Origin of the sequence: Bradyrhizobium sp. 27S5 (genome assembly GCF_037217225.1) — a bacterium.
Classification (GTDB): domain Bacteria; phylum Pseudomonadota; class Alphaproteobacteria; order Rhizobiales; family Xanthobacteraceae; genus Bradyrhizobium; species Bradyrhizobium septentrionale.
On sequence record NZ_CP147714.1, the window covers coordinates 4,332,424 to 4,388,837 of the forward strand.

The following is a 56,414-nucleotide window of genomic DNA, read 5'->3' on the forward strand; positions in this document are numbered from 1 at the left end:
ACGTTGTCAGGTGAAGGAAAAACTTTGTCGAGCACTTCGGGGCCCAGATACTTGTAGATGGTCTTAATCGTCATGAAGTTTGCTCGATGTGCGGCGTATCGCGAATATCTCTACTACAGCTTAGTTGTGCCGCAGGGAAAACGCCACTGATGATTATGGAACGGTCCCGGCTTTTCGGATCACATTAGACGTTCATAACGGTCGAGAGTGGACATGAGGTCTGACTCAGCCCGTAGCCCGCATGAGCAAGGTGATATATGGGACCAAGACCCGGATGTCGCTGCGCTCATGCGGGCTACGCTTGCTGTTTGCGTCAAACGGCTCTGCCCGGGAATTCCGAGTGACTATGGATTCCTCCGGCTTGCGTTGACGATGGGACACAAAATCACATCACGCCCAAAGCAGGAGACGCGCAATTGTGGCCGACAAGGATTTAGTAGACAGGGTCATGCGGTTCTCTGACGTGGTGCACGAAACGCGCCTTGTCATGACGATCCTGCAGTTCGCGCGCAGTGGGCATGCTACGGACGTCATGGTCGAACAGGCGTTAGCTCTCGTTGACAGACACGTCACCATCGCGAAGAGCGAAAGCGATGATAATCTGCTTAGGTCGGCACTCGATCTCAAGTCTGGGCTCGAGAAAGCGCTCGTCAATGGCGTAAAGTCGCTTCGTAGCGTGCGCGAGCCCGGCGACGAAGTTCGCAAGGTTGAGGAGCCGCTGGCGCGTGCGCGCATATCACTCGGTCACCAGGTCAGACGCCAACGCCGATGCGCGGGGGGCGTCATCGACATTCTCGATGTTACGGCTGACGAGTTGATCGAATGCAAACTGCGCGGCACAAGTGCAGCTCTTGGCGAGGCTGCCGGACAGCTCAAGCGGTACGGCCGCTCGTTCCCGGGATCGCGGTTGACCATTGCCGTACTGGGCGTAGAACCCGAGGCGGACTGGCTCGCCGAGATATTGCGCAGGGAGGGTATCACCATAATTGAGCTTGGGGATGGAAGTCGGTAGCTCCCTGTAGGCGGGCGCGCTGTCTGGGCGCCCGCCGACGCACTCTTGCCAAAATAGTTAGCCCCGATTAACCAGCCTTTTGCATCAACCTTGCCGTTTAAGACTGTCGCAATCGGCAATAATTATTGAGTATCTTGCGGCCGGCGATTCCCGTTAAGGGACCGTGTCGCCACTTCGGCAAATTTTCGGCGATTTTGGGGATAGTGAACCGCATGTGCGGCATCGTCGGCATTCTTGGACGCGCTCCGGTCGCGGAGCAATTGGTGGATTCGCTCAAGCGGCTGGAGTATCGCGGCTATGATTCCGCGGGTGTCGCCACGCTGGAGAATGGCACCCTGGCGCGGCGCCGTGCCGAGGGCAAGCTGAAGAATCTGGAGGCCCGGCTGGAGGCGAAGCCGCTCGGCGGCCACACCGGCATCGGCCACACCCGCTGGGCCACCCACGGCAGGCCGACCGAGAACAACGCGCATCCGCACGCCACCGAGCGCGTCGCCGTGGTGCATAACGGCATCATCGAGAATTTCCGCGAGCTGCGCGAGGGCCTCGAGGCCAAGGGCGCGGTGTTCTCGACCGAGACCGACACCGAGGTCGTGGTGCATCTGGTCGACAATCTGCTCAAGGGCGGCGTCAAGCCGATCGAGGCGGTGAGGGCGGTGCTGTCGGAGTTGCGCGGCGCGTTCGCGCTCGGCTTCATCTTCGCCGGCGAGGACGATCTGATGATCGGCGCCCGCAACGGCCCGCCGCTCGCGGTCGGCCATGGCGAGGGCGAGATGTATCTCGGCTCGGACGCGATCGCGCTCGGGCCGTTCACCGACACGATCAGCTATCTCGAGGACGGCGACTGGGTGGTTCTCAACCGCAAGGGCGCCACGATCTTCGACAAGGACAACGCCATCGTCCACCGCGAGGCGATCAAGCACACCACCGCGACCGCGCTGGTCGACAAGGCCAACTATCGCCACTTCATGGCGAAGGAGATTCACGAGCAGCCCGAAGTGGTCGGGCACACGCTCGCGCGCTATGTCGACATGGCGACCGAGCGCGTCACCATGCCGGTCAAGCTGCCGTTCGATTTCAAGGATATCCAGCGCATCTCGATCACCGCCTGCGGCACCGCGAGCTATGCCGGCTTCGTCGCAAAATACTGGCTGGAAAAGCTGGCGCGGCTGCCGGTCGAGCTCGATGTCGCATCCGAATTCCGCTACCGCGAGGCGCCCTTGCGCAAGGGCGACCTTGCGATCTTCATCTCGCAGTCGGGCGAGACCGCCGACACGCTGGCGGCGCTGCGCTACGCCAAGTCGCAGGGCGCGCACACGCTGTCGGTCGTCAACGTGCCGACCTCGACGATCGCGCGCGAGAGCGAGACCGTGCTGCAGACGCTGGCCGGCCCCGAGATCGGCGTCGCCTCGACCAAGGCGTTCACCTGCCAGCTGATGGTGCTGGCCTCGCTCGCGGTCGCCGCCGGCAAGGCGCGCGGCGAGCTGTCCGATGCCGACGAGGCCAAGCTGGTGCACGGCCTGGTCGAGATTCCGCGCCTGATGTCGGAAGCGCTCACCACGGAAGTGCAGATCGAGAAGCTGGCGCGCGAGATCTCGAAATCGCGCGACGTGCTCTATCTCGGCCGCGGCACCAGCTATCCGCTGGCGCTGGAAGGCGCGCTGAAGCTGAAGGAAATCTCCTACATCCATGCCGAGGGCTACGCCGCCGGCGAGCTCAAGCACGGGCCGATCGCGCTGATCGACGAGCACATGCCGGTCGTGGTGATCGCGCCCTACGACAAGGTGTTCGAGAAGACCGTCTCCAACATGCAGGAGGTCGCCGCCCGCGGCGGCAAGATCATCCTGATGACCGACGCCAAGGGCGCGGCGGAGGCCACCATCCAGTCGCTGGTGACGATCGTGATGCCGGACATGGGGGCGACCTTCGCGCCGATCGTTTACGCCGTTCCGGTGCAGCTGCTCGCCTATCATACCGCCGTGGTGATGGGCACCGACGTCGATCAGCCCCGGAATCTGGCCAAATCGGTCACGGTCGAATAGCCGCAAGCCGCGGCTTCACGCGGCCCCTTCAAAAATGCGTCAGAATGGCTTAGCTGGGTGTTGGACTACGGCCGCTTCGACGCCGCTTCGACGACCTAGGAACCGCAATGACTTCCAACAAAGTGCCTCCCCCCGCGCCAGGTGACCTGCCCCCGGACGCTCCCCGAGGGCTGATGGCGCGGTTTCGCAACTATTTCCTGACCGGCCTGGTGGTGGCCGGTCCGATCGCGATCACCTTCTATCTGACCTGGTGGTTCGTGAACTGGGTCGACAATCTGGTCCGGCCGTTCGTGCCGACGGCCTACCGGCCGGAAACCTACCTACCGTTCGGGCTGCCCGGTTCCGGCCTGATCGTCGCCGTCATCGCGCTGACGCTGCTCGGCTTCCTCACCGCCAATCTGATCGGGCGAACCCTGGTCGATCTGGGCGAACGGCTGCTCGGGCGGATTCCGGCGGTGCGGGCGATCTATCGCGGCCTGAAGCAGGTGTTCGAGACGCTGTTCTCCGGCAACGGCTCGAGCTTCCGCCGCGTCGGCCTGGTCGAGTTTCCGTCGCCCGGCATGTGGTCGATCGTGCTGATCTCGCAGGCGCCGAACCCTGAACTTGCCGCCAGCCTGCCCGCAGAGGAAGAGCACATCTCGGTGTTCCTGCCCTGCGCGCCGAACCCGACCACCGGATTCTTCTTCTACGTGCCGAAGAGCAAGATCATCGAGATCGAGATGAGCACCGAGGATGCCGCGACGCTGATCATGTCGTGCGGCGTGGTGCAGCCCGGCGGCGCCAACGATCAGAAGCGCGCCGCGGCGCTCGCCGGCATGGCCAATGCCGCGCGCATCGCCAACCAGGCCTCGCTGCAGCCGGCCACACAGCCCGCACCGGCGAAGGTGGAGTAGGACCCCTCCGCTCTTTCGACGTCATTGCGAGGAGCTTCATCCCGCGCCGATCAGCGGCACGGCCTCGTCGCGTTCGTAGAGATAGAGCAGGGCGCGCAGCGCCTCGCCGCGCTCGCCCTTCAGCTTCGGATTGTCCTTCATGATCCGCAGCGCCTCGTCGCGGGCCTGGGTGATCAGCTGGCCGTGCACCTCGGAGCGCGCAATGCGGTAGCCGGGCAGGCCGCTCTGGCGGATCCCGAGCACGTCGCCTTCGCCGCGCAGCTTCAGATCCTCCTCGGCGATCCGGAATCCGTCGGTGGTCTCGCGGATCACTTTCAGCCGCGCCTTCGACATCTCGCCGAGCGGCTCCTTGTAGAGCAACAGGCAGGTCGAGGCCTCCGAGCCGCGGCCGATGCGGCCGCGCAGCTGATGCAGTTGCGCCAGACCAAAACGTTCGGCGTTCTCGATCACCATGATGGTCGCGGCTGGGACGTCGACGCCGACCTCGACGACGGTCGTTGCGACCAGGAGGCTGATCTCGTGCGCGGCGAACTGCGCCATCACGCGATCCTTGTCGGTGCCCTTCATCTGGCCGTGCACGAGGCCGACGCGATCGCCGAACCGCTTTTGCAAGCTCTCGAAACGCTCGGTCGCGTTGGTGAGGTGCTCGGTGCCTTCGGCCTCCGATTCATCGACCAGCGGGCAGATCCAGTAGACCAGCTTGCCGGCGCCAAGCGCGCGGCCGACGCCGTCCATCACATCCTCGATCCGGCTCATCGGCACCGCGCGGGTGTCGATCGGCTGGCGGCCGGCCGGCTTTTCGCGCAGCTCCGAGACGTCCATGTCGCCAAAATATGTCAGCACCAGCGTGCGCGGGATCGGGGTCGCGCTCAGCACCAGCACGTCGACGGCCTCGCCCTTGGAGGTCAGAGCAAGCCGCTCGCGCACGCCAAAACGATGCTGCTCATCGACCACGGCAAGTGCCAGCGCCTTGTAGATCACATCGTCCTGGATCAGCGCATGGGTGCCGACCAGCAGATCGATCTCGCCGGCTTCGAGCCGCTCCAAGAGCTCGCGGCGCTCCTTGCCCTTCTCGCGGCCGGTGAGGATCGTAACCCGCATGCCGGCGCGTTCGGCGAGCGGCGCGATGGTCTTGATGTGCTGGCGCGCCAGAATTTCGGTCGGCGCCATCAGTGCGGCCTGCTTGCCGGCTTCCGCGACGGCGGCGGCGGCAAGCAGCGCCACCACGGTCTTGCCGGAACCGACGTCGCCCTGCACGAGGCGCAGCATCCGCACCGGCTGTTGCAGGTCTGCGATGATCGCGGCCACCGCCTCCTGCTGCGACTTGGTCAGCGCATAGGGCAGGGCATCGATGATCCTCTTGCGCAGATGGCCATCGCCGGCATTGCGGACGCCGGCGGGGCGGCGCAGCGTGGCGCGGATCAGCGCCAGCGCAAGCTGACCGGCCAGCAGTTCGTCGAAGGCGAGCCGCGACCAGAACGGGCCGTCGGGCAGGATGTCGGTCAGCTCGACCGGGACATGGACGCGGGTCAGCGCCTCCCGGATCGGCGGGAAACTGCAGCGGCGCAGCACCTCGGGACTGATCCATTCCGGCAGATCCGGCAGCCTGGTCAGCGCCTGTGCGATGGCGCGGCGAAGCGAGCCGATCGCAAGCCCCTCGGTCAGCGGATAAACCGGGTCGATGCCCGACAGTTTTGCAAAGCCGGCTTCGTCGACGACGCGATCGGGATGCACGATCTGCGGGATGCCGTCATACATCGCAAGCGTGCCGGACACGTAACGCTTCTCGCCGACCGGCAGCAGTTTTTCGACATAGCCGGGCTGGGCGCGGAAGAAGGTCAGCACGACGTCGCCGGTGTCGTCGCTGGCATAGACGAGATAGGGCGCGCGCGCATTGCGCGGCGGCGGCGGGCGATGGCGGTCGACGGTGACCTCCAGCGTGACCATGGTTCCGACCGCAGCGTCGCGGATCTTCGGCCGCGCGCGGCGATCGATCACGCTCGCCGGCAGATGCAGCAGGAGGTCGACCAGCCGCGGCGTCTCGCTGCGGTCGAGCAGATAGCGCAGCAGCTTGTCCTGCTTCGGGCCGACACCCTGGAGGGTCGTGACCTGGGCAAACAGCGGATTGAGCAGGGCGGGGCGCATCGCGAGAATCTAAGTCCGTTTCACTCCGTCATGCCCGGCCTTGTGCCGGGCATCCACGTCTTTTTTAGGCGAGCATAGACGGCCGGGTCCCGTCTACGCCAAGAGCCACGCCAAGGCTTCGACGGGCGCACAAGCCCGGCAATGACGGCATTCCCCCCAAGCAACCCCCAAAAGCGACGGATGAGGGCTGACATCGGCCGTCGCCGTCGCTATATCAAGGCCCGCCCGGCACGTCCGGGCTTTTGGCGTTCGATGGATTTTGGGACATGACGGGATCGACACGATCGAGCAACGGGCTCGATGACCGCCGCAAGCGGCTTTTGTTTCGCTGCTGGCATCGCGGCACCCGGGAGATGGACCTGATCCTCGGCCGCTTTGCCGACGCGACCATTGCGGATCTGTCGGATCAGGAGATCGGCGAGCTCGAGCACCTGATCGAGGTGCCGGATCCCGACCTCTATGCCGCGCTGACCGGCGACAGGGTGCTGCCGGCCGAATACGCGACCGCGCTGTTTGCCCGCATCAAGGCGTTCCGGGTGGCGGATCACGGCGCATGAAACAGCCGATGAAATCTCCGGCCGCGATGCTCGCGGCGGGCCGGGTGCTGACCATCGCCAATGTCGCCGAGGGCGCCGAGGGGCTCGTCATCTCGGATCTGGCGCGCGCCATCGCCGCGCAGCCGAAGCGGCCGGCGGTCAGCCTCGCCGTGGTGTGCCGCGACGGCGCGCGGATGCAGCAGCTCGCCCGCGCGCTTGAGTTCTTCGCGCCCGATATCGCGGTGATGCAGGTTCCGGCCTGGGACTGCCAGCCCTATGACCGCGTCTCGCCGCATTCCGGCATTCTGGCGCAACGCCTGACCGCGCTGGCAAAGCTGTCGCGGCTGGTGGGCAGCGACAAGCCGCTGATCGTGCTGACCACCGTGAACGCGGCCGTGCAGCGGGTGCCGGCGCGCGGGCTGGTCGCAGCCCAAGCGCTGTCGGTTGCGCCGGGCAATGTCGTGCCGATGGACTCGGTCGTGGCCTGGCTCGAGCACAATGGCTACACCCGCTCGTCCACGGTGCGCGAACCCGGCGAATACGCCGTGCGCGGCGGCATCCTCGACCTGTTTCCGGCCGGCCTCGACCAGCCTGTGCGATTCGACTTCTTCGGCGATAGCCTGGAATCGATCCGCACCTTCGATGCCGAGACCCAGCGCACGCTGCTCGACATGCGCGGGCTCGACCTCGTGCCGGTCTCGGAATTCCAGCTCACGACCGAAACCATCCGCCGTTTCCGCATGGGATACGTCGCAGCGTTCGGCGCGCCGGAGCGCGACGACCAGCTCTATGAGGCGGTCTCGGAAGGACGCCGCCATCCCGGCATGGAGCACTGGCTGCCGCTGTTCCAGGAGCGGATGGACACACTGTTCGACTATCTCGACGGCGCCGCAATCGCGATTGAGCCGCAGGCCGAGGACGCCGCGCGCGAGCGCTTCACGCAAATCGCCGACTATTACGAGGCGCGGCGCGAGGCGCTGGAGCATCCGGGCAGTGGCGCGATCTACAAGCCGCTGCCGCCGGACCAGCTCTATCTGACCGAGGCCGAATGGACCAAACTGCTCGGCGAGGCGCCGCTGGCGCGGCTGACGCCGTTTGCGGTGCCCGAAGGCTCGCCCGACATGTTCGACGCCGGCGCGCGGCAGGGCCGCAATTTCGCGCCGGAGCGCGCCGACGGCAACGTCAACGTGTTCGAGGCCGTGGTCGGCCATGTCGGCGCGCTGCAGTCGCAGCGCAAGAAGGTCATCATCGCGCTGTGGAGCGAAGGCTCGCGCGACCGCATGGGCGCGATGCTGCGCGACCACAAGCTGCTCAACACGACCAGCGTCAATACCTGGCGGATCGTGCAGGCGACGCCGCGCAACGAGACCATGCTGGCCGTGCTCGGCATGGAGTCCGGCTTCGAGACCGACGAATTCGCCGTCATCAGCGAGCAGGACATTCTCGGCGACCGCCTGGTGCGGCCGCGCAAGGCGAGCCGCAAGCTCGACAATTTCATCTCGGAGGTGACGAGCCTGGCGACCGGCGATCTGGTCGTGCATGTCGAGCACGGCATCGGCCGCTTCGTCGGGCTGCAGACGCTGGAAGTCTCCGGCGCGCCGCATGACTGCCTCGAGCTGCACTACGCGGCGGAGACAAAGCTGTTCCTGCCGGTCGAGAACATCGAGCTGCTGTCGCGCTACGGCTCCGACAGCGCCAATGTCGAGCTCGACCGTCTCGGCGGCGGCGGCTGGCAGGCGCGCAAGGCGAAGCTGAAGAACCGCATCCGCGAGATCGCGGGCGAGCTGATCAAGATCGCCGCCGAGCGCCAGCTGCACGAGGCGCCGAAATTCCCGCTGCAGCCGCATGTCTATGACGAGTTCTGCGCGCGTTTCCCCTATGAGGAGACCGAGGATCAGCTTGGGGCTATCACCTCGACCTTGAAGGACCTCGAAATCGGCCGTCCAATGGACCGGCTGATCTGCGGCGACGTCGGCTTCGGCAAGACCGAGGTGGCGCTGCGCGCGGCATTCGCCGTGGCGCTGGAGGGCAAGCAGGTTGCGGTCGTGGTTCCGACCACGCTGCTGGCGCGTCAGCACTCGAGGACCTTCACCGAGCGCTTCCGCGGCTTCCCGGTCAACATCGCGCAGGCCTCGCGGCTGGTGTCGACCAAGGAGCTGAACCAGGTCAAGAAGGGCCTCACCGATGGCCAGGTCGACATCGTGGTCGGCACCCACGCGCTGCTCGGCAAGGCCATCAAGTTCAAGGACCTCGGCCTGTTGATCGTCGACGAGGAGCAGCACTTTGGCGTCAGCCACAAGGAGCGGCTGAAGCAGCTCCGCGCCCAGGTCCACGTGCTGACGCTGTCGGCAACCCCGATCCCGCGCACGCTTCAATTGGCTTTGACCGGTGTCCGCGAACTCTCGATCATTGCCTCGCCGCCGGTCGATCGACTCGCGGTGCGCACCTTCGTCGCGCCGCACGATCCCCTGATGATCCGCGAGGCGCTGCTGCGCGAACGCTATCGCGGCGGGCAGGCATTCTATGTCGTGCCGCGGATCGAGGACCTCCCCGGCGTCAAGGACTTCCTCGACAAGAACGTGCCGGAGATGAAGGTTGCGGTCGCCCACGGCCAGATGCCGCCGACCGTGATCGAGGACATCATGTCGGCGTTCTACGACGGCAAATACGACATCCTGCTGTCGACCACGATCGTCGAGTCCGGCCTCGACATCCCGAACGCCAACACGCTGATCGTGCATCGCGCCGACATGTTCGGCCTGGCCCAGCTCTACCAGCTGCGCGGCCGCGTCGGCCGCTCGAAGCTGCGCGCCTATGCGCTGTTCACCTTGCCGGCGCAGCAGAAGATCACGGCGCAGGCCGAGCGTCGGCTCAAGGTGCTGCAGTCGCTGGAGACGTTGGGCGCCGGCTTCCAGCTCGCCTCGCACGACCTCGACATCCGCGGCGCCGGCAATCTGTTGGGCGAGGAGCAATCCGGCCACATCAAGGAAGTCGGCTTCGAGCTGTACCAGTCGATGCTGGAGGAAGCGATCGTCAACCTCAAGGCCGGCGTCGCCGAGCCCGCCGCCGACCGCTGGTCGCCGCAGATCACGATCGGCATGCCGGTCCTGATCCCCGAGGACTATGTCAACGATCTCAGCGTGCGGCTATCGCTCTATCGCCGGCTGGCCGATCTCGAGACCGACGAGGAGATCGACAATTTCGCCGCCGAGATGCGCGACCGCTTCGGCGTGCTGCCCGACGAGGTGCGCTATCTGTTCAAGGTCGCCGCGATCAAGGCCTATTGCCGCCGGGCCAATGTCGGGAAGGTCGACGCCGGGCCGAAGGGCGCGGTGATCGCGTTCCGCGACAACAGCTTTGCCCATCCGGAACGGCTGGTAAGCTTCATCCGCCAGCACGGCCAGGCCGCCAAGGTGCGGCCCGACATGAAGGTGGTGTTCTTCCAGGAATGGGAGACGCCGGAAGAGCGGCTCGCCGGCACCACCGAGATCCTGCGCCAGCTTGCCAATCTCGCCGAGAGCAAGAAGGCGGCGTAGGGGACGCTCCCTTGGAAGGGTAGAGCGAAGGGGCCCGAAAGAGCGCGAAGCGTTGGTATGAAGAGGTCTCCGCACTCTTGCCTTAAGAGCGCGGAAACTCCTCGAAGTGGTTGATTTGCTTGTTGTCGGTTTGACGGCTTTGCGCCGACAATTGACTGGCGAACGGACACGCGAATCATGTCGCGCAAAGAATCCGCTGAACGGCCAGAGTCTTACTTACATAATTGTGCGCCGGGAGGGGTTCAGCGCTCTCGCGCATAGAGCGCGTATGCCCTCAGAATTCGCTAACTGATTGAAAGATAACTAGCTTTAATTTTCTCTAACTGAGGGTTGTCGCGAATTCGTCGAAAGCGGTCAATCGGATCGCTCAATCCGAGCAGCAACGAACGGAGCAATTTCGTGCGCAATCCACAGCGGCTCGATATACGGTTTTTAGGCACCCAAGTTCGCGCAGAAGGTGTGCTCGGGATATTTGGTACAGTGATCATCATCGGCGTACTTTTATCGGTGTACGTCGGCCATTGGTGGTTCTGATGTCGTATACGCTGAGTGACCTGATCAATTTGTATCGGATCGATCCGCAATCTCCTTTTTTGGAACTCAGCCACGGCGTTCGAGTAAAGCACGACCGTCTATTGTCGCGCATCATGCGTGACTATGGCTCGCGTTCGCTTCGAGGGATTCAAGCGCGCGATTTGTTGGCTTGGCACAGCGGTTGGGCCGCGAACGGCAAGATCGAAATTGCTCACTCGCTAATCAGCCGGATTCGAGTGCTCGCGCGGTTTGGCGCGACTGCACTCGAAGATCGCGACTGCCGTCGCCTCTTGCATAGCCTCGGCGAATTGCGCTTCGAACGATCGCCATCCCGAAAGCGTCAAATGTCGGCGGATCAGGCAGAGCAAATAAGAAACATAGCGCGTGATTGGTTCGGCTGGCCTTCAATTGCGATGGCGCAAGCATTGCAGTTCGAACTGCGGATGACTCAGAAAGAGGTCATAGGAGAATGGATACCGGGAGAAGAGGGGGAGCCATCCGACTTGACGCGCAGAACTGAACAAGGGGAATTGAAATGGGTGGCGGGACTTCAATGGTCTAGCTTGGATGATGATTTCGTTTTGCGCCTTAGTGGCAAGCGGACGGTTGAGGTTGATATCAAACGGACGGTGATGGTGATGGAGGAGTTAGCATTCTATGCTGACAAACCCGTTGCATATCTGACGCGCGCCGATCTTCCTTCGAAAGGGCCGATGATTATGAACGAAATAACGGCACGGCCATTCTCCACCGCAGAATTTCGACGAAAATGGCGTCTCGTCGCTAATCGTGCCGCCATTCCCAAGCACGTCAAAAATATGGATAGTGGGAAATCCTCTCGATCGAGCCCATGAGCGTCGAATGTGCCTGAGTAGAACGGCACAGGCACGTCCAACTCTTTAGCTGATGCTCACCGCCAACACATTGTATCGCGGCGATGTGTTGACACCCTGCGTTTCGTCCACAGCACGCCAGTATCCAAGCCTCGCTTCAATCAGCGGCTCGATTCGCTAGGCTCGTTGCGGCTGCGTCGTTGCCGCCACCGAGCACGAACACGCCGTCCTGCCAGTGCAGCCCAATATCTTCACTGACCACAAAATTACGACGCCGCCCGCTCCGGCGTCCCGAACAGACGCCCGAGCAGCGACATCGCGGAATCGGTCGGCAGCAGCGTTGCGACGCTGACGGCCGGCTCGGATCTGACGTCGCGGCGGCCGTTCTGGGTGTGGCGCATCACGCTCGCCAATCGCCGCGTGATCGCCTGCGCGTTGCGCAGGTCCGTGCCGGCGAACGCCACCACGATCGAGCGGTCGTCATGCACCGCGCCGAAATCGGTCTGGCGCATCAGCCGGCTGATGATCCGCGCGCCGTCGAATTGCGCGCGGGGCTGCGCGTTGTCGAAGGTGAACCGTGCCACCGAAAGCGCGCCGCCGCGCTCGGCGGTCTGGTAGACGGCGGTCGCAAAATCGCGTTCGAACGCGGCCTTGGTGAGCAGGCCGGTGCGGGCGTCGATCAGGCCTTTGGCGTCGATCGCGCGCAGCATGCGGCCGAGCCGCGCCTCGAAGGCGTGCTGCCGGATCATCGGCAACACCATGTCGGCGACGCGCGTCGGCCCGGCCGTGACGATCTCGAGATTAGGCAGTTCGTAGCGCGGCGTAAGTTCGGCCGAGGCGACGATCACAGGCAGCGGACGAAAGCGGACGTCCTCGGTCAAGACCGTCAGGAAGGCATCCATCACGCGCGGTGTGAAGCCTTCGGCCAGCACGATGCCATCGATATCGCGGTTGCTGAGATGCTTGGCCGCGGCCTCGATACTGAGCGCCCCGACCACGCCGGCGCGTTCGCCGAGCGCAACCGACAGCGTCGGGTAGGCGCCGCCGCGGCCGATCAACAGCGCGGTGGCTTCCCCGACCGGATCGATATCCGTGAGTGCGACCGGGGTCGGCGGAACCAGGCGGCGCATCACCGTCGCATGCAGCGCGCGTACGCGCAGGCTGGCGTTGAGCCGGGCGGTCAGGCGATCCGGCAGGCCCGGCTTCTGGAAGAATGCGATCGCGGTGTCGGGCAGGGTGGTCGCGGGATCGACCGCGATCAGCGGCAGATAAGGCGCGCGGGCGGCGGCGCGCCTGGCGAGGCCAGACAGGGTGACGAAATCGACGCCCTCGGCGGCCGCGATGATCGCTGCCGGCTTGACCTGCTCGATGGCCCGTCCGGCGTCGCTCCAGTCGGTGACCACGACCGGGAACAGCTTGGTCTCATCGAGGACCGCGGCAAACGGCGGCCTGGCTGCCGCCGATACGATCAGGACCGGACCTTGTTGGGACATTCGAACGCTCGAAACCAATGCAGAGTTCAGCAACGGCTTCGATGCTAGTTCGCATGGCTTAATGCGGCGTCAACACAATGATAAGACTAACGCAATGATAAGATTTTAACCCAGTCCAGCGCCGCCGCGGTCGCGAAATGCCTCGACCATCAAGGGGTTAAGGCCAAGTTCTGCGAGCGCGTCGCGGGCCCGTGCATTGTCCTGCGCACGTCCTGCGAGCCGGTGGCCGCTGAGGCGGTCGGGCAGCGCCGTCAGCAGTGCGCCCTGGCCGAGGCGGCGCGACCATTCCTGCAGCTCCTGCGCAAGGAAGCGGTAGCCGCCGACCGTCATCACCCCCGACGGCGGGGCAGTGATGTTGATGGCGCCGGTCACGCGATCGACCCGCGCGGCATATTCCGTATCGACATAATCGCGCGGCGGCGGCGCGATCAGGGTGTCGCCCGGCGGAGGCGGCGGCGCATAGGCCGCGACCGGCACCATCGGGCCGCGCAGGCCGAGCGTGCCCTTCGGCGTCAGCAGGATCTCGCCGGCGATCGATGCGCCGGGAGCTTCACGCGGCGCGCTGTGCGGACCGGGCTTGATCTGGGCCGGCGAGCCGTCCTCGGCGGTGCGGCGGGCGCCGAACAGCCCGGCCTCGCCGAACAGGTAGACGTCGGTCATGGTCACGCGCCGCGAGGTCCAGTGCGCGCTAGAGGCAACCTGTTCCGGCGTGCGCCAGAGCCCGATCACGTTGCGCAGGGTGGGCAGGCGCTCCGACAAGCCGCGCTCGTCGAGCCGCAGCGCGAGTTGCGCAGGCGCGATCAGCGTGTCGCAGCCGTGGTCGTTGAACTGGGTCTCGAACGCCTCATCGTCGAACGGGTGATGCAGCACGAGCGTGCCGCCCGACACGAGCCAGGCCACCAGCGACGAGCAGACGCCGGCAAACGACATCGGCGCAAACGCCGACATGATGGTGGCGCCCTGCGCCAGGTCGCTCTCCAGCGACATCGCAAGCCCGCCGGCGATCAGTCCGAAATGGGCGCGCGGTACCGGACGAGGCCCTTCGCTGGTGACGTCGAAGGAGATCAGCGCCGGCTTGCGGCCGTCCTGAAGCATCGGCCGCGAGGTCCGCGAGTCCTGCAGGATCGCCTGGTCGAGCGACGCCATGCCTTCGGGCAGATCGGTGCCGAAGCCGCAGACATGGCGGATCGAGAAGGCCTCCGCCGCGGCGTTCATCGCGATGTCGGCATAGGAGACGCCGTCGATCCTGCCGCAGGTGACGATTGCCCGCGCCGCGGTGCGGTTGAGAGCGGATATCAGCTCGGCCTGCCGCCACAACAGCGGCAGCGGCACACCACGAGGCCGACCCGATAGGCGGCCAGCACCGTCAGGGCGAACTCGACCGTGGAAGGCATCTGGACTGCGATCACGGTGTTGGCCGGCAATCCGTTCTCGACGAAGTGGGCTGCGATCGCCGAGATCGCGCGGTCGGCCTGGGCATAGGTCAGGCGCTTGCGGGTCTGTCCGGTGATGCGCTGCTTGTTGAGCGGGTCGACCAGCGCCAACGCGTCGGGCTGCCGCGCCAAGGTGCGCTTGAACAGGGTATCGAGCGTTGGCGAGGTGATCGACTGGTTCACGGGTTCAACGTCGGTTGCATCGCTTCGATCGGACCAGGTCATGCCGCGTCGGGTGGTATCGCATTACGTCACGTGACATCACTTGGGTTGCGCGCTGGGCCTCTCCCACCAGGTCTCCGGCAGGTAGCCGGTCAACGCCGTGGTCGAAGGCCGTTCTATCCGATTCCAGCGCGCGATCCATTGCTCTCCCGAGTTAAATAGGGGGATAGCGTAGAAGCCCGACATCAAGGCCCGGTCCAGCGCACGCACCGCCGAGACGAAGGCCGGCTGCTCCCGCGCCGCCAGCAGCGCCTCGATCATGGCGTCGATCGCCGGATCCTTGACGCCCATGTAGTTTCTCGTGCCCGGCACGTCGGCGGCCTGGCTGCCCCAGTAGAACCACTGCTCGTTGCCCGGCGACAGCGACTGGTCCCAGCGGATGGGGATCATGTCGAAATCGTAGGCGACCCTGCGCTGCTCGAACTGCACGGCGTCGACCACCCGCACCGCGGCGTCGATGCCGGCGCGCTTGAGGTCGCGCTGGTAGGCGAGGGCGATCCGCTCGTGCTCGCGGGTCGTGACCAGGATCTCGATCTGGAGCGGCGTCCCGGTCGAGCGCTGCTTCAACACCGTGCCGTCGAGCGCGTAGCCCGCGTCGGATAGCAGCGCGAGCGCATTGCGGAGAACATTGCGGTCGCGTCCTGAACCGTCCGTGACCGGCAGGCGGTAGCGGCCATCGAGGATGCCAGGCTGGATATGCGACGCATACGGCTTCAGGAGCTCGCGCTCGCGCGCGTCGGCGGGGCGCTCATAGGCTGACAATTCCGATCCGGCAAAGTAGCCGCCCGCGCGCGAATAGAGCTCGAAATAATAGTTGCGATTGACCCATTCGAAGTCGAACAGCAGCGCCAGGGCCTGACGCACTCTGGCGTCGGCAAATTTCGGCCGCCGGCTGTTGAACACCAGATATTCGGATGGCCGCGGCGTACCGATCTTGATGGTATCGCGGAGCACTTCGCCCTTCTTCACCGCCGGGAAGTCGTAGCCGTCGTGCCAGCGCAGCGGTTCGGGCTCGGTGCGGAAGTCATAGAGGCCGCGCTTGAACGCCTCGAACTGGCTGTTGGCGTCGCGGTAGTAATCGAGCCGGATCTCGTCGAAATTCCACATGCCGCGGTTGACCGGCAGCTCGCGCCCCCAATAGTCGGGATTGCGGGTGAAGGTCACGCTGGCGCCGGGCCTGACCGCCGTCACACGGTACGGGCCGGAGCCGATCGGCGGCGCGAAGGTCGTCTCCTCAAATTTGGCAACGTCGGTGGCATGGCGCGGCAGGATCGGCATCAGGCCGAGGATCAGCGGCAATTCGCGATCCGAGACGCCGCCAAAATCGAATCGCACCGTGAGCGGGTCGAGCACCTCGGCCTTTGCAACTTTCGAATAATACTGGTGATGCAGCGGCCGGCCGCGATCGCGGAGCAGCGTCAGCGAGAACACCACGTCGTCTGCGGTGACCGGTTGTCCGTCGGAGAAGCGCGCGCGCGAATCGATATGGAAGGTGACGTAGCTCCTGTTGTCGTCGGTCTCGACGCTGCGGGCGAGCAGGCCGTACAGGGTGAACGGCTCGTCATTGTTCCGCACCATCAGGCTTTCGTAGACATAGCCGCGCTCATAGGCGTAGCCCCTGAGCTGCTGCACGGCGAGCCCCCTGACAATCAGCGGATTGAGGCTGTCGAAAGTGCCGTCCCGGGGGCTCAGCACGAGCCGGCCGCCCTTGGGGGCGTCGGGATTGGCATAGGGCAAATGGGTGAAGTCCGGCGGCAGCGCCGGGGCGCCATGCATCGCGATCGCATGGCTCTCGGCCGCTGGCGCAGGGGCAAGCCCGGTCGTCAGGAATGCCAGCACGAATGCCGAGGCGAGCCGGAGTGCGGCCGACGCGGCGCGCCCCACACGCCCGGGAACGCGTCTGTGAGGCGCCGGTTTTGATTCGCGAAACGTCACGTCCCAAGGTTTATCACAGGCTGCTGAAACCCGCCGTGACAAGCGCGCAAATGCGGTTGTCGGCATTGATCTTTCCGTGCGCCGCTGTATTGAAGGCGTGCAATTGGATGGGCGGGAACGCCAGTCACGTATCCGCCTCAATTGACTAGGAGACAGCCGCCCAAACGGCTATGTGTCGGCGCCTGCAGCGGTTTCGGGCGCTGCCGTTCAGAAAGGGTTTTCCGCAATGAATTTCCGTATCTTGGCCGCCCCGGTCCGGCCGCATGGGCGAATTGTCGCCCTGATGGCGGCGACGGCTCTGTCTGCAGCGCTCCTGGTTCCTGCCGCTCGGGCCCAGCAGCCGGCAGCGCCGGCGCCCGCGCCTACGGCACCGAAGGCAGCGCCCAAGGCGGCACCCAAGGCAGCTCCGAAGGCGCCGGCTCCGGCAGCCCAGGCGCCGGCCCAACAAGCACCGGCCGCCGGTCAGCCGCCCGCTGCGGCCGCCCAGCAGCCGCCCCAGGACCAGCAGATCCAGCTGATCTACGCCCCCTGGACCAAGTTCTGCCTGAAGGGCCAGGAAGCCAACGCCAAGCAGGTGTGCTTCACCGGCAAGGACGGCCGCATCGAGTCCGGCCAGCCGGTGATCGCCGCCGTGATCATCGAGCCGGAAGGCGAGCCGAAGAAGATCCTGCGCGTCACGCTGCCGCTCGGCATGCAGCTCGTTCACGGCACCCGTATCATCGTCGACGGCAACCCGCCGCAGCAGGCGCCCTATGTGATCTGCTTCCAGAACGGCTGCATGTCCGACTATGAGGCAACGCCCGAGCTGATCGCCAACATGAAGAAGGGCCAGAACCTCGTGGTCCAGGCGATCAATTCGAACGGCGCGCCGCTGACGCTGCCGCTGCCGCTCAACACCGAATTCGCCAAGGCCTATGACGGCCCGCCGACCGATCCGAAGGTGTTCGAGGAAAACTCGAAGAAGCTGCAGGAAGAGTTGCAGAAGCGCGCCGAAGAGCAGCGCAAGAAGCTGGAAGGCGCGGGCGGTGGCGGCGCTACGCCGGCTCCGGCGCCGGCCAACCCGGCTTCCAAGTAAAAATACTGTCAAGCATTCAAAACAACGCGAGACCAGCAAAGGGCGCCCGGAAGGGCGCCTTTTTTGTCATGCGATACAGACTGGCTGATGGCAGCCTGCCGCGCTGGTTGTCGTGCACATCGTGTGCGATGTTCGTTGCAGGCACTTCGATTGCGCCGAGCTGCGAGCGCGCATCGTCGGTGTCTTGTCCGGACAATTCGGGCGTCAAAGCACAATCATAAATCCGATACGGGAGGCCAGACGAAAGCGCGGACAACGCGCCTTCGACGCGCAAGCACGCGCGTGTGGTTCCGCGAACCCTGGCTGCCGTGCGGACAAGTGATGACGCGAGACGATCGGACATCCGTCGTTCGCAGTCATGGAAGTCGCTCAATGTCCCACCAAGTCAACACGCAGCGGCGCGAGTCGGTCTCCCGGCCTTCGCAGCAGCCGACCGGCCGTGCAGCGGCGGATGCTGGTGTCCGCGTCAACCAGGACAATGTCCCGAGCGCCTTTCATCCCGGCATCGTCCATCTCGCGCTGGCGATGGGCGGGTTCGCGATCGGTATCGCCGAATTCGCGACCATGAGCCTGCTGCCGTTCTTCGCACATGACCTCCACATCAGCGAACCCCAGGCTGGCCACGCCATCAGCGCCTATGCGCTCGGCGTCGTCGTGGGTGCGCCCGTAATCGCGGTGCTGTCGGCGCGCATGAGCCGGCGGACGCTGCTGATCGCGCTGATGGGCTTCTTCGCGCTGATGAACGGCCTCTCCGGGCTCGCGCCCGACTACCACACGATGCTGGCGCTGCGCTTCCTCGCCGGGCTGCCGCATGGCGCCTATTTCGGCATCGCCATGCTGGTCGCGGCCTCGCTGGTCCCGATCGACAAGCGCACGGCGGCCGTTGGCCGCGTGCTGCTCGGGCTCACCATCGCGACGACGATCGGCGTTCCACTCGCCAACGGGGTGGGGCAGGCGATCGGCTGGCGCTGGGCATTCGCGATCGTGGCCGGTCTGGCGCTACTGACCGCCATCCTAGTCCTGATCTTTGCGCCGCGCGATGCCGCCAACGGCAACGCAAGCCTGTTGCGCGAACTCTCGGCGCTGGGGCGCAAGCATGTCTGGCTGACGCTTGGGATCGGCGCGATTGGTTTCGGGGGGCTGTTCTCGGTCTACACCTATCTGGCATCGACCATGCTGGCGGTGACGCACACATCGCCTGGGCTGGTGCCGGTCACGCTATGCGTGTTCGGCGCCGGGCTCACCGCCGGCAACATCATCGTGCCGCGTTTCGCCGATCGCGCGCTGATGGCCACGGCCGGCGGGCTCCTGCTGTGGTCGGCGGCGACGCTGGCGCTGTATCCGCTGGCGGCCACCAATTTCTGGACGCTGAGTGCCGACGTTTTCCTGATCGGACTGGGCGGCGCGCTTGCGACCGTGTTGCAGACCCGGCTGATGGATGTCGCAGGCGAGGCGCAGAGCCTCGCGGCGGCGCTCAACCATTCCGCCTTCAACGTCGCCAACGCGCTGGGGCCGTGGCTCGGCGGAATGGCGGTTGCCGCCGGCTATGGCTGGACGTCGACCGGTCTCGTCGGCGCGGGACTGGCGCTGGCGGGCTTTGCCGTCTGGGCGATCGCCACGGCGCTGGCTGTGCGGGAGGGGGTATGAACAGCCGGGACGTTGCCGCGCGGAAGCTGCGGCAATCGCCGGGCGGGCAACAGACGTCAGTTCAGCGACGGATTGCGCGGACGGTAGCCGCCCGACTTGTCCTTCACGAAGATCTCCGCCACCTGCGAATGCCGGATCGGCTCGCCGGAATCGTCGGGCAACAGGTTCTGCTCGGACACATAAGCGACGTACTCGGTCTCCGAGTTCTCCGCGAGCAGGTGGTAGAACGGCTGGTCCTTGTGGGGCCGCATATCCTCGGGGATCGACAGCCACCATTCCTCGGTGTTGTTGAACTCCGGGTCGATATCAAAAATCACGCCCCGGAAGGAGAACACCCGGTGACGGACGATCTGCCCGATCTGAAACTTGGCGGTGCGCGCTTTGATCATGGTTCGTCGATAGACCAACATTGTGGCCGATGCTAGGGGCATGGCGGCGAATTAACCCAGGGTTTACCGATTCCAACCCTGCAAAAACGACCCAGAATCCGGCCGAGAAACTACTTTCAGAATGATCGATATCCTCAATCTGGCGCTGCCGTATTTCGGCTTGATCTTCATCGGTTACGCGTGCGGCAAAGCCAAGGGTTTGCCCGAGAGCGGGCTCGCCTGGATGAATTTCTTCCTGCTTTACGTTTCGTTGCCGGCGCTGCTGTTCGGGATCATGTCCAAGACCCCGTTCGCGGAGCTGAACAACCCGCCATTCCTGATCGCCACCACGCTCGGAACCGTGACCGCGTTCTTCCTGGCGATGCTCGCAGGCAAGCTGATCGGAGGGCTCTCGTTGCGCGAGGCGACGCTCGCGGGCCTGTCGGGCGCCTACGGCAATATCGGCTATATGGGCCCTGGCCTCGCGCTCGCCGTGCTCGGCACCAAGGCGGCGGCGCCGACCGCGCTGATCTTCTGCTGCGACAGCATCTTCCTGTTCTCGATCGTGCCGCTCCTGATCGAGCTCACCGACCGCGACCATCCCTCGCTGCTGCACGCCTTCGGCGTGGTGCTGCGGCAGATCGTGCAGAACCCGCTGATCATGTCGGCCGTGTTCGGGGCGCTGGTCGCCGCGTTTCACATTCCGCTGCCGGTCGCGCTCGACCGCACCATCCAGTTCCTGCAGAACGCCGCGGCGCCGATGGCGCTGTTCGTGCTCGGCATCACCGTGGCGCTGCGGCCGTTCGAGCGGGTGCCGTGGGAGGTGCCGGGCGTGGTTGCGATCAAGCTCCTGATCCACCCCTTGCTGGCATTCGGGCTGATGCTGCTGTTCGGCCCGTTCGCGCAGCCCTGGGCTGCGACCGCGGTGCTGATGGCCTCGCTGCCGCCGGCGCTGAACGTGTTCGTGATCGCACGGCAGAACGACACCTGGATCGAGCCGGCGTCGGTCGCGGTCTTGATCGGCACCTTCGCCTCGGTGGTCACGCTGACCAGCGTGATGTGGTTCATCCAGAGCGGGCGGCTGGTGTTTCCTTAAGACTCTTGTTTGACGCGTTTTCTTAACGCGAACCGGTACCCACTTCGCTTGAAAACGCTTTGGTCAGCGCCGCCATGACGGCGCGAGGCCCTCGCGCATCGCGAGCCGTCGCAACGGACCGAATGCGCCGATCAGATGCAGGCCGGCAGCGCGGGCCGTCTGCACGCCGAGGAAATCGCTGAGCAGCGACCGGTTGGCGATGTCGATCGCCCAGGTCCGGCTGGCAACGTCGGGGCGCCGCGCCGCCTGGTAGCGCGACAGCACATTTGGCGCGCCGGGATCCTCGCCGCGCGCGATCGCTTGCCCCACGATCTCGGCGATATCGGCGGCGTCGCGCAGCCCCATATTGAGGCCCTGCGCGCCGATCGGCGGCAGCACATGCGCGGATTCCCCGACCAACGCGATGCGGTCTTTGGCAAACTGCCGGGGCCGCTCGATGGCGAGCGGAAATACGTGACGGCCGGGCTGGACCTCGACGCGGCCGAGGATCGAATGCGACTGCCGCTCGGCCGCATCGGACAATTCGCTGTCGCCGAGCGCCATCAGCCGTTCGGCCTCCCTGGGCGCCGAGACCCAGACCACGCTGCTTCTGTTGCCGGCAAGCGGCACGAATACGCAGGGGCCGTGCTCGGTGTGAAACTCGGTCGAGATGTTCCGGTGCGGCCGACTATGGGTGATGTTGAAGGTGAGGGCGGACTGCCCGAGCTCGCGGCTGACCACCTCGATGCCGGCGGCCTCGCGGGACAATGAATTGCGCCCGTCGGCGCCGACCACGAGCCGGGCCCGAAGCGCCTGACCCTGCCGCGTCACCACGGCGACGGCACCATCATCCGGCTGCACCGAGGCGGCCTCGTCGTCGAATCGCGTCAGCGCGGCCATCTCGCCGGCGCGGTCCTCGAGCGCTGCGACCAGCGAGCGATTGTCGATATTGAAGCCGAACTGCTCGCGGCCGATCTCCTCGGAGGTGAAGCGCACCTCGGGCGCGCGGATCAGCCGGCCGGTGTCGTCGACGAGGCGCATGATCTTGAGCGCCGCCGCCTTGTCGCTGCAGCGCCGCCAGACGTCGAGCCGGTCCAGGATATCGGTCGAGGCGCCGAGCAGGGCGGTGGTCCGGTTGTCGGCATAGGGCACGCGGCGGGCCAACAGCGCGGTCCGCGCGCCGGTATCCGCCAGGGCGATCGCGGCCGTCAAACCGGCCGGACCGCCGCCTATTACGATAACGTCATAATCCTGCGTGCTGTCGGTCATATCAGGACATTTGACATGGTTGGCCCGATTTTCAAGCCATCGGTAACCAGCAAAAGTTTCCAACGGTTTGCGCGGCGGAACGCCGCAAGACTGCATATGCAAAGCGGGCCGATTCCTGATAGCACTTCGGCCGATGGACCACACCAGCCAGGGGGATGCGTTGAGAGAGCGGATGCGGACCGCCGCATTCTCCGTTCATATTTTCACGGCGCTCGGCGCCGGGGTCGCGCTGTTGGCGATGCTGGAAGCCGTGCGCGAGCACTGGGCCAACATGTTCGCCTGGCTCGGGATCGCGCTGATCATCGACGGGATCGACGGCCCGCTGGCGCGCCGGTTCGACGTGGTGCGGCTGCAGCCCAACTGGTCGGGCGAGGTGCTCGACCTGGTGGTTGATTTCGTCACCTATGTGTTCGTGCCGGCCTATGCGATCACCGCGAGCGGCCTGCTGCTGCCGCTGGCCGCGCCGATCCTCGGCATCGGCATCGTGGTGTCCAGCGCGCTGTATTTCGCCGACCGCCGCATGAAAGCCGACGACAACCATTTCCGCGGCTTCCCGGCGCTGTGGAATGCGGCGGCGTTCTATCTGTTCTTGCTGCATTTGCCGCCGGTGCTGTCGACGATCGTGGTCGCGGCGCTGATCGCGCTGACCTTTGCACCGTTCCATGTGCTGCACCCGCTCCGCGTGGTGCGGCTGCGCTGGCTGACGCTGTGGCTACTCGGCGCCTGGGCGCTGCTCGGCGCGTACACGCTCGCCAACGATTTCGTGGTCGGAGCCCCGATCACCTTCGGTCTCTGCGCCATTGCCGTCTACATCGTCGGCAGCGATACCGTGATCCGCCGGATGAAAGCCTTCAGAGCATGATGCAATTGATCACCAGCCCGGAAGCCTGGGCTGCGCTGTTGACCCTGACTGCGCTCGAGATCGTGCTCGGCATCGACAACGTCATCTTCCTGTCGGTGATCGTGTCGCGGATCCCGCCCGCGCAGGCCAAGCGCGCGCGGCAGATCGGCCTGATCCTGGCGCTGGTGTTCCGCATCCTGCTGCTCAGCATCCTAGTCTGGCTGATCGGGCTGACGCAGCCGGTGATCACGATCAAGGACGTCGCGCTGTCGTGGCGCGACATCATCCTGATCGGCGGCGGCCTGTTCCTGATCGCCAAGGCGACCCACGAGATCCACGGCGAGGTCGAGGCGCGCGAGGCGGAGGCCGACGACAGGCCGAGCGCCAGCGCGTTCTTCTGGGTGATCGTGCAGATCATCATCATCGACCTGGTGTTCTCGCTGGATTCGATCATCACCGCGATCGGCATGGCGCAGGATATCGAGATCATGATCGCGGCGGTCGTGATCGCCTGCGCCATCATGTACATCTCGTCCGGGCCGGTGGCGCGGTTCGTCGCGCAGCATCCGACCACCAAGATGCTGGCGCTGGCGTTCCTGGTGCTGATCGGCGTGGCGCTGGTGGCCGACGGCTTCCAATTCCACATTCCACGCGGCTACATCTATTTCGCGATCGTATTCTCGGTCGCGGTCGAGATGTTCAACGTGCTGGCCAAGCGCAACCGCAGGAAGGCGGCGCGCCAGGGTTCCGGGCCGCTTGGTTGACAAGCCGGCGCCGATGGCATTCGCTCGCGTGACGCTGATATCTGAGGGGAGCGACCGACATGACCAAGGCTGTGCGCGTGCACAAGGTGGGGGGCCCGGAAGTCCTGACCTATGAGGACGTCGAGGTCGGCCCGCCGGGGACGGGCGAAGTCCGGATCCGCCAGCACGCGGTCGGGCTGAACTTCATCGACGTCTATTTCCGCACCGGCCTCTACAAGGCGCCCGGCCTGCCGTTCATCGCCGGCAACGAGGCCGCGGGCGAGGTTTTGGCCGTCGGTCCAGGGGTGACCAATTTCCATCCCGGCGATCGCGTCGCCTATTACTACAACCTCGGCGGCTATGCCTCCGAACGCGTCATCCCGGCGGACAAGCTCGTCAAGCTGCCCGACCACATTACGTACGAGCAGGGCGCCGTGCTGATGCTCAAGGGGCTCACGGTCTGGTATCTGCTGCACAAGACCTTCAAGGTCGAGCAGGGCCATCGGGTGCTGATCCACGCCGCGGCCGGCGGCATCGGCCTGCTGGCCTGCCAGTGGGCGCACGCGCTCGGCGCCAATGTTATCGGTACCGTCGGCTCCAAGGCGAAGGCCGACATCGCGCTCGCCAATGGCTGCGACCACGTCATCCTCTACAACGAGGAGAATTTCGTCGAACGCGTCAAGCAGATCAGCCGCGGCGAACTCTGCGATGTCGTCTATGACGGCGTCGGCAAGACGACCTTCCCGGGATCGCTGGCCTGCCTCAGGCCGCGCGGCCTGTTCGTCTCGTTCGGCAATGCGTCGGGTCCGGTACCGCCGTTCGCGCTCACCGAGCTCAACAACCACGGCTCGCTGTTCGCGACGCGGCCCAAGCTCAACGACTATGTCGGCACCCGCAAGGAATTGCTCGAAGGCGCCGACACGCTGTTCGCGGCCGTGATCAACGGCAAGCTGCACGTGCCGATCAATCACGCCTATGCGCTGAAGGATGCGGCGAAGGCGCATATCGAGCTGGAGAGCCGGGCGACCACGGGCGCGGCGATCCTGCGGCCGTAGTTTTTCGCGTCATTGCGAGGAGCGAAGCGACGAAGCAATCCATTGTTCCGAATACTCGGAGGGATGGATTGCTTCGCTTCGCTCGCAATGACGTTGCGGGGACCGGTTAGGCCACCCGTCGTGCCGCGCCCACCTTCGTCAGCACCGTATCCAGGCAGTCGGTCATCGCAAGAATCTCCTCCCGCGTGACGTTGAGCGCCGGCATGAAGCGCAGCGTGTCCGGCTGCGGCGAGTTGATCAGCACGCCGGCGGCAAACGCCTCGGCGACGACGGCTGCGCCGATCGGCATCTTGAGATCGAGCGCGAGCAGGAGGCCACGGCCCCTGATCTCGCCGAGCCCGTGCCGCGCCGACAGCCGCTGCAATTCGCGCTCGAGCAAGAGGCCGGCGTCGACAACCGATTTCAGGAAATCTGGCTGACCAACCTGATCGAGCACGACAAGGCCGGCGGCGCACATCAGCGGATTGCCGTTGAAGGTGCCGCCCTGATCGCCATGATCGAAGCACGAGGCATGCTCGGTCGCGAGCAGCGCAGCGAGCGGCACGCCGCCGCCGATGCCCTTGCCGAGCGTCATGATGTCGGGTGTGATCCCGGCATGCTCGTAACCAAACAGCTTTCCGGTCCGGCCCACGCCGGTCTGGATCTCGTCGACGATCAGGAGCAGCCCGCGCTGCTGGGTGAGCGCCCGCAACTCCCTGAGAAACTGATCCGTCGCGGGCCACACGCCGGCTTCGCCCTGGATCGGTTCGAGCATGACCGCAACCGTGGACGACGTGATCAGCTGCCGCACCGACTCGATGTCGTTCAGCCTGGCTTTGCGGAAACCCGAGACCTTCGGCTCGAACAGCGGCTCGAACGCCTTCTTGCCCGAGGCCGACATGGTCGCGAGCGTGCGGCCGTGGAAGCCGCCCTCGAAGGTGATAATCTCGTGCGCGCCGTTCTTGTACTTGGCACCGTATTTGCGCGCGAGCTTGATTGCGCCTTCATTGGCCTCCGCGCCGGAATTGGCAAAGAACACCTGGTCGAAGCAGCTGTTGTCGACCAGCATCTTCGCCAGCTTCAGGCTCTGCTCGTTGTAGAACGCCGGGCTCGGCGTTAGCAGCCGCCGGGCCTGCGCGGCGAGCGCATCGGCAACGATGGTCGGCGAGTGGCCGAGGGGATTCACGGCCCAACCCTGCACGAAGTCGAGAAAGCGGTTGCGGTTGTGGTCCCACAAATACGAGCCAGCGCCGCGCACGAACACGACTTCAGGGCGGGCAGTGATGTCCATCAGCGCGTCGAACGGATGCGTGGCGTTGGTCATATCGATCTCCTCTGGGTCAGTGTTGGGAAAGGGCAGGCCGAAAAGCGAGAAGGCCGCGCTTTGGGGGCGCGGCCTTCTCGAAAACCTTGGCTGATTTTAGCTAATCAGCACTGGCGTCGGACATGGCGCAGCCCATCATCGTCGCGGGTGCGACGACGGCGGATGGCCTGGCGGTGGGTCCGGTTCAGCTTCATGGCGCAGGGCCATACAGCGGGAGGGCAGGCGATGTCAAGCGCCGACAGCGCGTCACTCGACGCCGTAGGGCGCGAATTCCCTGGCGATGTCGGCTTGGATTGCCTGGGCGGCCGCGATGTCGGCCTGTGCCGCGTCGGCGTCGCCCTTCTTGCGCCGTGCGACGCCGCGGCCATAGAGAGAGCTCGGCAGTTTCGGGTTGATCTTCAGCGCCGCATCGAAATCGGCGATCGCGGCGTCGAGCTCGCCAAGCTTCATGCGGCAGATTCCTCGGCTGTCGAGCGTGTAGGGATCGTCCGGCTTCCATTGCAGCGACTGCTCGCAATCCGCGAGCGCCTGCTGCGCCTGGCCCAGGATCACGCGCGTCAGGCAACGCGCGTTGAGTGCTGCCGCGTATTTCGCATTGAACTTGATCGCGTTGCTGAAATCGTCGAATGCACGCGGGTAATCCTGCCGTCCAAGATGCAAATTGCCACGCGCGTAATAGTCGCGGTAGCCGGCCGGATCGAGCCGCAGCGATTGATCGAGATCGGCCAGTGCCCGATCGATATCGCCACGATCGCGAAACAGCCGGGCGCGGTTGCCGTAGGCCGGCGCATAGCGGGGATCGAGCCGGAGCGACGTGTCGTAGTCGGCCAGCGCGTGTTCGAGATCGTCGCGGCCGCGATAGGCATTGCCGCGATTGTAATAGGCGAGCGCGAATTTCGGATCGAGACGGATGGCGCGATCATAGTCGGCCATCGCGCGGTCCGGTTGTTTGGCGTCGATGTAGGAGTTGCCGCGATTGTTGTAGTACCAGGCATCCTTCGGGCTAAAGCGGATGGCTTCGTTGTAGTCGGCGATGGCGAGATCAGGTTCGCCACGGTCGCTGTGGGCGATGCCGCGGTTGTAGTATGCGATCGCATCCCTGGGATCGAGCGCGATGGCCCGATCGAGATCGGCGATCGCCGCAGCGACATCGCCCTTGCGGCGATAAGCCTCGCCGCGGTTGGCCAGCCCCTTCGCGCGCATCGGCTCGTACTTGATCACGTCCGTGAAGTCGGCGATCGCGCGGTCGAGATCGTTGCTTTCGAGAAAGGCGCCGCCGCGGTTGAGGGAGGCGCCGGCGCGCTGCTTCTCCCGCAACTTGCGCAGGGCGAGGAGGAAGCTGCAGCCCCCGATGCGCTGTGCGGGATCTTTGTTGCCGAAGCACCAGGCCTGTGCCGCGGCTTCGGATGATGGCTGAGGCCCGGCGAGAGCAGCCGTGGCGGCGAGCCCCGGCGCCAGCCAGATCAGGACGGCGGCCGCCAGCCGGCCGCGTACCAACAGTCGCTTCCATGATCGCCGCAAGACCAGGCTCCGTACGACCGAATGGCCGCCACTGCTTTGTGAGCCCAGGCTGTCGCCGGGTTCACTCGAACGGGCGATGCCCGACACCCGTGGAGGTCTTGAAGGAATGGCCTGGAGCTAGAATCCGGCGACGCTGCCGTGCAGGTCGTATTGGTCGGAGCGCTCGATCTTCGCGGTGACGATCTCGCCAACCTTGAGCGGGCGGCGGCTGGTGAGATAGACGGCGCCGTCGATCTCGGGCGCGTCGGCCTTTGAACGGCCTTTTGCAACCGTCGGGCCGACCTCGTCGATGATCACCTGCTGGCGGGTGCCGACCTTGCGCTTGAGGCGCCGGGCCGAAATCTTCTGCTGCCGCGCCATCAGCGCATTCCAGCGCTCCTGCTTGACCTCGTCGGGCACGGCATTGCCGATCGCGTTCGATGTGGCACCGGCCACCGGCTCGTATTTGAAGCAGCCGAGGCGGTCGATCCCGGCCTCATCGAGCCAGTCGAGCAGATAGGCGAAATCGGCATCGGTCTCGCCGGGGAAACCGACAATGAAGGTCGAGCGCAGCGTCAGGTCCGGGCACTGCTCGCGCCATTTCTGGATCCGTGCCAGCGTCTTCTCCTGCGCGGCCGGCCGCTTCATCGCGCGCAGCACGTCCGGGCTCGCATGCTGGAAGGGGATGTCGAGATAGGGCAGCACCTTGCCCTCGGTCATCAGGCCGATCACCTCGTCGACATGCGGGTAGGGGTAGACGTATTGCAGCCGCACCCAGGCACCGAGCTCGCCGAGCTCTTTCGCGAGATCGAAGAATTTGGCGCGGACGCTGCGATCGTGCCAGGGGCTCTCGGCGTATTTCAGGTCGACGCCATAGGCCGAGGTGTCCTGCGAGATGACGAGCAATTCCTTGACGCCGGCCTTCACCAGCCGCTCGGCCTCGCGCAGCACGTCATTGGCCGGCCGGGACACCAGATCGCCGCGCAGCTTCGGGATGATGCAGAAGCTGCAGCGATTGTTGCAGCCTTCGGATATCTTCAGATAGGCGTAGTGCCGCGGCGTCAGCTTGACGCCCTGCGGCGGCACCAGGTCGAGGTGCGGATTGTGCGCCGGCGGCAGCGCGCGGTGCACGGCGTCCAGAACGCTCTCATATTGTTGCGGCCCTGATATCGAGAGCACGCCGGGATAGGCACTCTCGATCTGCTCCGGTTCGGCGCCCATGCAGCCAGTGACGATGACCTTGCCGTTCTCGGCCATGGCCTCGCCGATCGCGGCCAGCGATTCCTGCTTGGCGCTGTCGAGGAAGCCGCAAGTGTTGACGATGACGATGTCGGCGCCGTCATGCTTGCGCGCGAGTTCATAGCCTTCCGCGCGCAGCCGGGTGATGATGCGCTCGGAATCGACCAGCGCCTTGGGGCAGCCGAGACTAACGAACGAAATATGGGGCGCTCTTTCCATGTGGTCGCCTGGAGCCTGATCTGAATTGTTCGGATACGGCGATCTAACTAATTGATGTGATAAGAAGATTCAACCGCTACGTTCGGCCTGCGACGGAAAAAGCTGAAGCCAGCCGGGGCCAAGGACACTGAAAGTATCCTGATGGGTGGAAACTCGTTCCGATCGAACTCAACGAAGCGATGAAAGTTCTACAGTTCCCAAGGGCTCTTGTTCTGCTGCTCGATCCTGCGACGAAGCCTTGACCCGTTTGTTTCGCCGTTAGCTGGCCACAGGGGCCGCCTGCCCTTCGCTGTCGGGTAGAAGCGCCAGCCGGTCACTTGCGGAACTGACCGGATACTTGTGATTTCCCGAGTTATGATCGTGCGCGGGACCACTACTTGAAGCCCGCGCGAGTCCTCAGTCTGAAGGAAGAATGCAACAGCTTCCGCCGCGGTCATTTCTTGCGGCGCCTGATTGTAGTGTCCAACAAGAACCGGTTCTGTATCGTCGATGCGGAATTGAATCCCGCAAGCCGATCTGTGGCCGCGGCGTTTCAGCTCCCTGAGCCATTGAAACGTCATTTGGAAATTGGCGACGACAGGCACGCAAGACACGCCACGGCGAGGGGCCTCGGTATTTGGCGCTCGAGATACAAGGACTGTTGCGTGAATGCCTCCGCGAAGAATTCGGCGAGCCATGCGCTGATCGGCTATATGGATAAAAGTCGCCATGCAAATCCTGCGGTTCGGCTCGAAAATCTATAGCGACATCATCGCAGGGGCGTCACACCCGCGTCTCGGCTGCACTTGCCCGCTGCAGCGATGGGGCGCCCACATGCACGCACATGTGGGACAGGCCGGGACGAATACAGGACACGCGACGAGCATTGGCTCGAACATGTCATTCTTGCAGATCATTGCCGGGACTGACGAGTTGATAGTCCAGATGACCGCCGCTTCCGGACGGCCTTTCTTTGGGAGCGTGCGCCGAAAAGCTTACATTCGTTGTCTCAGGAGCACCCCAAGGCGCGGCCGCCTCTTGCATATCTACCCAAATCTGCCTGATTGATGGGCAGGAGCTAGTCCCAATTGCCGAGAATTACAACCCTTTCCAGGGGCTTCCGGCATGTTATGGATGGCTTTGCCGGGTCCTTAAGAGTCGTCGATGAGCGCTGAGTCGTCTCCCAAGATCGTCATAGTCGACGAGAGCCCGATCCGCGCAGCCATCCTCGAGGAGGGGCTGCGGGAGGCCGGCTATACCGACGTCGTCCATATCAGCGAGATGCAGAGCCTGCTCTCGCGGATCTACGCGCTCGACCCCGATATCATCGTCATCGACCTCGAGAACCCCAGCCGCGACGTGCTGGAACAGATGTTCCAGGTCAGCCGTGCCGTCCGCCGGCCGATCGCGATGTTCGTCGACCAGAGCGACGCCGCCTCGATCCAGGCCTCGGTGGAGGCGGGCGTCTCGGCCTACATCGTCGACGGCCTCAAGAAGGAGCGGATGAAGCCGATCCTCGATCTCTGCGTCTCCCGCTTCAATGCCTTCTCCAAGCTGCAGGACGAGCTCGACCGCACCAAGCATGCGCTGGAGGAGCGCAAGGTGATCGACCGCGCCAAGGGCATCCTGATGAAGGTGAAGGGGCTGACCGAAGAGGAGGCCTATGTGCTGATGCGCTCGACCGCGATGCGCGAGAAGAAGAAAATCGGGGAGATCGCGCAATCGATCCTGACGGCGTCGGAGCTGCTGAAATGACCACACCTTTGCGCATCGGATTCATTCCGCTGGTGGACGCTGCCGCGCTGATCGTAGCTGTCGACAAGGGTTTTGCCGCGGCCGAAGGCCTCGACGTCACGCTGGTGCGCGAAGTGTCGTGGTCGAACGTCCGCGACAAGCTCAACATCGGCCTGTTCGACGCGGCCCATCTGCTGGCGCCTGTGGCGATCGCCTCGAGTCTCGGGCTTGGCCACGTCAAGGTGCCGATCGCGACGCCGTTCAATCTCGGGCTCAACGGCAACGCCATCACGGTATCGCCGGCGCTGCATGCAGCGCTGATGGAAGAGATCGACGGCGACCGCTTCGACCCGATGGCGACCTCGCAGGCGCTTGCCCGTGTCGTGGCGAAGCGGCGGAAGAGCGGGGCAGAGCCATTGACCTTCGGCATGACCTTCCCGTTCTCGACCCACAATTATCAGCTGCGGTTTTGGATGGCCGCCGGCGGCGTCGATCCGGACGAGGACGTCCAGCTCGTGGTGCTGCCGCCGCCCTACATGGTGGACAGTCTCGCCAACGGCCATGTCGACGCGTTCTGCGTCGGCGCGCCCTGGAATTCGGTCGCTGTCGATCTCGGCATCGGCCATATCCTGCACTTCGTCTCCGACATTCTGCTCAGTGCGGTCGAGAAGGTGCTGGCGGTGCGCCAGGCCTGGTCGGAGAAACATCCCGACGCCGTGGCGTCGCTGGTGCGTGCGCATCTGCGCGCCGCGGAATTCATCGAGCAGCCCGAAAACCGGTCCGAGGTGGCGCGTATCCTCGCCCAGCCCGAGCGGATCGGCGTCGACGCCAGCGTCATCCAGCGCACGTTCGATGGCCGGCTGAAGATCGCGCCTGATGGCACCATGCGCGAAAGCAATCGCTATTTGCTGGTCGGGCGCGAGGCGGCTGCGCGGCCGGACCCGGGGCAGGCGGCATGGCTCTACGCCCAGATGGTTCGCTGGGGCCAGACGCCATTCAAGCCGGAGGCGCTGAAGGCTGCCATGGCGGTGTTCCGGCCCGATCTCTACGACGCCGCATCGGGCCGGCCGGTCGGCGCCTCCAATGCCATCGGCGCGTTCGCCGGTCCGCCCTTCGATCCCACTGACGTTCTGGGGCATCTGGCGGCCTTCAGGATCGGGCGCTGGAAGCCCTGAGCGCGACGCAGCGGCCGCTTCCACCGGGACGTGCACAGCCGGTGCGTTTTGTTGCTGGGACAAGGATGAGCAACAGACGCGGCAGCGGCCGCGCCTCAACTATCCACCTCCGGCTACTTTGCATGGGGTTGTTTTCGAGATTTTCGGTTATTGCGGGACTGGCGCAGGTTCCCGACGCCTCGAACTGCAACGAATAAGATTCTCGAGCCAGCTCGCGAGAAAGAATATTCCACTCGGAACCGAGTTCCCCGAGGTGGCGGTATCGCTATTTTCGCCGCCCGCTTGAATCCCGGCGCGAACGATATTCCATATGCCCGAGAATGGGGCGTTGGAGATCGACCATGCGCGAACTATCGGCGGAAGCCCGCCTGCACTTTTACGCGCGACAAGTTTCAAGGAAGTCCGGAAGCGGAATTCATACCGCGGCGCTCTACGGCGCCTTCGCGGTGATCGCGGCCATCGTGTTTGGCACGCTGTCCGTCCATCCGTTCTGACGTTTTCAGAAAATTCAAAAGCCGCCGTCTGATTTTCTCAGGCGGCGGCTTTGTGTTGGCGGGATGCTGGTCGTTCAGTATCCGGAGCCGTATCCATATCCGTAGCCGTAACCGCCGCCACCGCCGCAGGTGTTGCAGGTCGGCTGCACCGGCGCGTAGTAGGAATAGCCCGGCGAGACCATCTGGGTACGCTCCTGGGTGGCGTATTGCGGCGCGATGCGCTCATAGGCGACGCCCTCCGGCGCGACCATCACCGTCCTCGGTACCATCACGGTACGAAACTGCGCCGGCGTGCGATGCGCGATCACGCGGCCCGGCGCCACCATCACGGTCTCCTGCACCGTGCGATATTGCGGCGGCACGCTCTGCACCTGGTAGCAGGTCGTGCAGGGCTGGGGCGGCGGCGTGTAGCAGCTGGAGCAGCCGGCGGATGCTGCGCTGGTGAAGGCGGCCGTGGCAACCGCGGCAATTGCGAGGGAGAGGCTGGTGCGGAACATGCTTTCGTACCCAATTTTCCTGAGAGGACAATCAAAGGCTCGGAAGCTGCACCTAGCAATCAAACGGCAAGTTTGGGTTTAAGAAGACTCTTAACGGAATCTAAAGGGGCCGGCGCAGCGGCCAGCCCTTGTCAGTCGATGCGTTGACGGCTCAGTGCGCGGTCTTGAACGGCGCGACCGTGATGCCGGCCTTGCTCAACGCCTCACGCAAACCGCGCGCGATCTCGACGGCGCCATGTGTGTCGCCATGGATGCAGACGGTATCGGTCTGCATCTTGATCACCTTGCCGGTAACCGAGACGACGGCGCCGTCCTGCACCATCCGTACTACGCGCTCGGCGATCGCCTTGGGATCGTGCAGCACCGCGCCGGGCTTCTTGCGCGACACCAGATTGCCGTCGTCCTCATAGGCGCGGTCGGCGAACACCTCATGCGCCATCCTGAGATTGGCGGCTTCGCCGGCGCGCACCAGCTTCGAGTTCGCGAGCACCACGAAGATGAGATTGGGGTCGACCGCCTTGATCGCATTGGCGATCGCCTTGGCCGTCATGTCATCTTCGCAGGCGACGTTGGAAATCGCGCCATGTGCCTTCACATGGGTGACCTTGTGGCCGGCCGCGGTCGCGATCGCCTGCAAGGCGCCGATCTGGTAGGCGATCAGGTTTTCGATCTCCGAGGATGTCAGTCCCGGCATCGGGCGGCGGCCGAAGCCGTGCAGGTCGCGATAGCCGGGATGGGCGCCGACGCTGACGCCTCGCGCCTTCGCCAGTTCGACCGTCTTGCGCATGATGTCGGCGTCGCCGGCATGGAAGCCGCAGGCGACGTTGACCGAGGTCGCAAGCTCGATCATCGCGGCATCATTGCCCATTTCCCAGGGCCCAAAGCTTTCGCCGAGATCGCAATTGAGGTCGATGGTTGAGGTCATGACAACAGATCCGCTTGTTGTTGGTTTGATTCTACGGGACGGCGACCTGCCACGTCGCGGCGTCGATGGCGCTGACCGCCTGGCCCGCGACGTTAGCATCTCTCAGTGCCTCGATGTTGAGGCCAAAGTCTTCGATGCCGCGGAGGCGGTCGGGCAGCGACCGCAGCAGCGCGTGGAACTTGATCGCCTCGGCCTGCGCTTCCGCCATCGTCACCGCCTTGAAGCGGAACGGCCGGCCGGCCGAGATCTGCGCGAAGCGGCCGAAATCGGCCGTGATCACGGTTGCGATCTTCGGATAGCCGCCGCTGGTGCCGCGGTCCGGCATCAGCACGATCGGCTGGCCGTTGCCGGGCACCTGGATGCTGCCGTTCACGGTGCCGTCGGAGACGATGTTGTGGCCGTCGAGGTGTTTTATCACCGGGCCTTCGAGGCGGTAGCCCATCCGGTCGCTGGTGGCCGAGATCTTCCACTCGCTGTCGGTGAACAGCTTCTTGTTCTCTTCCGCGAACTCGTCGTCCTGCGGGCCGAACACGATGCGGATCGGCGCATCGGTGGCGGCCGGCAATTCGATGCGGCGTTCGGCGGCGCCGCTGGCAGCCTGCGTCTTCAGCTCGTCGCCGCTCTGCAGCGGCCGCGGGTACGGACTGCCGAGCCCGGCGCGGGCGTTGACGGCGAGGCTGCCGAACATCGGCTCGCCCTCGATGCCGTGCTCGATCGCGAGATAGCTGAACGAGCCGCCGCGTGCGAACCCGAGATTGAGCGTCTCGCCCTCGGCGAGGGTGGCCGTACCGTCGAAAGCAACCGCGCGGCCGCCGATATCGGCATTGCGCGGCGCGCCGGCGAGCCCGACGCGCACGGCACCGCCACGCGCGGTGAAGGCCGCGCCGAACGGGCCGATCTCGACCGCGGCGGCGAGCAGGTCATTGCCGACCAGCGTGTTGGCGGCGGCGAGCGAAAGCCGGTCCATCGCGCCGCTCGGCACCAGGCCGTAGCGCTGCGAGCCCGGTCGCCCGCCGTCCTGCACCGAGCTTGCCGGGCCAATCGAGCTGACGACGAGCTTGCTCATGGCGTCACCAGTTCTGCGACGAACTCGCCGGCCTCGGCGGCGCGATCCTGTTCGGCAAAGGTCTTGGCGTCGACCGCCGTGAAGGTGATGGCATCGCCCGGCTCCAGCAGGAAGGTCGGATCGCGATGCAATTGGTAGGTTCGCACGGGGGTGCGGCCGAGCAGGTGCCAGCCGCTCGGGCCGGCCAGGCACTGCACGCCGGTCTGGATGCCGCCGATCGAGATGGTGCCGGCCGGGGTCAGCAGCCGTGGGTCCTTGCGCCGGGGCATGTGCAGGAATTTCTCCAGCCCGCTGAGATAGGACCAGCCCGGCGTGAAACCGATCATCGCGACGCAATAATCGCCGGCGACATGGCGCGCGACGATCTGGTCCGGCGTGGTCTGGAGCGCCTTCGCCACATCCTCGAGATCGATGCCGTGCTCGCCGCCATAGGTGACCGGGATGCGCCAGCGTCGCGTTCCGGTTTCGCTCGGCGGCGCCTTGGCGGCGCGCGCGAGCAGTTGCTCGCCGAGCACATCGAAGGTGATCTGCACGGGATCGTAATGCACCAGCAGCGAGCGGTAGGTCGGCACGGTTTCGGTGATGCCTGTGATCGGCTCGGCTGCAATCAGGCGGTCGAGCGCGAGTACCCGCCGGTTGGCGGCGTCGTCGATGGTGCGGCTGAATTCCACCGTGATGGCGCTGTCGCCACTCGGCAAAAGGCGGGGAGGAGCTAGCGTTTCGGCCATTGGATCAAACGGACTCGTTGGCCATCAAGCTAGCGTGTTTTGCAGCGAAACGGAATTCGTCTCGTGCAAAAAGATACAGCAACTTCAATAAATTAATCGGCATGCCGGCGATAAGTTTCGATGATCGCAGCATTTTCGCGCAGCCCTTGACGCAACGCCTTTGCCCGGCAACATGCGCCGGTCTTTTCCTCCCATCGGAGCAACCTTTCCAGATGTCACTGTCCGCCGAAGCGATCGCGACGCTGTCGCACGTATCCACCGCCACCATCACCACCGTCCTGCTCAAGAAGGGCCTGCGCAACATCTGGATGCGCGGCACCAAGCCGCTGAAGCCGGGGCAGAAGCGGCTTGTCGGACCCGCCTTCACGCTGCGCTTCGTGCCGGCCCGCGAGGATCTGGCGACGCCGGAATCCTGGTCGTCGCCGATCTCGACCCGTACCGCGATTGAGGCGATGCCTTCGGGCTGCATTGCCGTGATCGATGCGATGGGCATCACCGACGCCGGCGTTTTCGGCGATATCCTCTGCGCGCGGATGGTCAAGCGCGGGGTGACGGCGTTGATCACCGACGGCGTGGTGCGCGACGTCGAGGGCGTGCTCGGCACCGGCCTGCCGGTCTGGTGCGACGGCTACGCCGCTCCACCATCGGTCGCAGGCCTGACCTTCGTCGGCTGGGGTGAACCGATCGCCTGTGGCGGCGTTGCCGTGTTTCCGAACGACGTGGTGGTGGCCGACCAGGACGGCGCGGTGCTGATCCCCCAAGCCTTCCTCGATCATGTACTGGCCGAAGGGCCGGAGCAGGAGCGGATGGAAGCCTGGATCGTCAACGAGGTGAACAATGGCGCGCAGCTGCCGGGCCTTTATCCGATGAATGCCGAGACCAAGGCGCGCTACGCCGCAAGCAAGAAATAACTTCAAGAGAGGGAGGTAACCCCATGGATATCCACGTTTCCGGCTCGCGGCCGACCCGCCGCGCGCCGAAGGAGAACTTCACCGGCAGCGTGCTGCAGGACCCGATCAACATGGCGCCGGCGCCGGCGCGGCTGAACGCCTCGCGCGTGTCGTTCGAGCCCGGTGCACGCACGGCTTGGCACACCCATCCGCTCGGACAGACGCTCTACGTGATATCAGGCATCGGCCGCGTGCAGGCCAAGGGCGGCCCGATCAGGGAAATCCGCCCCGGCGACGTCGTCTGGATCCCGCCGAACGAGAAGCACTGGCATGGCGCGTCCCCCGGCAACAGCATGACCCACATCGCCATGCAGGAGGCGCTCGACGGCGTGTTTTCGACCTGGATGGAGCACGTCACCGACGAGGAATACAACGGCCAGGTCGGCTGAGACGTCGTAGCCAGCCAAGAAAAAAGCCCCGCTCATGAAGCGGGGCTTTTGCTTTTCCAATGGAGGCGATCAATTCACCCGCGTCCAGGTCTGGCCGCCGCAGAACATGCCGCCGAACGCGCAACCCTGGACGCGCAATGTATCGGAGCTCTTCATCGCGATGGTGGAATCGTAGGTGCTGCCGCTGCTGGGATCGAAGATGCGGCCGCTCCACTTGTCCTTGCCGGGCTTCATGTTGATCAGAATCTGTTCGCCGTTGACGTTCGACTTCTTGTCGACGGCGTAGCCGCAGAGATTGGCGCCGCATTGCTCGATGCGGACCTTGCCTTCCTTCTCTTCGGTCAGCCAGACGCCGAGCGGTGAATTGGCTGTCAGCACGGGATTAGCTGCCGGCCTGGGCGCAGCGGCCGGAGGCTGCGCGACGGCGCCGACCGTCGGCGCCAGGGCGGGCCTTGGCGCCGGTGCAACGCTTTGCTGCACAACTGGCGGCGCGGGTGGCGGTGGAGGCGTGGTCGCCGCAGCAGCCGGAGGCGGCGTGGCCGCGACGCTCGTGTTGGCTGGCTCCGTAGCTGTCGCTGGCGTGGGCGCCGCCGGGGCAGCTGCCTGATCAACGGCAGCCGGGGCGGGCGCTGCAGCCGCCGGCGGCGCGCCGGGCGCGGCCTGGGGATTTGTCGTGGGAGCTGTCTTGGCGTCAGTCTTGGCTTCGGTCGAAGCCGGCTTGCGCTTCTGCCCGGCGTCCTCGCCCTTGGCGCGTTTGGTGCGGCGAGGAGTATTGTCGTAGACGCCGGGGATCGAAACCGTTCCACGATCCGGATGGTACGGCCGTCATAGTCGAAGGTGTATTGCGCCTGCGCGGCCGCCGTGCCCGCCAACAAAAGCGTGGCGATCGCGAGAAGCTTCCTCATCTCGACCTCCAGTGCAGGAATTCCGTCCCGAGGCTACCTGACAAAGCTACGTAGGGACCGCCTCGTTGAACGTGACCAAATCACGCCCAAGATATGAGTCGTAGCCTCACGGCTTTGGTTCAAATGCCTGGATTGCAGTCTGGTTTCAGACCGAGCGCGTCAATTCATGCACGCGTTTGCCGCACGCTATTCAAACCACGCAGCATAGATTTTCGCGTAGCTGCCATCCTCGCGCGCGATATGAAGCCACTGGTCGACGAACGCTTTCAAGGCGACGTCGCGCTGCATCCAGTAGGCCTTCTCCGCGAAGTCGAACGGCTTGTCGGGGTGCACGGCGCAGAGCACGCCGGGATGCAGCTTCTGCTGATAGCGCGTCTCGGACGCATCGGTCATCATCAGGTCGGCGTCGCCCTTGGCGATCTCGTCGAAGATTTTTGTATTGTCGTTGAAGACGCGGATCTCGGCGGTCTTCACATTGGCGCGGGCAAAGCGCTCATTGGTGCCGCCGGGATTGACGATGACGCGGGTGCCCGGCTTGTCGATCTCGGCGATCGTCTCGAACTTGTCCTTGTCCGCACACCGCGCGATCGGGGTCTTACCCTCGCGCATGATCGGGGTAGAGAACAGGCCCTTCTTCTGCCGGTCGAAGGTGATGGAGACGCCGCCCATCGCGATGTCGAAACTGTCGGCCTCGAAATCCATCATCATCTGCGGCCACGATGTCGGCACGAACTCGACCTTGACGCCGAGCGCCTTGCCGAGCGATTGCGCCATGTCGACGTCGAAGCCGCGGAACGCCTTCGTCTCCTTGTCGAGCGCCGTGAAGGGCAGGTAGTCGCCGGTCATGCCGACACGCAAGGTGCCGCGCTTGACGATCTCGTCGAGCCGCGACGGCGCCTGCTGCGCATGCGCGGCAGACAGGAGCAAAGCGAGAGCGAGGCCGGCAAGCGCGCGAAACATCTGATGTCTCCGTCAATTCCCATGACATGTCGTTGCGGAGCATTTAGACCAGATGGGACGATCGAGCCAGCATAGCGGGTACAAAAGTGACCATCTCGCTCCATGAAGCATCCGTTGGCGTCTATGTGCCGTATCTGCGCAGTCTTTCCGCGCTGCTCGATCATGCGGAGGCCCACGCCAGGGCTCGCAACATCGATCCTGACGTGCTGCTGGCGATGCGGCTTTCGCCTGATATGTACAGCCTTCGCCAGCAAGTCGGAGAGGCGAACCGGCACGTCGTCCTGAGCTGCGCGTTGCTGGCGGGCTGCGCGCCGCCGGCCTTCGCTGAGGCGGAGCCCGATATCGCCGAGCTGAAAGCACGGATTGCGGCCACGATCGATTTTGCGCAGAGCCTGCCGCAGGCGGTGATCGAGGCCGCCGCCGACAAGGACGTCGTCTTCACATTCCGGAGCGGCGCGACCAGGCCGTTCACGGGCAAATCCCTGATTCTGACCTTCAGCGTTCCGCAGTTCTTCTTCCACGTCGCAACGGCCTACGACATCCTGCGCCACGCCGGTGTCGATCTCGCGAAGAAGGACTTTCTGGGACCACCAAGGCCGCCGCAGGGCTAGCCCTCGTTGCTGTCCTTGCTCGCCCGAAGCGCGGTCGCGCTACGGCTGATCATCTCGTGCTTGAAATGCTCGAAGCGCCGCCGCGCTTCGGCCTCGCGTTCGTCGACGAACTTGATCGCGGCGTCGCTGTCCATCGGGCCGTTGACGTGAGGGCTCGATCCTTCGCCGACGGTCTCGTCGACATAGTAGCGGCCGTCGTCCTCGCGCACCGTCCAGCGGAAGCGCAGCGCGGCCATCGGGCCTGGGCCGGACTTTGAATAGCCGTTGGCCTCAATTGGGTGGGGCGGCGGTCGGACGGGCTCCGGCTCGCTCGGCACGGGTTCGACTGACTCTGCTTCGACTGACTTCGGTTCGACTGACTCTGGTTCGACCGGCTCAGGCTGCTCGATCGGCGGCGGCTCGACGGGCGCGACCTCGACGGCTTCGATGGAGACGACTCCGATGGTCGATGGCAGAGGCGGTGGCATCGCCACGGAGACCGGCGGCTCCTCGACGGGCTCGGCTGCCTTGTCCGCAGTCTTGTCCGGCGACTTGTCGGCTGCTTTGGCCGTCTCGGGAGGCGTCGTCGTCTGATCGAGAATGCTCGCGATTGCGGCGAGCGCATTGTCGGTCGGGTCGCTCACGGTTCGGTCTCCCAGGCATGACGCCGGCGGAATCGTGCCGACGCCCTTCCTATCTACCTGATCTGGCTACCCTTTGTCAGCCTGGAGCTTCGGCTCTGATTGAATCAGAGCCGAAGCTCCAGGGCTCTTTATCTGACGCGGTTTCTTGACGCGAACCGGGAGCCACTTCGCTCGAAAACGCTATTAGGCCGAGACCGGCGGGCGGCGGTCCTTCCAGGGACGGACCTGTTCGAGCTGGCCGGCCAGCCGGAACAGCAGACCTTCCTGGCCGAGCTTGGCCGCGAACATCATGCCGAGCGGCAATCCGGCCTTGTTCCAGGCCAGCGGCACCGACATCGCCGGCTGCCCGGACATGTTGAACATCGAGGTCCCCGGCATGTAGCGGCGCAAGACCGGTGCAATGTGGGTCAGATCCTCGGACATCGTGTTCAGTTCGCCGAGGCGGAGCGGTGGCGCACACAAGGTCGGGCTGAGGAAGATGTCGCAGCCCTCGAAGAAGGTCGCAAGCGCGCGCGAGATCTGGAATGCCGCAAGCTGCGCGGCGACGTAGTCGACCGGTGTCAGCTTGACCGAATTCTCCGCGCTCGCCAGCGTCAGGCGCTCGACGTCGTCGGAGGTCAGCTTGCGCCCGACGCGCTGCTCGAGCAGGCGGATCGTCAGCGCCGTATTGCCGCCGACGATCGTCGTCATGGTCGCTGCCGGATCGGCCGCAAGCGGCGGCGCGCGCTCCTCGACATGATGGCCGAGGCCCGCCAGCAGCTTGGCAATGTCGCGGACCGCCGCGGCGATCTCCGGATCGATGGCGTCGCCATAGGGCGACTTGTCGGTGAAGCTGATGCGCAAATGGCCGGGATCGCGGCCAACCTCCTGGGAGAACGGCCGCTCCGGCGGCGGCGCGACGTAGAGGCTCGACGGCTCCGGGCCATGGATCGCATCCATCATGACTGCGCTGTCGCGGACGCTGATGCTGAGCACGTGACCAACGGAAAAGCCGCCCCAGCCTTCGCCGCGGTCGGGACCACACGGGTTGCGGGCGCGCGTCGGCTTCACGCCGAACACGCCAGAGGCCGAAGCGGGGATCCGGATCGACCCGCCGCCATCGCTGGCGTGTGCGACGGGCAGGATGCGTGCGGCGACCGCAGCCCCCGCACCGCCGGACGATCCGCCGGAGGAATGGTCGAGATTCCAGGGATTGCGGGTCGGGCCGAACAGACGGGATTCCGTCGTCGGCATCAGGCCGAACTCGGGGCTCGCGCTCTTGCCGAAGATCGTGAGGCCGGCGTCGAGGAAGCGCTGGGCCAGCGTGCCGTTGTGATCGGCAACGAAGCCCTTGAGCAGGCTTGCGCCCGACGTGGTACGCGTGCCCTCGAGCAGGTCGAGGTCCTTCAGCAGGAACGGTACGCCGGTGAAGGGGCCGTCAGGCAATCCCTTGGCAATCTGGCGTTCGGCGTAGTCGTAATGCTTGACGACGACCGCGTTGATCTTCGGATCGACGGCGGCCGTGCGCGCGACGGCCTCGTCGAGCAGCTCCTTTGCCGTCACGTCCTTGTTGCGGACGAGCTCGGCCAGACCGACCGCATCGTAGTTGCCGAATTCCTTGAAAGCCATGTGGGTACTCCGCATCGCCGGGCCGATCGCAAGGATCAGCCGCGGCGCAAGAGGAAGGCTGAACGGTCAGCCGAGGACGTCCTGGTTGATCACATTCTGGCGCAGCGGATTGCCGTCCAGCACGCTCAGGATATTGCGCGCGGTCTGCTCGCTCATGCGATCGACGGCCTCGACGGTGACGCCGGCAACATGCGGCGCCATGATCACGTTCGGCAAAGCGTGCAGGGGCTGGCCGACCGGTGGCGGTTCGACCTCGAACACGTCGAGGCCCGCGCCGGCGATCTTGCCCGATACCAGCGCGTCGTGCAGCGCCTTCTCATCGACGATGCCGCCGCGGGCGGTGTTGATGAGATAGGCGGTCGGCTTCATCAGCCTGATCCGCGCCGCGTTGAACATGCCGACGGTCTCGGGCGATTTAGGGCAGTGGATCGTGACGAAATCCGCCCGCGGCAATGCCGCCTCTAAGCTCGGCACCGCCTCGCAGCCGGCCGCCGTGATCTCGCCGGCGGGCTTGTAGGGATCGTAGACCAGCACGTTCATTTCCATCGCAAGGCAGCGCTTGGCGGTGCGGGTGCCGATGCGGCCGAAGCCCACGATCAGGGCCGTCTTGCCGTAGAGATCGAACGGCAGCACGCCGAGCCGGCTCGCCCAGGTGCCGTCCTTGACCATTGCGTGCATTTCGTTCGCGCGCTTGGCCAGCGTCAGCATCATGAACAATGCCTGTTCGGCGACGGAGGGCGAGTTCGCGGTGCCTGCGACCATCAGCGGCACCTTGCGGCGGGAAAGTGCCGGCACGTCGACGGCGTCGTAACCGACGCCGATCCGGGTCACCACCATCATGCCCTTGGAGGCTTCCAGCTCTGCCTCGCCGAACCGGGTGGCGCCGAGCGCCACGCCATGGACCGGTGCATGCTGCTCCAGCATGGACTGGAAGTCCTTGGCCGAGATCAGGTTGGGAAATTCGATCAGTTCGACGTCGTCCCGCTCGTTGAGGAGCACCCGTGCCCCCGGCGACAGAGTCTGGGTGATGAAAATCTTCTTCTTGTTGGTGGCCATTTCCTGCCCTTGAGGTTTCTTGTACGCCGTCAAAGGACGGCGCCGGTCACCTCATTTAGCAAATGCATATTGTTGAGGTCCACAGCCAATCGGAGCGGGCTGCCATCCTGCGCGCCGGCGTTGGGATTGACCCGGCCGCAGAGCTGGGAGCCTTCGAGCGTGAAATAGACCAGCGTCTCCATCCCCATCGGCTCGGTGACGTCGAGCACCGCATCGAACGGCTCGATACCGGGCTCGGCATGCGGGCGGGCCTCCATGACATGCTCGGGCCGGAGGCCCAGCAACAGCCTGTCGGTGCGGGAAAGCGCCTGGTAGCGGGCGGCGCGCGCCGGCGGCAGCGGGAAGGTGAGGCGATCGGTCAGCCGCACGTTGAGCTTGCCGCCGACATCCTCGAGCCGGCACGGCACGAAGTTCATCGCGGGCGAGCCGATGAAGCTTGCGACGAACTTGGTCGCCGGCTTGTGATAGAGCTCGTTGGGCGTGCCGATCTGCTCGATCCTGCCGTGGTTCATCACCACCACGCGGTCGGCCAGCGTCATCGCCTCGACCTGGTCATGGGTCACGTAGACGGTCGTGGTGCGGACCTTCTGGTGCACCTTCTTGATCTCGATCCGCATCTGCACGCGCAGCTTGGCGTCGAGGTTGGACAGCGGCTCGTCGAACAGGAATACCTTCGGATTGCGCACGATCGCGCGTCCCATCGCGACCCGCTGGCGCTGGCCGCCGGAGAGCTGCTTCGGCTTGCGGTCGATCAGGTCGGTGATGTCGAGCATGCGGGCGGCTTCGGTGACCCGGCTCTTGATCTCGGCCTTGGGATAGTGCTTCAGCCGCAGCCCGAACGACATGTTTTCGGCGACCGTCATGTGCGGATACAGCGCGTAGTTCTGGAACACCATCGCGATGTCGCGGTCCTTCGGCGGCACATCGTTGACGACGTCGCCGCCGATCATGATGTCGCCGTCGGAGATGTCCTCGAGGCCGGCGATCATCCGCAAGGTCGTCGACTTGCCGCAGCCGCTTGGGCCCACCAGCACCACGAACTCATGGTCGGCGATATCGAGGTCGATGCCGCGCACCGCCTCGACCTCGTCGTAACGCTTCACCACCTTACGCAAACTGACGTCAGCCATGAGTCCTACCTTTGTCGCGTTCAACCCTTTGTCGCACCGGCGGTCAGGCCGGCAATGTAGTAGTCCATCAGGAAGGCGTAGATGATCAGCGGCGGCGCGGCGCCGAGCAGGGCGCCGGTCATGATCTGTCCCCAGTTGAAGACGTCGCCCTTGATCAGGGTCGTGATGATGCCGACCGGCAGCACGAGCTGATCGGTCGAGGTCGTGAACACCAGCGGATAGAGGAACTGGGCCCAGGACACGGTGAAGGCAAAGATCGTCGCCGCGATCAGGCCGGGCAGGGCGACCGGGATGAAGATCCGCGTCAACGTCTGGAACCAGCTCGCGCCGTCGATGATCGCGGCCTCGTCGAGCTCCTTCGGGATCGAGGCGAAATAGCCGATCATGATCCAGGTGCAGAACGGCACCGTCAGCGTCGGATAGATGAACAGCAGCACGTACCAGCGATTGATGAGCTGGATGCCGGTCCAGTCGCCGATCACCGCGAACATCTTGAACAGCGGGATGAACAGCAGGCTGTCCGGAATGAGATAGGTGAGGAACACCCCGGTCGCGAGCGTCGCCGAGCCCCAGAATTTCATCCGCGCAAGGGCGAATGCCGCCGGCACGCTGATCAGCATCGTGATGGTGACCACGATGATCGAGACCCACGCCGAATTCCAGAAGAAGCGGAGGAACTGGTTCGAGGTCAGCAACTCAGCGTAGTTGGAGAGCGTCGGATGATATACCCACCACGGGTTGGTCGCCGCGGAAATCTCCGCACTGCTCTTCAGCGAGGTGATCAGCATGTAGAGCGGCGGCACCAGCGAGAAGATCGCAAACAGCGTGAGAAAGAAGTAGGACCAGCGCAGCGCCCAGGTCCGATCGCGGCTCATGCTGCCGTATTTGACCTTGCGGGTCGGTCCGGACTTGTCGATCGTCACCGTGCTCATCAGGATTCGTTCCCGCGTTTGGTGATGTCGCGCAGGATGAAGATCGCCGCGACCGCGAGGATCGGCACCATGAACAGCGAGACGCTGGCGCCGAGCGGAATGTCACTGCCCTCGATGCCGACGCGGAACGCCCAGGTCGCAAAGATGTGGGTGTGGTCAAGCGGCCCGCCGGCGGTCAGGATGCGCACGATGTCGAAATTGGCGAAGGTCACGATCAGCGAGAACAGCGTCGTGATCGCAATGATGTTGCGCATCATCGGCAAGGTCACATACCAGATGCGCTGCCACCAATTGGCGCCGTCGATCGCGGCCGCCTCATAGAGTTGCTCGGGCACCGATTTCAGCGCCGCCAGATACATGATCATGAAGAACGGCGCACCGTACCAGACGTTGACCAGGATCACCGAGAAGCGCGCCCACATGGCATCGCCGGTCCACGGGATCGGCCCGATGCCGAAGAACGAGAGCGTGTAATTGAAGGCGCTGTAGGACGGATCGAACAGCCACAGCCAGGCCAGCGTGCTCATGGCCGGCGGGATCACCCATGGCACCAGCAGCATGCCGCGCCATTTGCGCTGCTTGTTGGCCGGCACGTTGTGCACGAAATGCGCGACGATGAAGCCGATCAGCGCTTTGAAGACCACTGCCGAGATCGCGAAAATGCAGGACTGCTTGACCACCAGCCAGAAGGTCTCGCGCTTGAACAAGAACTCGAAGTTGCCAAGGCCGACGAACTTGGTCATCGCCTTGTTCAGCGTCGCCAGATGCAGCGAGTAGATGGCCGGGTAGAGCACGAGAATGACGATCAGAAGGATCAGCGGCAGCGTCATCAGGAACGCAGCCATCGACTTGCGCCGAAGCGCGTTGCGCAGACCGGTGCGCCGTCGCCCGCTCGGAGCTGCGGCTGTGCGGTTGGATTGGAATGCGACGTCAACCATAACGCAGGTCCCTCGCGCGGGTTGGTTGCACGGCTCGCCGGTTCGGCGGTCGGGATGTGAAGACGAGACCTCGCGCGGCCGGCACTACGGGCGGTCGCGCGAAAGCTCGCTTGTCGTCAGCTTCGCATGAAGCCTTCACACTCGCCCTCGGCCCAGGCGAGCGTCTTTTCCATGCTTTCACCCTGGTAGTAGCGCAGGCACATCTTGGTCAGGGTGGCCTGGAAGTAGATCTGCTGCGCGACCTTGGGCGGCGCAGGCGAGGCCGCCATCGACAGCGTCTGGTGTTTGAAGGGGTTCGGGTAGTGGTAGAGCGTGCCCTTGGGCGGCCCTACCTCTTCCCAGACCTTCAACGTCGTGAGCTTTTCGTAGGCCGGCAGGTCGTAGCCGCCGCTCGCGACCACCATCTTCTCGATCGATGCCGGTTGCGACAGATGGGACAGCAGGCTCTTGGCCGCTTCCTTGTTCTTCGAGAACGACCAGATCGACCAGAAGAACGGCAGATAGGGCGCGAACCGTCCCTTGGGTCCGGCCGGGAAGCCGTGGGTCCAGCATTGCTCCGCGACTTGCGGGGCATCGCGCTTGGCGACCGCCCACGCGCTCGGCGGGTTCATGATCATCGCGCCCTTGCCCGCGACCAGCCATTTGTTGTTGGAGGCATCGTCCCATGCGGAGACGTCGGGCGGCAGGAAAGCGAGCAGCTTCTTGTAGAACTCAAGCGATTGGCGCACCGCGTCGGTCTTGACGGTGAGGTTGCCCTTGGCGTCGACCAGTTGCGCGCCGAACGAGTTGAAGATCGCGCCGGCGGTGTCGACATTGTCGCTGGTTTCGCCGAGACCGATGCCGAACGGGAAGCCGGCCTTGTGGCAGGCCTCGGCCGCCTTGAGGAACGTATCGAGGGTCCAGTTGTCCGCCTTCGGCGGGCTTCCGGCCGGATACATCTCCTGCACGTCGATATTGGCATACTTCTTCATCAGGTCGATGCGCGAGCAGGGGCCCTTGATCTGGCTACCGACGCTGGCGGGAACACCGAGCCATTTGCCGTCGGCCAGGCCGAGATATTTCACCGTGCCGTTGACGTCGCCGTTCAGCTTGATGAGCGGGTCCATGATGTCGTTGACCGGCTCGAGCAGCTCGGCATTGGCCTGTGGCCACCAGGTCGGCATCTGGAAGATATCGTGACCGGATTTCGCCTGCGCCTCGGCGGCGATGGTGACGATGTTCTTATTGCCCTGGCTGGTGATGTAGTCGATCTGGACCTCGACCTTTTCCTTGGCGGCCCATTCATTGACGAGTTCGGTCGAGGCGCTGTTCGCGCCCGGCACCCAGTGATCCCAGAAGCCCATCGAGAGCTTTCCGGCTGCGTAGGCGCCACGCACGTAGGGGGCTGTAATGAGCGCCGCCGATGACAGCGCTGTCGCTGCAACGAATTCTCGGCGCGAAAGCTTCTTCCGTGACATGGCATTCCCTCCCTGGTAGCCAACGGACAAAAGACTTTTTGAATCCCGATGTTCTTTTTTGTGCGTCGCGTTCGCGCGACATCGCGGGATTTCGTTGCACCAATCAGAACAGAATTGCCGGCCGCTGTCGAGAAACGTAATGCCTGTGCCACGTAGAACTAACGTTGTGGTCAAATCGCAGGCAGTGTCGTCAGCCTCACTGCAATTTCCGGCGGTTTGCTGCACGCCTTGCGATCATGTTGCGACGCACGCACGAGTTGCCGCTTATACATTCGCGGACGGTGCGCCGTTGCGCCGCAGGTTTCCGGTCAAGCCTGATCGAGCCGTGTTCCGTCATGTTGATGCCCCGCGCGAGCAATAGACTTGCCGAAGCTGGAAACGATAAAGTCCGGATTCGTCGAACCTACCCCCGCATCAGTTCTGTAATCCACCATCGATCACGGAGACCCGATCATGCTCAACCCGGTAGCGAAGCTGCGAGCACAATGGCGATTGTGCGCCGCGGTTGGGGCCGCCACCGTCATGCTGCTTGCGGTGCCTCGTATCGTCGATGCGCAGATCGTGCAGGGCGTCGAGAAGGGCGCGCGCGAGGGCAACAAGGCCGCCGGACCGGTTGGCGGCGTTCTGGGCGGCGCGATCGGCGGGGTCGTCGGGGTGGTGACCGGCGTGACCGGGGTGTTCACCGGCAACAATGCCAACAACCCCAGCCCCAATGCTGGCGGCGGCAAGAATGCACAGGCTCCGGCCCCCAGTGACAAGCAGGGCGCCAAGGGCACCAAATCGGCCAAGGCCGCCGCCAAGGACAAGGGCGCGAAACAGCAGACGGCCGTGCTAACCCAGGATGGGGCGCCGCAGCTCACGGCTGAGCAGATGGTCGCCAACAGCGACGCCAACATCGAGCGGATCAAGAAGGAGCTGAATCTGACGCCGGAGCAGGAGAAACACTGGTCCGGTTTCAACAGCGCGATGCACTATCTCGGCCACAACGGCGCCGATCGCCTCAACCTGCGCATTGCGCGCGCGCAGCGCGATCCGCCTGACGACATCATCGAGCAGATGCGCAATGAGGCCCAGTTCCTCAACGACCGCGCGGTCGATCAGCGCGGCGTCGCCGACGCCGCGGAGCCGCTCTTTGCCAGCCTTGACGACAAGCAGAAACAGATCTTCATCAACGAAATGGTCCGCCTCAGCCACGAACGCGGGCTCGACTAAATATCCATCGGCGGCGAAGTGGGGACGAATAGCCGGGCCACCAAGCCCTGGGGTAGGTTAAAGGCGCAGCACCCGGCTATTCTGCCGCAGCGGCGCGGCCCGGTTAATTCGTCATTCAATGTTGAAGAAAAACGGACCGGATCGCGCCCGAGTGATGGCCGAGTCAGGGCCTTGTCGGGAACCGCTTGCGCGACATGAAAATTGGCCGACGCACGCGCCGGCCAATTGTTGAGCAGGGGTAATCCGGCGAAGGCCGGTTCAGCTCTTCGGGAAGTTCAGTTCCACCCCGACGCCATCGGGATCGTAGAGGAAGATCTGGGTGTCGCCGGTGCGCGGCACGATCTGCTCGCGGAACGTGACGTTCTTCGACTGCAGGCGCGTGCGCACGGCTTCGACGTCGGTGGCGGCAAAGGCGATATGGTCGAGGCGGCCGGTGTCCTCATATTTCTTCTCGGTGCCGCGCACCACGATCCCATCCCGCGGCTTGCGGGTGCCCATTAAATGGACGGTGGCCTGGCCGCCCGAATAGAGCCAGTAGCCGGGGAAATCGAGCGGTGGCCGGTCGCCGTTCTCGAGCCCGAGCACGTCGCAATAGAACTCCTTGGTGCGCTCGAGATCCTGCGGCTCGATGGTGTAATGCTGTAGTCCGCCCAATGGCATGGTTCTTCTCCTTGAGAATTAGGGTTAGAGCGTTTTCGAGCGAAATGGGTACCGGTTCGCGTGAAGAAAATGCGTCCAAACGAGAATCTAGGGCCTCGTTCCGATCCAATCGGAACGAGGCCCTAGACGAAGCTGAGGTCGGCATCGACGCCGAGCATCCAGGCGCCGACGGTCTCGAAATGGCTGAACCGGCCCTGCAATTGCTGGGTCACGGTGTGGATGTCGCGGAAGCGCCGCTCCAGCGGATGGCTGTCGAAGATCGCGGTGGCGCCGGCGGCATTGTAGGCGAAGTCGACCGCCTCCCGCGCCTTGTGGATTGCATGCGTTGCCGCCATCCGGATCGTCATGCGCTGCGCGACCGTGATGCTGTTGCCGGCAACCAAGTCCTTCCAGATGTCGGCCATCGATTGCAGCAGGAACGCGCGGGCGGCGCGCAGATTGACCTCGGCCTGGGCGAGGCCGGATTGCACGACCGCATTGTCCCGCAACGTCTTCTTCATGCCGCGCGGCACCTTGTTGCGGGCGACGTCGACGAAATTGTCCACCGCGCTGCGGGCAATGCCGCAGGCGACCCCGGCAAAGCCGATCTGATAGCAAGTGTGGTTGCTCATCCGGTACAGCGGGCCGTGCTCGCGGCATTCGCGGTCGAACTCGCGGGTGATCGAATGGTCCGAACGGACGAAGAAGTCGTTGAGCGCAAACTGGTCGCTGGCGGTGCCGCGCAGCCCGACCGTGTTCCAGATGTCGGTCCATTCAACGTCTTCGGTGCGCACCAGCATGGTGCGCTCGACCTGCTCGCCATTGGCGTCACGGCGCGGTGCGCCGTCGGCGGCATAGATGGGGCAGTGGGCGCCGAGCCAGGTGGCATGCCGCCCACCGGAGGCAAACGACCAGACCCCGGTGACGCGGTAGCCGCCTTCGCACTCAATCGCCTTGACCTTCGGGCCGGGACCCCAGGCGAGCACCGCGCGTGGGTCGGCAAACACCTCCTGCGCAACCGGCAGGTCGAGATAGGCGGCCGACATCGCACAGCCGCCGGCCTGGCTCAGGCACCACGCCGTCGAGGCGTCGCCCTTCGCAATGGTCTCAATGACATGGAAGAAGGTGACGGGATCGGTCTCGATCCCGTTGGTCGACCGCGGCAACAGCAGGCGGAACAGCCGCGCCTCATGCAGCCGGTCGAGCAGGTCGGGCGGCAGGCGGCGCGTCATCTCGATATCGTTGGAGGCGGCCGCAACCACGTCCCTGATCGCCTCGGCGCGGGCGATCACGTCGCGATCGCCCGCAAGATCAATAGAGGTCACGCTCATCTTCGCCTCCCTCAGGCGCGCCGGATCGTTGCGGACGCCGCGACGTCAGCCGTCGCGTTGAGCTCCTTGTCGATCTGCTCGATCGACTTGCCCCGGGTCTCGAGCCCAAAGAACAGATAGACGGCGCCGGCCATCAGGAACCAGCAGCCGAGATAGACGAAGGCGGTCGGGATCTGGGTTAGCGGCACGTCCGGCTTGAGATAGTTGTTGGAGCCGACGATCAGGGCAAGCCCGACCGGCCCGATGATCTTGCCGATGCCGCCGAAGCCATAGGCCGACCCCATGCCCGTAGTGCGCAGATGCGATGGCCAGACCTCGGCCGCATAGGGCCCGACGATCGCAAAGCCGCCGTCGGCGAAGAAGAAGGCGGCAGCCAGCAACAGCCAGAACGCCGACATCCCAAACAGCGTCGCGTCGTAGTGGTAACCGGCGATGATCGTCAGCGCTCCGGCCCCCAACCCGAGCAGGCCGCCGGCGACGCGCCGTCCCAGCAGTTCCGAGAACCAGGAGAACGAGATGCGGCCGAGGAAACCGGTGACGCTGAGCAGGATCATCATCTTGGCGGCCTCCTGCGGCGTCACCTTCAGGAGCAGCACGAACAGCGCGGGCGCCCAGAGTGTGATGCCGTAGACGCCGGTCTGCGCGCCGGCATTGCCGAGCCAGGAGACGATCAGGCTGCGCGGATATTTGAACAGGTCGAACCAGCTCGTCTTGACGATCGGACCGGCGTCGGCCGCGCTCGGCAATGGCAGTTCGGACGGCTGAACCTGCAGGGCCCACGCGAGCGATTTGCGGGCTTCGTCATAGCGTCCCTGCCGGCACAGCCAGCGCGGCGATTCCGGAACCCAGAGCCGGACCAGCAGCACCAGGACCGCCGGCAGCACGCCGATCGCAAACAACAGCCGCCACTGGTCGGCGCCCATCACGGCTCCCAGCACCGCGCCGAGCCCGACGCCGAGCGGGATCACACAGGTCACCAGCCCGCCGACCCAGCCCCGCTTGTGCGAGGGCATGAACTCCTGCACCAGCGGCAGGTCGACACAATAGAGGCCGCCGACGCCGACGCCGACGAAGAAGCGCAGGATCGCTAGGTAGACCCAGCCGTTATCGGGCGTGAAATAGAGCAGGCCGGTCGCGATCGAGAAGTTCAGGACGGTACCGATGAAGACGATGCGGCGGCCGATCCGGTCGGCGAGCCAGCCCCAGAGATACGCGCCGATGATGGCGCCGATGCCGGAACTCATCAGCACGGTGGCCGACTGGCCAAAGGTGAGTTTCCACGGTCCGATCAGGAACGCGAGCACAAAGCCGATCAGGAAGTAGTCGAAGAATTCCAGCGCATCGCCGATGATGGCCGCCGCAAGGATCTTGATCTGGTTGCCGGTCAGAGTCGTCCGGCGATCGAGAATCTCGAACATGGCGCGTTTTCCCCATGGCGCCTGTTCATTGTTATCAGGAGCGTGCGTCGCGCCAGCGCTTCGCCCATAGGGTGAGGCTATCCTCGCGCCATCGCGAACGACAAGCCCGCGCTGACGCGGGGCTCATCTGCAGTGACGCGATAAGCAATTCGGCCTACTGCTTCGCACAAATCGTGGTGCGAAAGCCCGATCCGGCCTGTCGGAGCCGTTGACTTGGGCAATGCCGATCGCCCACGCTTGTGTAAAGGAAATTGGGGGGGAGGCTGGGTGGACGAAAAGCGCAGGCATCCGCGAACCGAGGTCAATGAACCCGGCTATGTTTCATCGGGCGGTTCGGTCATGCATTGCACGATCGTGAACATTTCGCCGGAGGGAGCCGCGATCGAGGTCGAGAATCCGGCCTTCGTCCCGCATCGCTTCCTCCTGGTGATGGCCAAGGACGCCTCTGTTGTCTACGAGTGCCAGGTGGTCTGGAGCAAGAAGACGCGGATCGGACTGAGCTTCGTGACGCCGACCTGAGCGCGGCGCGCTGCAAATCCCGGCCCGGACGTCCTGGATCGCCCGGGTTTCGTTGCTGGAACGACTGGTGGTGTGCCGATGACTCCGGAACCTGCAACGATCTGCCTCGGCTGCTGGCAAAACCTGCATATGCCGATTCCCCTGCGCGGCCCGTTGTCGGCGCCGTTCCGCCTGTTTGGCGTCAAGCCGAGCCGCATGAACCCGAACACCTGCACGCTCTGCGAGATGGCCTTCTCGAAGATCATGAAGGCGCGCGCCGTGACAATCGACGCCACCATCCTGTTTGCCGATCTGCGCGGCTACACCACGCTGACCCAGACCATCGCGCCGGACGGACTGACATCGCTGCTGGATGCGTTCTACGATGACTGCGCCGCCGCGATCTGGCGCTATGACGGCATTCTCAACAAGACGATCGGCGATGCCGTGTTCGCGATCTTCAACTTTCCGGTGCGGCGGGACGATCATGCGGTGCAGGCCTTGCTGGCCGCGCGCGACATCCAGCGCCGCTTCCAGGAAAGGCACGACGCGCTGGTGCGGACGATCGGCGCCGGCGACATCGAGATCGGCATCGGAATCGGGATGGACAGCGGGGACACCAATTTCGGTGAGTTCGGCCAGACCCATCGCGACCTGACGGCGGTCGGCACCGTCGTGAACCGCGCCGCGCGCGCCCAGGCGGCGGCGAAATCCGGCGAGATCCTGGTCACGACGGCGGTGCGGGAAAGAACGGGCGATATGATCACGGCAGCCGGTTCCGATCACGCGCTGAAGGGCTTCGACCAGCCCGTCAGATTGTTTCCTGCGTGAATTGACGCGGCGCAAAAAAACGACGGCTCCAGCGCGAAACTTCGCGCCGAAGCCGTCGGGGATGGTCGTTTGCCGATTACGAACGCGGCTTCAACGCGAGGCCGGCGGCTTCGTTCCAGGCCGTCTGAAAAATCTTTCGCAACCGGCGTCAGCGCCACATGCCGCGCATCCGGGCTCCGATGTCGATCGGCGGCGCGCGGCTGGCGGACGCGGCCTGCGCGGTGGCGGCGCGCGGCCAGGTGGTCCGCTCGAACATCGGCAGCAGCCGTTCCGGGATGAAACGGGTGCGCGAGGCGTACATGTGGCGGTCGCCCTTGGCGGCCTGGCCGTGGACGAAAAAGCGCTGCGGCACCAACAGGTGCAGATCGTCCTTGGCGCGGGTCATGGCGACATAGAGCAGGCGGCGCTCCTCCTCGAGTTCCGCCGATGTGCCGGCGCCGAGATCGGAGGGCATGCAGCCATCGACGACATTGAGCACGTAGACCGACTTCCATTCCTGCCCCTTGGCGGAGTGGATCGTCGACAGGATCAGGTAATCCTCGTCGAGCAGCGGCACGCCGGCCTGGTCGCTGGTCGCGTCCGGCGGATCGAGTGTGAGTTCGGTGAGGAAGCGTTCGCGTGACGGATAGCCGGCGGCGATCTGCTCGAGCTGGATGAGGTCGGCGCGGCGGACCTCGCTATCCTCGTGGATGCGGTCGAGATGCGGCTCGTACCAGTGGCGCGCGCGTTCGATGTCAACAGGCCATTCCGAATAGCGGAGGTTCTCGATGGCCTCGACGAACAGCCGCCAGTCGGCACCGGCGCGGGGCGGGGCGGGCAGTGCTGCGAGCGCTGCGATCGGATCGGCGGCCTCGGCCATGCGGTCGAGCACGCGCTGCGCCGAGGCCGGCCCGACGCCGGGCAATAGATGCAGGATCCGAAAGCCCGCGACCCGGTCGCGCGGATTGGCGGTGAAGCGCAGCAGCGCCAGCATGTCCTTGACGTGCGCAGCATCGAGGAATTTGAGCCCGCCGAATTTCACGAACGGAATATTGCGGCGGGTCAGTTCGACCTCCAGCGGTCCGCTATGCGAGGAGGTGCGGAACAGCACCGCCTGGTGCTTGAGCAGCGCGCCTTCTTCGCGGTTGGCCAGCACTTGCTCGACGATGTAGCGCGCCTGATCGGCCTCGTCGCGGATCGTGACGAGCAGCGGCTTGCGGGACGAGGTGCGGTCGGTCCAGAGGTTCTTGGTGAAGCGTTCCTTGGCGAGCGAGATCACGCCATTGGCTGCCGACAGGATCGGCTGCGTCGAGCGATAGTTGCGGTCGAGCGTGACGATCTCGGCAGCCGGGCTGAACTGCGACGGGAAGTCGAGGATGTTGCGCACGGTGGCGGCACGGAACGAATAGATCGACTGCGCATCGTCGCCGACCACGGTGAGCCCGCGCCCACCAGGCTTGAGCGCAAGCAGGATGGAGGACTGCAGGCGGTTGGTGTCCTGATATTCGTCGACCATCACATGGTCGAAGCGGCCGCCGATCTCCTCGGCCAGCGCAGTGTCCGTCACCATCTGCGACCAATAGAGCAGGAGGTCATCGTAATCGAGCACGTTCTGCCGTTGCTTGGCTTCGACATAGGCCGCGAACAGCTGCTTCAATTCGCTGGCCCAGCCAGCGCACCAGGGGAAGAACTGCCCGAGCACGGTCTCGATCGGCATCTCGGCGTTCACGCAGCGCGAATAGATCGCAAGGCAGGTGCCCTTCGTGGGAAACCGGCTTTCGGCGCGGGAGAAACCGAGTTCGTGGCGGACCAGGTTCATCAGGTCGGCGGAGTCTTCACGATCATGGATCGTGAAGGCCGGCTCGAGGGCGATGCGTTCGGCGAATTCCCGCAGCAGCCGCGCGCCGATGCCGTGGAACGTGCCGGCCCAGCTCAGTGCATCGGTCATGATGGAGGCGCGCTCGCCGAGCACGCGCCGTGCGATGCGCTCGACGCGGCCGGCCATTTCGGCGGCTGCGCGCCGCGAAAAGGTCATCAGCAGGATGCGGCGCGGATCGGCGCCTGCGACGATCAGATGCGCGACGCGATGGGCGAGCGTGTTGGTCTTGCCGGAGCCCGCGCCCGCGATCACCAGCAGCGGGGCGCCGACGATGCAATCCGTGCCGACCCCGTGCTCGACCGCACGGCGCTGCTCGGAATTGAGCGCATCGAGATAGGCTGTGTTGGCAAGTTCAGGCACGAATCACCCCCACAAAACGCTAACAGACATTGCGATTCAGTGGAGCCGATGCACCGGGGCGGATGCAGAGAAATTAGATTGACATTAACGCCGCGCGGCGCACAACCGCGCCATGGGTGACGTATCCAAATCCGACACGCCGCTGAAGGCGACGTTCAAGGTGCGGCTGAACGGCGAGACGGTGACGCTTGCGACCGTCGGTCAGGCCTACCGCTTCATCAGCAATCTCAGCGCCGTCGAATGGATGGAATTCCGCTCGCTGCATGATGAGGCGCTGGTTGCGCTGGAGCGCGCGGCCGGGAACGCCATGCTGACGGTGCAAGCAACCAACGCGTTGCGGACGCTGTTCGTCCGCGCCAAATTGCTTTGAAGGAATTGCTTTGAAAGAAAAGGGGCCGCCTTGGCCTTCCTTTGGCCCTCCGAGGCGGCCCTAGATTAGCAGCCGAAGCGCAATCCGCATCCGGCCGTCGCGTGTACCGCCGTTACCTTGTTTGCGGCCATAACGAACAGCGACTTACGAGACCACCGCCGATTCGGCTGTAGCCGCCGCACCACAATCAGGGGCCGACGTCGTCGACGAGGCGGTCATACACCAGCGCGGACCGCAGGTTCATGGTCGCGATTTTCAGATAACCCGGTTCGCGCATGGCGTTGTTGAACATCATGATCGCCGTCTTCCAGTAGCCACGCTCGCGCTGATCGATATTCAGCGTCGACAAATAGTCCGCGGCGTCGCCGACGGTCGCGAGCGTTCGCCCGTTTTTCAGCGTGATCGGGAACGCCAGTGGCGATCGCTTCTCCAGCTCCAGCACGTGAGGCTCCCCCAAAGCAAAGCAGCGATAAAGACAAAGCAGCAACGACAGAAACAGAACTAGCTGCGCCGCTATATCAAAGCCTTAAGGGGGTGTCCGGCCCGGTCGGGATGGGCAACTCAGAAAGAGTCCGCCAGCGCGATCTCGGCCCTGAGGGCATCGATGCGCCGTTCGGCCTCCTCGGACGTCAGGTCGCGCGCGTACTGGTTCGGCTGATATGCTTCCTCGGCAAGGTTCCTCAGCCGCAGCGCCTGGGCACGGGTCATCAGCCCGCCAAGGCGCTCCGCAACCCCGCCAAATCTTACCGCTGCCATGCTCATTGCCTACCTCGTTTGCTGGATCGTGACTTGACA

Annotated in this window: 50 protein-coding genes and 2 pseudogenes (1 of these 52 running past the window's edge); 22 read left to right on the plus strand and 30 right to left on the minus strand. The window is 64.7% G+C overall.

The window, feature by feature from the left end; all coding sequences use genetic code 11:
- Positions 1-74, minus strand: the beginning of a protein-coding gene (locus WDM24_RS20060) for a DUF2971 domain-containing protein (protein ID WP_338832196.1). 868 nt of this gene lie to the left of the window's left edge; the window shows 74 of its 942 coding nt (coding positions 1-74); its start codon is at positions 72-74; the stop codon falls past the left edge of the window.
- Between the two features lie 344 nt (positions 75-418).
- Between WDM24_RS20060 and WDM24_RS20065 the strand changes: the two genes are divergently transcribed.
- The 3 genes from WDM24_RS20065 to WDM24_RS20075 all read left to right on the plus strand — a co-directional run bounded on the left by WDM24_RS20065 (position 419) and on the right by WDM24_RS20075 (position 3,944).
- Positions 419-1,012 carry a hypothetical protein gene (locus tag WDM24_RS20065; RefSeq protein ID WP_338832197.1) on the plus strand — a complete coding sequence of 198 codons (594 nt, stop codon included), beginning with the start codon at positions 419-421 and terminating at the stop codon, positions 1,010-1,012.
- A 212-nt stretch (positions 1,013-1,224) separates the two neighbouring features.
- Positions 1,225-3,051, plus strand: coding sequence for a glutamine--fructose-6-phosphate transaminase (isomerizing) (glmS, locus tag WDM24_RS20070; RefSeq protein WP_166295642.1), 1,827 nt, complete (start codon positions 1,225-1,227; stop codon positions 3,049-3,051).
- 107 nt (positions 3,052-3,158) lie between these two features.
- Entirely contained in the window at positions 3,159-3,944 is a 786-nt protein-coding gene (locus WDM24_RS20075) for a DUF502 domain-containing protein (RefSeq protein WP_414645737.1), read from the plus strand.
- 36 nt (positions 3,945-3,980) lie between these two features.
- Here the strand turns inward: WDM24_RS20075 and recG are convergent, their stop codons facing one another.
- A complete protein-coding gene (recG, locus tag WDM24_RS20080) occupies positions 3,981-6,089 on the minus strand; it encodes an ATP-dependent DNA helicase RecG (RefSeq protein ID WP_338832198.1) in 2,109 nt (702 codons plus the stop codon).
- 266 nt (positions 6,090-6,355) lie between these two features.
- Between recG and WDM24_RS20085 the strand changes: the two genes are divergently transcribed.
- From WDM24_RS20085 to WDM24_RS20095, 3 genes are all read left to right on the plus strand, one after another.
- Complete coding sequence (locus WDM24_RS20085) at positions 6,356-6,646, plus strand: succinate dehydrogenase assembly factor 2 (protein ID WP_166295633.1); 291 nt, start codon at positions 6,356-6,358, stop codon at positions 6,644-6,646.
- Complete coding sequence (gene mfd / locus WDM24_RS20090) at positions 6,643-10,161, plus strand: transcription-repair coupling factor (protein ID WP_338832199.1); 3,519 nt, start codon at positions 6,643-6,645, stop codon at positions 10,159-10,161. Before WDM24_RS20085 ends, mfd begins: the two co-directional genes overlap by 4 nt.
- A gap of 533 nt (positions 10,162-10,694) precedes the next feature.
- Positions 10,695-11,549: a hypothetical protein gene (locus WDM24_RS20095; RefSeq protein WP_338832200.1), complete on the plus strand. Its 855-nt coding sequence runs from the start codon at positions 10,695-10,697 to the stop codon at positions 11,547-11,549.
- Positions 11,550-11,794: 245 nt separating this feature from the next.
- Here WDM24_RS20095 and WDM24_RS20100 read toward each other — a convergent pair whose 3' ends face one another.
- From WDM24_RS20100 to WDM24_RS20110, 3 genes and pseudogenes are all read right to left on the minus strand, one after another.
- On the minus strand, positions 11,795-13,021 hold the full coding sequence (locus WDM24_RS20100) for a GGDEF domain-containing protein (RefSeq protein ID WP_338832201.1): 1,227 nt from the start codon (positions 13,019-13,021) through the stop codon (positions 11,795-11,797).
- A 105-nt stretch (positions 13,022-13,126) separates the two neighbouring features.
- A pseudogene (locus WDM24_RS20105) lies at positions 13,127-14,637 on the minus strand (AMP-binding protein).
- 78 nt (positions 14,638-14,715) lie between these two features.
- The gene (locus WDM24_RS20110; RefSeq protein ID WP_338832416.1) at positions 14,716-16,452 is read right to left on the minus strand and encodes an extracellular solute-binding protein; all 1,737 of its coding nucleotides are present in this window, start codon (positions 16,450-16,452) and stop codon (positions 14,716-14,718) included.
- A 385-nt stretch (positions 16,453-16,837) separates the two neighbouring features.
- On the opposite strand from WDM24_RS20110, the gene WDM24_RS20115 reads away from it, so the two are divergent.
- Positions 16,838-17,686 (plus strand): invasion associated locus B family protein, encoded by an 849-nt coding sequence (locus tag WDM24_RS20115; protein ID WP_338832202.1) that lies wholly within the window; start codon positions 16,838-16,840, stop codon positions 17,684-17,686.
- 16 nt (positions 17,687-17,702) lie between these two features.
- On the opposite strand, the gene WDM24_RS20120 is transcribed toward WDM24_RS20115, so the two are convergent.
- A complete protein-coding gene (locus WDM24_RS20120) occupies positions 17,703-18,029 on the minus strand; it encodes a hypothetical protein (protein ID WP_338832203.1) in 327 nt (108 codons plus the stop codon).
- Between the two features lie 29 nt (positions 18,030-18,058).
- Between WDM24_RS20120 and WDM24_RS20125 the strand changes: the two genes are divergently transcribed.
- The gene (locus WDM24_RS20125) at positions 18,059-19,333 is read left to right on the plus strand and encodes an MFS transporter (RefSeq protein ID WP_338832204.1); all 1,275 of its coding nucleotides are present in this window, start codon (positions 18,059-18,061) and stop codon (positions 19,331-19,333) included.
- 56 nt (positions 19,334-19,389) lie between these two features.
- Here WDM24_RS20125 and hspQ read toward each other — a convergent pair whose 3' ends face one another.
- The gene (gene hspQ / locus WDM24_RS20130; protein ID WP_024584048.1) at positions 19,390-19,722 is read right to left on the minus strand and encodes a heat shock protein HspQ; all 333 of its coding nucleotides are present in this window, start codon (positions 19,720-19,722) and stop codon (positions 19,390-19,392) included.
- Between the two features lie 121 nt (positions 19,723-19,843).
- Here hspQ and WDM24_RS20135 point away from each other — a divergent pair, with 121 nt between their 5' ends.
- The gene (locus WDM24_RS20135; RefSeq protein ID WP_338832205.1) at positions 19,844-20,797 is read left to right on the plus strand and encodes an AEC family transporter; all 954 of its coding nucleotides are present in this window, start codon (positions 19,844-19,846) and stop codon (positions 20,795-20,797) included.
- Between the two features lie 63 nt (positions 20,798-20,860).
- Here WDM24_RS20135 and WDM24_RS20140 read toward each other — a convergent pair whose 3' ends face one another.
- On the minus strand, positions 20,861-22,045 hold the full coding sequence (locus WDM24_RS20140) for a UbiH/UbiF family hydroxylase (protein WP_338832206.1): 1,185 nt from the start codon (positions 22,043-22,045) through the stop codon (positions 20,861-20,863).
- A gap of 133 nt (positions 22,046-22,178) precedes the next feature.
- On the opposite strand from WDM24_RS20140, the gene pcsA reads away from it, so the two are divergent.
- From pcsA to WDM24_RS20155, 3 genes are read left to right on the plus strand one after another with little or no spacing between them, the layout of a single operon-like run.
- A complete protein-coding gene (gene pcsA, locus WDM24_RS20145) occupies positions 22,179-22,907 on the plus strand; it encodes a phosphatidylcholine synthase (RefSeq protein WP_338687867.1) in 729 nt (242 codons plus the stop codon).
- On the plus strand, positions 22,904-23,650 hold the full coding sequence (locus WDM24_RS20150; protein ID WP_338832207.1) for a TerC family protein: 747 nt from the start codon (positions 22,904-22,906) through the stop codon (positions 23,648-23,650). Before pcsA ends, WDM24_RS20150 begins: the two co-directional genes overlap by 4 nt.
- A gap of 59 nt (positions 23,651-23,709) precedes the next feature.
- Positions 23,710-24,684: a quinone oxidoreductase gene (locus WDM24_RS20155; protein WP_338832208.1), complete on the plus strand. Its 975-nt coding sequence runs from the start codon at positions 23,710-23,712 to the stop codon at positions 24,682-24,684.
- A 106-nt stretch (positions 24,685-24,790) separates the two neighbouring features.
- Here the strand turns inward: WDM24_RS20155 and WDM24_RS20160 are convergent, their stop codons facing one another.
- The 3 genes from WDM24_RS20160 to rimO form a co-directional block, all read right to left on the minus strand.
- A complete protein-coding gene (locus WDM24_RS20160) occupies positions 24,791-25,987 on the minus strand; it encodes an acetylornithine transaminase (RefSeq protein ID WP_338832209.1) in 1,197 nt (398 codons plus the stop codon).
- Positions 25,988-26,233: 246 nt separating this feature from the next.
- Complete coding sequence (locus WDM24_RS20165) at positions 26,234-27,508, minus strand: tetratricopeptide repeat protein (protein ID WP_338832210.1); 1,275 nt, start codon at positions 27,506-27,508, stop codon at positions 26,234-26,236.
- Positions 27,509-27,625: 117 nt separating this feature from the next.
- A complete protein-coding gene (gene rimO, locus WDM24_RS20170; RefSeq protein WP_338832211.1) occupies positions 27,626-28,945 on the minus strand; it encodes a 30S ribosomal protein S12 methylthiotransferase RimO in 1,320 nt (439 codons plus the stop codon).
- A 1,143-nt stretch (positions 28,946-30,088) separates the two neighbouring features.
- Here rimO and WDM24_RS20175 point away from each other — a divergent pair.
- The 3 genes from WDM24_RS20175 (at position 30,089) to WDM24_RS20185 (ending at position 32,327) form a co-directional block, all read left to right on the plus strand.
- Entirely contained in the window at positions 30,089-30,679 is a 591-nt protein-coding gene (locus tag WDM24_RS20175; protein WP_029081869.1) for an ANTAR domain-containing response regulator, read from the plus strand.
- Positions 30,676-31,833 carry a CmpA/NrtA family ABC transporter substrate-binding protein gene (locus tag WDM24_RS20180; protein ID WP_338832212.1) on the plus strand — a complete coding sequence of 386 codons (1,158 nt, stop codon included), beginning with the start codon at positions 30,676-30,678 and terminating at the stop codon, positions 31,831-31,833. Before WDM24_RS20175 ends, WDM24_RS20180 begins: the two co-directional genes overlap by 4 nt.
- 341 nt (positions 31,834-32,174) lie before the next feature.
- Positions 32,175-32,327, plus strand: a complete 153-nt coding sequence (locus WDM24_RS20185; protein WP_338832213.1) for a hypothetical protein — start codon at positions 32,175-32,177, stop codon at positions 32,325-32,327.
- A gap of 74 nt (positions 32,328-32,401) precedes the next feature.
- Here the strand turns inward: WDM24_RS20185 and WDM24_RS20190 are convergent, their stop codons facing one another.
- The 4 genes from WDM24_RS20190 to pxpB form a co-directional block, all read right to left on the minus strand.
- Complete coding sequence (locus WDM24_RS20190) at positions 32,402-32,824, minus strand: hypothetical protein (RefSeq protein ID WP_338832214.1); 423 nt, start codon at positions 32,822-32,824, stop codon at positions 32,402-32,404.
- A 151-nt stretch (positions 32,825-32,975) separates the two neighbouring features.
- Positions 32,976-33,749, minus strand: a complete 774-nt coding sequence (locus WDM24_RS20195) for a 5-oxoprolinase subunit PxpA (protein ID WP_338832215.1) — start codon at positions 33,747-33,749, stop codon at positions 32,976-32,978.
- A gap of 31 nt (positions 33,750-33,780) precedes the next feature.
- Positions 33,781-34,815 carry a biotin-dependent carboxyltransferase family protein gene (locus WDM24_RS20200; protein WP_338832216.1) on the minus strand — a complete coding sequence of 345 codons (1,035 nt, stop codon included), beginning with the start codon at positions 34,813-34,815 and terminating at the stop codon, positions 33,781-33,783.
- Entirely contained in the window at positions 34,812-35,543 is a 732-nt protein-coding gene (gene pxpB, locus WDM24_RS20205) for a 5-oxoprolinase subunit PxpB (protein WP_338832217.1), read from the minus strand. Before pxpB ends, WDM24_RS20200 begins: the two co-directional genes overlap by 4 nt.
- Positions 35,544-35,755: 212 nt before the next feature.
- Between pxpB and WDM24_RS20210 the strand changes: the two genes are divergently transcribed.
- Complete coding sequence (locus WDM24_RS20210) at positions 35,756-36,454, plus strand: ribonuclease activity regulator RraA (RefSeq protein ID WP_338687908.1); 699 nt, start codon at positions 35,756-35,758, stop codon at positions 36,452-36,454.
- 23 nt (positions 36,455-36,477) lie between these two features.
- Positions 36,478-36,882 carry a (R)-mandelonitrile lyase gene (locus WDM24_RS20215; RefSeq protein ID WP_166295564.1) on the plus strand — a complete coding sequence of 135 codons (405 nt, stop codon included), beginning with the start codon at positions 36,478-36,480 and terminating at the stop codon, positions 36,880-36,882.
- Positions 36,883-36,951: 69 nt separating this feature from the next.
- Here the strand turns inward: WDM24_RS20215 and WDM24_RS20220 are convergent.
- Together WDM24_RS20220 and WDM24_RS20225 are read right to left on the minus strand one after the other, a co-directional pair.
- Positions 36,952-37,787 (minus strand): annotated as a pseudogene (locus WDM24_RS20220) (DUF2147 domain-containing protein).
- 186 nt (positions 37,788-37,973) lie between these two features.
- Positions 37,974-38,747 (minus strand): transporter substrate-binding domain-containing protein, encoded by a 774-nt coding sequence (locus WDM24_RS20225; protein ID WP_338687915.1) that lies wholly within the window; start codon positions 38,745-38,747, stop codon positions 37,974-37,976.
- An 86-nt stretch (positions 38,748-38,833) separates the two neighbouring features.
- Here WDM24_RS20225 and WDM24_RS20230 point away from each other — a divergent pair, with 86 nt between their 5' ends.
- Complete coding sequence (locus tag WDM24_RS20230; RefSeq protein ID WP_338832218.1) at positions 38,834-39,358, plus strand: DUF1993 domain-containing protein; 525 nt, start codon at positions 38,834-38,836, stop codon at positions 39,356-39,358.
- On the opposite strand, the gene WDM24_RS20235 is transcribed toward WDM24_RS20230, so the two are convergent.
- From WDM24_RS20235 to WDM24_RS20265, 7 genes are all read right to left on the minus strand, one after another.
- Positions 39,355-39,981 carry a hypothetical protein gene (locus tag WDM24_RS20235; RefSeq protein ID WP_338687919.1) on the minus strand — a complete coding sequence of 209 codons (627 nt, stop codon included), beginning with the start codon at positions 39,979-39,981 and terminating at the stop codon, positions 39,355-39,357. The genes WDM24_RS20230 and WDM24_RS20235 overlap by 4 nt on opposite strands.
- Before the next feature lie 183 nt (positions 39,982-40,164).
- On the minus strand, positions 40,165-41,589 hold the full coding sequence (locus tag WDM24_RS20240) for an amidase (protein WP_338832219.1): 1,425 nt from the start codon (positions 41,587-41,589) through the stop codon (positions 40,165-40,167).
- A 66-nt stretch (positions 41,590-41,655) separates the two neighbouring features.
- Positions 41,656-42,645, minus strand: a complete 990-nt coding sequence (locus WDM24_RS20245; protein WP_338832220.1) for a hydroxyacid dehydrogenase — start codon at positions 42,643-42,645, stop codon at positions 41,656-41,658.
- 29 nt (positions 42,646-42,674) lie between these two features.
- Positions 42,675-43,775, minus strand: coding sequence for a sn-glycerol-3-phosphate ABC transporter ATP-binding protein UgpC (locus WDM24_RS20250; protein ID WP_338832221.1), 1,101 nt, complete (start codon positions 43,773-43,775; stop codon positions 42,675-42,677).
- Positions 43,776-43,795: 20 nt separating this feature from the next.
- A complete protein-coding gene (locus WDM24_RS20255; protein ID WP_338687933.1) occupies positions 43,796-44,707 on the minus strand; it encodes a carbohydrate ABC transporter permease in 912 nt (303 codons plus the stop codon).
- Entirely contained in the window at positions 44,707-45,645 is a 939-nt protein-coding gene (locus WDM24_RS20260; protein WP_338832222.1) for a sugar ABC transporter permease, read from the minus strand. The genes WDM24_RS20255 and WDM24_RS20260 overlap by 1 nt, the downstream gene beginning before the upstream one ends.
- Before the next feature lie 116 nt (positions 45,646-45,761).
- Positions 45,762-47,102: an ABC transporter substrate-binding protein gene (locus WDM24_RS20265; RefSeq protein ID WP_338832223.1), complete on the minus strand. Its 1,341-nt coding sequence runs from the start codon at positions 47,100-47,102 to the stop codon at positions 45,762-45,764.
- Between the two features lie 453 nt (positions 47,103-47,555).
- On the opposite strand from WDM24_RS20265, the gene WDM24_RS20270 reads away from it, so the two are divergent.
- On the plus strand, positions 47,556-48,314 hold the full coding sequence (locus tag WDM24_RS20270) for a Spy/CpxP family protein refolding chaperone (protein WP_175619570.1): 759 nt from the start codon (positions 47,556-47,558) through the stop codon (positions 48,312-48,314).
- A gap of 258 nt (positions 48,315-48,572) precedes the next feature.
- Here WDM24_RS20270 and WDM24_RS20275 read toward each other — a convergent pair whose 3' ends face one another.
- The 3 genes from WDM24_RS20275 to WDM24_RS20285 all read right to left on the minus strand — a co-directional run bounded on the left by WDM24_RS20275 (position 48,573) and on the right by WDM24_RS20285 (position 51,702).
- Complete coding sequence (locus WDM24_RS20275) at positions 48,573-48,974, minus strand: VOC family protein (protein ID WP_338832224.1); 402 nt, start codon at positions 48,972-48,974, stop codon at positions 48,573-48,575.
- A gap of 122 nt (positions 48,975-49,096) precedes the next feature.
- Positions 49,097-50,284: an acyl-CoA dehydrogenase family protein gene (locus WDM24_RS20280; RefSeq protein ID WP_338832225.1), complete on the minus strand. Its 1,188-nt coding sequence runs from the start codon at positions 50,282-50,284 to the stop codon at positions 49,097-49,099.
- 11 nt (positions 50,285-50,295) lie between these two features.
- Positions 50,296-51,702 carry an MFS transporter gene (locus WDM24_RS20285; protein WP_338832226.1) on the minus strand — a complete coding sequence of 469 codons (1,407 nt, stop codon included), beginning with the start codon at positions 51,700-51,702 and terminating at the stop codon, positions 50,296-50,298.
- 267 nt (positions 51,703-51,969) lie between these two features.
- Here WDM24_RS20285 and WDM24_RS20290 point away from each other — a divergent pair, with 267 nt between their 5' ends.
- The gene (locus WDM24_RS20290) at positions 51,970-52,221 is read left to right on the plus strand and encodes a PilZ domain-containing protein (protein ID WP_338832227.1); all 252 of its coding nucleotides are present in this window, start codon (positions 51,970-51,972) and stop codon (positions 52,219-52,221) included.
- Between the two features lie 78 nt (positions 52,222-52,299).
- Positions 52,300-53,031: an adenylate/guanylate cyclase domain-containing protein gene (locus WDM24_RS20295; RefSeq protein WP_166205007.1), complete on the plus strand. Its 732-nt coding sequence runs from the start codon at positions 52,300-52,302 to the stop codon at positions 53,029-53,031.
- A gap of 148 nt (positions 53,032-53,179) precedes the next feature.
- On the opposite strand, the gene WDM24_RS20300 is transcribed toward WDM24_RS20295, so the two are convergent.
- On the minus strand, positions 53,180-55,249 hold the full coding sequence (locus tag WDM24_RS20300; RefSeq protein WP_338832228.1) for an ATP-dependent helicase: 2,070 nt from the start codon (positions 55,247-55,249) through the stop codon (positions 53,180-53,182).
- A 112-nt stretch (positions 55,250-55,361) separates the two neighbouring features.
- On the opposite strand from WDM24_RS20300, the gene WDM24_RS20305 reads away from it, so the two are divergent.
- Entirely contained in the window at positions 55,362-55,619 is a 258-nt protein-coding gene (locus WDM24_RS20305; protein WP_029081847.1) for a hypothetical protein, read from the plus strand.
- A 187-nt stretch (positions 55,620-55,806) separates the two neighbouring features.
- Here the strand turns inward: WDM24_RS20305 and WDM24_RS20310 are convergent, their stop codons facing one another.
- A complete protein-coding gene (locus tag WDM24_RS20310) occupies positions 55,807-56,061 on the minus strand; it encodes a hypothetical protein (RefSeq protein WP_166205003.1) in 255 nt (84 codons plus the stop codon).
- 119 nt (positions 56,062-56,180) lie between these two features.
- Positions 56,181-56,381: a DUF3072 domain-containing protein gene (locus WDM24_RS20315; protein WP_035977071.1), complete on the minus strand. Its 201-nt coding sequence runs from the start codon at positions 56,379-56,381 to the stop codon at positions 56,181-56,183.
- Between the last annotated feature and the right edge of the window lie 33 nt (positions 56,382-56,414).

Excerpts from the sequence above, each read along its gene's own strand:
- glmS (WP_166295642.1), top strand. The coding sequence starts at position 1,225 with ATGTGCGGCATCGTCGGCATTCTTGGACGCGCTCCGGTCGCGGAGCAA.
- WDM24_RS20075 (WP_414645737.1), top strand. The coding sequence starts at position 3,159 with ATGACTTCCAACAAAGTGCCTCCCCCCGCGCCAGGTGACCTGCCCCCG.
- recG (WP_338832198.1), bottom strand. The coding sequence starts at position 6,089 with ATGCGCCCCGCCCTGCTCAATCCGCTGTTTGCCCAGGTCACGACCCTC.
- WDM24_RS20085 (WP_166295633.1), top strand. The coding sequence starts at position 6,356 with ATGACGGGATCGACACGATCGAGCAACGGGCTCGATGACCGCCGCAAG.
- mfd (WP_338832199.1), top strand. The coding sequence starts at position 6,643 with ATGAAACAGCCGATGAAATCTCCGGCCGCGATGCTCGCGGCGGGCCGG.
- WDM24_RS20095 (WP_338832200.1), top strand. The coding sequence starts at position 10,695 with ATGTCGTATACGCTGAGTGACCTGATCAATTTGTATCGGATCGATCCG.
- WDM24_RS20100 (WP_338832201.1), bottom strand. The coding sequence starts at position 13,021 with ATGTCCCAACAAGGTCCGGTCCTGATCGTATCGGCGGCAGCCAGGCCG.
- WDM24_RS20110 (WP_338832416.1), bottom strand. The coding sequence starts at position 16,452 with ATGCATGGCGCCCCGGCGCTGCCGCCGGACTTCACCCATTTGCCCTAT.
- WDM24_RS20115 (WP_338832202.1), top strand. The coding sequence starts at position 16,838 with ATGAATTTCCGTATCTTGGCCGCCCCGGTCCGGCCGCATGGGCGAATT.
- WDM24_RS20120 (WP_338832203.1), bottom strand. The coding sequence starts at position 18,029 with ATGTCCGATCGTCTCGCGTCATCACTTGTCCGCACGGCAGCCAGGGTT.
- WDM24_RS20125 (WP_338832204.1), top strand. The coding sequence starts at position 18,059 with ATGTCCCACCAAGTCAACACGCAGCGGCGCGAGTCGGTCTCCCGGCCT.
- hspQ (WP_024584048.1), bottom strand. The coding sequence starts at position 19,722 with ATGATCAAAGCGCGCACCGCCAAGTTTCAGATCGGGCAGATCGTCCGT.
- WDM24_RS20135 (WP_338832205.1), top strand. The coding sequence starts at position 19,844 with ATGATCGATATCCTCAATCTGGCGCTGCCGTATTTCGGCTTGATCTTC.
- WDM24_RS20140 (WP_338832206.1), bottom strand. The coding sequence starts at position 22,045 with ATGACCGACAGCACGCAGGATTATGACGTTATCGTAATAGGCGGCGGT.
- pcsA (WP_338687867.1), top strand. The coding sequence starts at position 22,179 with ATGGACCACACCAGCCAGGGGGATGCGTTGAGAGAGCGGATGCGGACC.
- WDM24_RS20150 (WP_338832207.1), top strand. The coding sequence starts at position 22,904 with ATGATGCAATTGATCACCAGCCCGGAAGCCTGGGCTGCGCTGTTGACC.
- WDM24_RS20155 (WP_338832208.1), top strand. The coding sequence starts at position 23,710 with ATGACCAAGGCTGTGCGCGTGCACAAGGTGGGGGGCCCGGAAGTCCTG.
- WDM24_RS20160 (WP_338832209.1), bottom strand. The coding sequence starts at position 25,987 with ATGACCAACGCCACGCATCCGTTCGACGCGCTGATGGACATCACTGCC.
- rimO (WP_338832211.1), bottom strand. The coding sequence starts at position 28,945 with ATGGAAAGAGCGCCCCATATTTCGTTCGTTAGTCTCGGCTGCCCCAAG.
- WDM24_RS20175 (WP_029081869.1), top strand. The coding sequence starts at position 30,089 with ATGAGCGCTGAGTCGTCTCCCAAGATCGTCATAGTCGACGAGAGCCCG.
- WDM24_RS20180 (WP_338832212.1), top strand. The coding sequence starts at position 30,676 with ATGACCACACCTTTGCGCATCGGATTCATTCCGCTGGTGGACGCTGCC.
- WDM24_RS20185 (WP_338832213.1), top strand. The coding sequence starts at position 32,175 with ATGCGCGAACTATCGGCGGAAGCCCGCCTGCACTTTTACGCGCGACAA.
- WDM24_RS20190 (WP_338832214.1), bottom strand. The coding sequence starts at position 32,824 with ATGTTCCGCACCAGCCTCTCCCTCGCAATTGCCGCGGTTGCCACGGCC.
- WDM24_RS20195 (WP_338832215.1), bottom strand. The coding sequence starts at position 33,749 with ATGACCTCAACCATCGACCTCAATTGCGATCTCGGCGAAAGCTTTGGG.
- WDM24_RS20200 (WP_338832216.1), bottom strand. The coding sequence starts at position 34,815 with ATGAGCAAGCTCGTCGTCAGCTCGATTGGCCCGGCAAGCTCGGTGCAG.
- pxpB (WP_338832217.1), bottom strand. The coding sequence starts at position 35,543 with ATGGCCGAAACGCTAGCTCCTCCCCGCCTTTTGCCGAGTGGCGACAGC.
- WDM24_RS20210 (WP_338687908.1), top strand. The coding sequence starts at position 35,756 with ATGTCACTGTCCGCCGAAGCGATCGCGACGCTGTCGCACGTATCCACC.
- WDM24_RS20215 (WP_166295564.1), top strand. The coding sequence starts at position 36,478 with ATGGATATCCACGTTTCCGGCTCGCGGCCGACCCGCCGCGCGCCGAAG.
- WDM24_RS20225 (WP_338687915.1), bottom strand. The coding sequence starts at position 38,747 with ATGTTTCGCGCGCTTGCCGGCCTCGCTCTCGCTTTGCTCCTGTCTGCC.
- WDM24_RS20240 (WP_338832219.1), bottom strand. The coding sequence starts at position 41,589 with ATGGCTTTCAAGGAATTCGGCAACTACGATGCGGTCGGTCTGGCCGAG.
- WDM24_RS20245 (WP_338832220.1), bottom strand. The coding sequence starts at position 42,645 with ATGGCCACCAACAAGAAGAAGATTTTCATCACCCAGACTCTGTCGCCG.
- WDM24_RS20250 (WP_338832221.1), bottom strand. The coding sequence starts at position 43,775 with ATGGCTGACGTCAGTTTGCGTAAGGTGGTGAAGCGTTACGACGAGGTC.
- WDM24_RS20255 (WP_338687933.1), bottom strand. The coding sequence starts at position 44,707 with ATGAGCACGGTGACGATCGACAAGTCCGGACCGACCCGCAAGGTCAAA.
- WDM24_RS20260 (WP_338832222.1), bottom strand. The coding sequence starts at position 45,645 with ATGGTTGACGTCGCATTCCAATCCAACCGCACAGCCGCAGCTCCGAGC.
- WDM24_RS20265 (WP_338832223.1), bottom strand. The coding sequence starts at position 47,102 with ATGTCACGGAAGAAGCTTTCGCGCCGAGAATTCGTTGCAGCGACAGCG.
- WDM24_RS20270 (WP_175619570.1), top strand. The coding sequence starts at position 47,556 with ATGCTCAACCCGGTAGCGAAGCTGCGAGCACAATGGCGATTGTGCGCC.
- WDM24_RS20275 (WP_338832224.1), bottom strand. The coding sequence starts at position 48,974 with ATGCCATTGGGCGGACTACAGCATTACACCATCGAGCCGCAGGATCTC.
- WDM24_RS20280 (WP_338832225.1), bottom strand. The coding sequence starts at position 50,284 with ATGAGCGTGACCTCTATTGATCTTGCGGGCGATCGCGACGTGATCGCC.
- WDM24_RS20285 (WP_338832226.1), bottom strand. The coding sequence starts at position 51,702 with ATGTTCGAGATTCTCGATCGCCGGACGACTCTGACCGGCAACCAGATC.
- WDM24_RS20295 (WP_166205007.1), top strand. The coding sequence starts at position 52,300 with ATGACTCCGGAACCTGCAACGATCTGCCTCGGCTGCTGGCAAAACCTG.
- WDM24_RS20305 (WP_029081847.1), top strand. The coding sequence starts at position 55,362 with ATGGGTGACGTATCCAAATCCGACACGCCGCTGAAGGCGACGTTCAAG.
- WDM24_RS20315 (WP_035977071.1), bottom strand. The coding sequence starts at position 56,381 with ATGAGCATGGCAGCGGTAAGATTTGGCGGGGTTGCGGAGCGCCTTGGC.